The following is a 55,067-nucleotide window of genomic DNA, read 5'->3' on the forward strand; positions in this document are numbered from 1 at the left end:
AGACACGTTTGATCTCCGGGCGCAGCTCCGTATCCCGCTGATGCCGGGCTGAAGCTTTGGCCGGATCGGCTTGGTGCCAAGCGGTGGTAATATGTTGACGGTGCAATCGGCAGCACCCTGCAGATCGACTCGACACCGTAAACAGCCCTTTGATCGTCGATGAAGCCGATCATCGCTTGAGTGGGCGGTCGAGTTCCGCCTGCGCAAAATAAGCTGATGCCTTGCGCAGTTCACGGTTCTCTCGTTCCAGCGTCTTGATGCGATCACGTTCCTCGGTCGTCACGCCATCCCGCATGCCGCTGTCCTTCTCGGCCTGCTTGACCCATCCGCTCAGTGTCTGGGGAATACAGCCGATCTTGGGTGCAATGGCCGCTATCGCGCCCGCTTGCGTTTCATATGAACCTTGATGTTCAAACACCATCCGGACCGCCCGTGCGCGAACTTCTGGCGAGTAGCGATTTGCCATTTTGCTTTTTGTCATAACCATCATCCTTACTTAAGTTGATGGTCTCCGACAAACTCGGGGCGATTCAGTGTGAACTGCGCCGAATTGACCGCAGCGCACCGGACCAGATTTGGCTCTGTATCGTGCTTGCGATAATCACCCTTTTCAACCGCGCCATATTTCACTGCGCGATCAGTTCTGATGCCCGTAGAACGGCGGTGAAAGTGTGATGTCCTGCGCTGGAATATGTCCAAATCCGGAATCCAAAGGTGGATCAGAAACGCCTGCCACGCACCGAATGCCGATATAGCCGCCAATCGGGCTGTACGGATCATCTTGTCGCTTATGCCGTGCAAGTGCTTCGCCGCGAAGGCTGCTTTCATATGCGGGAAACTGCGCATCGGACAGTGGGGAATGGACACCCCGACGTGGAATGGTTTCATAAAAACGCGAACTGAAGTTGCTGCCGCCTTTGCTGATTGCGGCACCGGGGGGATCAAACCCGGGTTGACCCGTAACCCATTCATAAAGCCCATCTTGCAGATTATAGAGCCCAAGCGGATTGGGGGGAAAGACCCCGATCGGCGGATTGATCTCCTTGTAGCTGCTATCACGGTCGCCTGACACGACCACATTTTCACCGGGGCGATAATTGCCATCATTCGTGGCCCAAGACACAAACTGTCCGCGGCTGCGGGCGGCAAATTCCCACTCTGCTTCGGTTGGCAGCCGCATCGGTAATTCGGTAATCTCACCCGCCCAGGCACAAAAACGCTTGGCCTCATCAAAGGAGACCGAGGCGGCACGATCCAATTGTTGATAACCTATGGTGTTATCCGTGTGCAAAGGCGGATACCCCTGTGCCTGCAGATGGGTATTGTAGCTTTCATAGCTGACCTCATAGGCGGCGATATAATAGCTTTTCAACGTCACTTGGCGCTGTTCCGATGGTTGAAAATCTGCCGCCCAGATTGTTGTCACCGTACCATCAGGGCGGCGATAATTGATCTGGTAGTTCCCCATCTGGAACGCGCCGCCTTCAACATACACCATCTGTTCGCGCAGCGTCTGCGCCTGTGTGACCACGTCACGGTTATGCAGCACGCGCGTTATGGTCAGCCATGACACCCCGCCAAGGATGCCATAGGCCAAGACACCAAGATACAACTTACGAAAACGCATCAGGCAAGGTTCCTTACGATGACAGGGGTGCCCGCCAGCATTGTGTTGGGGGGTAGGCGGCCGATGGCACGGTACAGGGTTTCAAATTTCGCACGGCTTCCACCGTCCAGAACGGCGCGCAGACGGGCCATGCCCGAGGCAGCATCGGATTTGATGCCCGCGCGCGCGACCCGCTCTATCACTTGTTGCCACTCGCGCTGGGTTTGCACCGTTCCCACCACGGTCAGGATTGCGGCTTCCTGACGTTCTTCAAAAGAGAATACGAAACGCTCGGACAGCTTGTGTAAGATTGCGGCTTTGGCCTCTGGTGGGGCGAAGATCAACGCCGCAGGACGGGATTGAATTTTACGCGCATAGTCTTCAGCGGCACTTGCATTGGTGATCGGAGAGATCATTTGTTCCAGCTTGCTTGCGATCACATCAGAGGCATACTCCAGCACCGCGCTGCCTTCATCAATCAACAGAAGAACAAGTTGGACAAGCGCCTGATAGGCCTCTCGTTGTATGAAATACAGGAATGCGAAATCATTGTCTTTCAGCTGGTTATAGACATACATGATGAATTCTTTGATGTAGCGGAAGTCAATCGTGCCCGCGATGACCCCTTTGGCACCGACGCCCAAAACGGCGCGTGCCTCGCAGCGATACATAAATTTCCCATTTTCATATGTGATTTTCAGTGCAGCTTCGGCGCCCACCCCAGCCGAGATATAGGCAGACCCACCGACTGACACCATCGTCTTCCAGCCCGCATTTTGGACTGCAACACTGCCTTCTTCCCTCCAGCCCGGATTGCGCCATTCAAACATGCCGGTAGCTGCACCGCCTGCTTCAACCCCGGCGAAGGCACCTGCCGCCAGCTCGCCTTTACTGCCGGCGGCTGTTGGCTTGACACGCACTCGTCCGGTGGGTTCGGTGGCGAATTCAATACCCGCAGTGCCATACAGGCTGGCACCAAGCATGGCCGAAGCTTCTATCTTTGCTTGAAAGCGGAAATAGCCGAAATCGGCCTGTTGCTGACGCCCTTCTTCAGATGCGGGCTCATTGACAAAATTGATCAGCGCATGCCAGCCGTCACGATCAACGAAATACCCGCTGAGCGTCACTTTGGCCTCGCCCAGGATCGCCTTTGCCTCGGCATTGCCCTTCAGCGCGTAATTGCCCTTTTGGGGCTCATATCCCAGCTGCACCCCGAAACCCGCATAGCCCCGTAACAGCTGCGCCCCGGCTGAAAGATCGAACATCGCCCCTGTGTCGGAATAGGTCAGGCTTTCGTTGACCGCATCAACCCATTTCAACCAATTCGCATCCCATAGATCTGTGATCGAACCGCTAACGGCGCCTTTGGCAATTTGCCCGTTATATGTGATCCCACTCTTTAGATCCGTCGCAATTTTCTTTGAGCTTTCGCTGAAAGCTGCGCGTAAATTGGCGCGATTAAGCGCAGAGCGACCGTCTTCGCCGCTTGTTGCCTGTAACAATGATTTGTCGATCTTGTAGCTGCGCCAATGGTTGCGCATCTTGTCGCTGCGAATGCGGGTCCATTTTTTGCCGGTGATCGAATAGGCTTGGACCAGATGTTTGTCAGGCAATCCCTGTGTGGGTTTGATATAGGCCTTAAGCATCTTGGAAAGCGCATCTTGGGCATCCACGACGGTCTGCGGATCCCCCTCTATTTTGGCTTGGTCCAAGGCTGCGAACGCCGCGTCGACCTCTCGCATTTCAGCCTGCAGCAGGCCCAGCTCATCGCCGGCATATAAAAGAATATTGCTTTCACCTACCGCAGCATCGCCGCAGGCCGGAACATACAGAAGCTCGAATTCCCCACAAGAGACGCAGATGCTCATTCCAGCACTCCTTCGATCTGATAGTGGTCGCGATAGACAAGCATAATCCGTCGTAACGAGTGATTGCCGCTTTCCACTTCGGTCCAGAACGGCGCGTGCCCTTCTGGCGGCATCTTGCGCAGTAAATCGAACGCTTCTTGAAGGCGGGGTTCATGGTCAAACCCTGCTCGCAGCAATCGCATGAAAATCGGGTAGGCATCTGCGCGATCACGTGGGTCGGATTGACAGTCCACAGCCATGCGGCGTGCCGTGCGGTCGGTTACGAAATCCTCAAAGACACGGCGCGTTTTGGCGTCGATGGCCGGAACCGCCACCCGTGCCGCCCCATCTACCTGGGCCGTTACCGATTGGATCGAAAATCGCCCAGCTTCCAGTGCAGGCCAAGGATAGAAGATATGTGATACAGATGAAAAAAATGCGCTGACTTCGGCGTCATTGCTTGCATAAAGCAGCGCGTCCAGCATTCCTGGCTCCGCCAGCCGAAAGAATTCTGTCGCGCCGCGTTCGTCTGTTACCTGTGTGTAACGGCGCAAATGGGCGCGTAGATCGTTCAGGTCGTGCCTGCTGGTCAGCCAGATACCCGCGCCAAACATTGCACGCGGTTGAAGGCCTTGGGCATCATGCATGAATGTGGCGCGTGCAAACTTGCTGTTGGGATCCAGTTCCACCAACCACGGCGCGGTAGCCCCTTCATCAGACAGATGGCGATGTTCATACAAGCAGACATGTTCAAGGCCGGAAACCTCCAACCGCTCGGGCAAAAAAAGTGATCGCGCCCCATCGATCAGGGCATAGATCCGCCCAGGTGCCATATGCTCCGTTGCGCTGGTATCATTACGCATCTGTGACATGATATCTTCGGCATGTGCGCCGTCAGGGGCCAGATCATCTTCTAAGAGGCTTCGCTGTGCAAGCAAGCAGGCCGGAGCCGAACGCAAATTGTCCCAAACTAACATCGTGATACATCGCTGAATTTAAATTCTAAAATTGAAGCGCAAAGTTACAAAAATTGCGCGGCTTGGCCAGTTCTTTCGCAACGGACCTGTCACGGAATTTTCCCTCCACGCTCGATCGACAGGCCGCTCCAACTTGCGCTGCCTATCAACTCTGGCCGAGGGTGGAGTTTTAGGGCTTTGATCACGATGACGGGCTGATGGCGTCAACGGGAAGTGCAATGTGCTCGTTATGTTGTATCCGACGGCGCTGTGTGGCCTGGGGTCGTAGTGTCTACGCCAATCCTCCGACTTTTCGACGGTATCTGCGAAAGCCAGGAACGAATATGTGCTTGGGCATTCGGAGCTGAGTTTGCTGTTGGGCCGCAGGATCGTTTCCTGCCCTTATGGTCAGCTTGTGACGATTGCCTTTGATGGATTTGCCGCCGGATCTGTTGTCGGCTGCCTGCCCCTCTTGGTGTCCCGTAATGTGCCCGCTGACGTTGATCTTAACACCGACCGGGCCGTGATCTGCCTTCCACTTTACGCCATGCTGCCCGATGTGGCGCTAAAATTGCGCCCTCTTTTGCCGGTGCGCTGACCCCATCCGTCACGGCCTATTAGATAACCTGAACTGCCCCGGTGCTTCGGCATCGGGGCTGTCTTCGTCAAAAAATCTGGCTAACCGCTGTGACGCCAGCGCCCACCAATGCGCCAATAATTGCGCTGATGATTGCGATCTTGAAATTGTCGCGTCTTGTGATCTTGAATTTGAGCAGATCAATCTCGCGTTGGTGTTGTTCGGCAGCGTCCGGTGATCCAAAGCCGCCACCGCTGCCAACAAACCCGACCAAATCTTCGAGTTCCTTTTCGAGCTTGCCCATACAGCGCCTATTCCTCAAACCCTGACATGTCTTGCCCGCACAATACTGCGGGGCGAAGCCGAAGGGCAACTGTCGAATTCACGAATGCGTTGGCTTATCCGCTGTCATGGGGATTCAACTTGACCTGAACTAGCCTTTCCCGAACATACAATTCGACATGCGAAATTTGCTAACCTGGAGTGAATTTTCAAATAAATTTAATCACTTGAATGGATGTGTGGCGGAGAGACAGGGACAATCCACCAAAACCATAAGTCATTGACTTAACTGGACATACAAGAGCGAAGGTTGCTTGTGTGTCTCACTTTGTGTGCCAGTTTATAGCCCGGATGTTTCGGAAAAGTCAAAGGTATCTGTTTGGGTAACCGGATAAAGGTCTATCCATGGTATCAGCTTAAGTATCAGAAAGATATAAATATTCTTGGATTTGGGTGGATTTCATATTGGTTTTGGATTGCTCGTTTAGAAGCTGGATACATCGAAGATTGAGATGAGGCAGGAAGGCAATCGGTTTTGAATGTGTATTATAAACCATTGATTATAAATGATTTAATATAGAAGAAGATTAAATATTTGGCCAGACAGATACTCGGTCGCATCTTGTCCTATAGGTGGCGTGGTGGATTTATCCAATAGAAACAGATGGATAACGTGGTGCGTCAGGGGTTATTCAACCGCCTTCTGTCCATTAGTGGGTGCGAATGGTTCCCATGGGTTGGGCTGCTCTGTCTATATGTGAGGAATAGACCCCGCCAGTCGCACCGCTTAGTGCGCGCGGCAAGGCAACTCTCATGGAAAACAGATAGATACGGCACAGCAGAAGCCGAAAAAGCTGAACGAAGACGTGGGTGGTAGGCCCTCACATAAAAGGGGCCATGGGGGAAGTTGTGACTTCGCCTGTGTAGAGATGGCCGCTCGGAAAAATGTGCCGTGAAATCCTACTGAGAGCATCGAAGCCTTTCATACTCAGCCCGAACGCGCCACTCTACGGACGCAGCGGAAACTTGTTGTGCAGGCAGGCTGGCAACAATCTCTTCAGCTTGTTGTCTGAGTTCCGCTTGAGCGGCCACTTGCAGCATCATCTCATAAACAAAACCGGCTGGTGCGCCACTACGCTCCAACTCTCGATAAGTTTCAAGTCCGAGGCGTGTAGGTGGTCGGTGTCCCATGCCTGTGGATCGGCCAGCATAGCCGTGCAAGTCTATGTTAACATAACCAAAGCACGATTTTATGTGCCAGCCATATGAGTGATCTTCATTGGGGCATTCTCGGACAAGTGGTCCGTCGCTTGAATGCAGAGACAGCGGTTCGCTTGGTTCAACTTCGGTCCATTGGTGCCATCCCGATCCTGTCTGGACCAAATGAGGCACACGCCAAGGATTGGCCAGATACGCTTCGCGCTCAGCTACAGTAAGCGTACCATCTGCCTCCTTTTGGGCCAGTGCCGCAAACTCGGTGTTCGCGGTTTCGATCTGTGTGGCGATGGATGGCGCAAGGCTGCGGATCAATGCAAGCTGGGCATCAGGATCCAAGCAAGCGGTCTGACTTGCATACCAATCGGGAAACATGTCGAAGAAGCGTTGCCCTGTGTCTTGGGTGGCCAAACGCTGCAACTGACGGATTCTGGCGCGTTGGGCGGCAGCAAGATTACTGTTTCGCATTATTTCTTCGTGACGCCCGTAGGGAATACCTTGGGCCAAAGCATCATAATATGCAGTCCGGTCGTAATCAGCCTCGCCAGCACGAAGGCCCACGACAACAGCCAAGCTGGCGGGAACATGTGCCGCGTAGCGAGCAAAGCGGTTTCCATTTGCCCAAGCCCATTCATCGAGAAGGGCAGGCACTTCGTCCCTAGTGACGGCCTGAATGCCCCCATCTTCAATCAGTCTGCTAGTGGCGACACCAACAAGCACAAGCGCGGTGGCGGCAACGGCGGCTTTGTAAACTGTTTTCATAGCAAATCCCGGCGTTTCAAGGTGCAGAGATACACGCCCCACTTCTGCACACAGTTATCCTAAAATGGTATTATCCTGACTTGGGATTACCCGACTGCCTGCATTCGATCAACAGGCAGTCACTTGACCAAGACACTTCGCACACCTGAACACGTTTACCTGTGCCAGCGGCTCAGGCAGGTGCGCCTTGATGCAGGTCTGACCCAAGCTGACTTGGCAGAGCGTCTGGGCAAGCCACAGTCTTTTGTCGCCAAGGTCGAGACGCGCGAGCGCAGGCTGGACGTGATCGAGTTCGCCAAGTGGATGGTCGCTTGTGACGCTCTTGAATTGGTTGCAGCAACTGTTGCAGCGATTGCAGAGAATTTGGATCAGCCCGAGTAAAAGTAGTCAGGCTCCAGACACTATTGTTTTTATTAAGTGGTTCATGGGTGACGAATTGGCGAAATACTCAAGCTTATGATTTCGTGATACTGGTAATAATCCTCTGTGACCGACTGCACTCGCCCATGCGAGCCAATCGGAACGGCCAGCAACAAGGTGTTCATCACGCATTTCCACAAGACCAAAGCGGTTGTCGGGAATTTCCAAAATTTTGGCCTTCGAGATAATTGAAGCATTCGGATGATTGTAGAGCTTCGAGATAATTTCCGGGGCGTACTCTGTGCCCATCGCATAATCTTGCAAAACCCAAGCAAACCAGAACAGTTGGTATTCTTGCAAGCCGCCGTAAGATGCCGCTGCCGCAATCATTTCTCCGATGAAGTCTTTATCTTCAATGTGCTTGCAGAATGACCAAATGTTCTTGGCCAAATGGGGGAAGCTTGTGGCAAAGTGTGCAAGGTGGGGCTGCACTTCTTCGGGATGGTCGCGAAACAGGCTCAGGACAAGCTCAGCGTCTTCTTCCTCAAGGTGCGGCGATTTTAGGAGGTCTCGCAGGTACGCAAGTTCTTCCTCTGTCATCTGAATTTCTTCAAGCGCAGCTTCGAAGTCATCCAGATAAGCGAGAAGTGCAGCCTTTCTGCGCTTGGCAAGCAAGTTGGCCTTCACCTCGTCAATGTCATCTTCGACTTGCGCGGCGACAACGCCGCCAGCAACAGTCTTGCCGGGATTGACCGTCAACCCCTTTTGACCCAGTAGCTTCTGTATGAGATAGAAATCTTCGGTCAGCTTGTCTTGATCGGCTGAGTATAGAACGAAGTCATCCATGAAACGGACAACGGCGCTAGATTTAATTCCGTGGTGCTGTTCGATAAATCTCAGAAAGTCACTGCCGACCATTTTGGCGGGGTACATTCCCTGTGGCCAACAGTCTATGCTCCGCCCTGAGTTGCTTTGCCTCAAATAAGTGCCAAGGGCGTTCACGTCGTCCATATCGACACCCAGATTGGCAAACCATGCGACAATGTCGTGGTGGTAAATGCCGTTGAAATATGAAGCGACGTCAAAGCTCAACGAATGGTCGAACTGTGCGGCGTATGCGACGACAGCTTTCTTGTAGCCCGTATAGGAAGCTGTTGCAGGAATAGGCTTTCCATCTTCGAAGCGATATCCAAAGTGCTTTTTGTCATTGTGGAAAGGTTTGCGGAACTTCGAGCGATTTCGGAAAACTATGTCATACAGAAAAAACTCAGACACAGGGTCAAGCTTGACAGTACGACGAAGATGGTTCCGAGGCTTTGACGCGTATACACGCGTTTGCGCGAGAAACTGGTAAGCTTTGTCTTCGTCTGCTTTGCTCAAACACCTTTGAATATGAGCTTCAATTTCCACAGCGCCATTGCCAATGAGAAATCGGCACGTTTCCATCGGAAAAAGTGTGCTGGTGAAATCGTAGTCGAAAAACTCTCTGGACGTCTGCATGTCAAAACTCGTGGCGTTAATCCATTCGATTGCTACCCTAAATGGCTAAGGGTCTCAATTGCACGTTGCTTTTGAGCGAGGGTGTAGCCTTCCCCAAAATAGCCGTCTGTCACCGTATCGCGTTCATGCCCGACGATCTCTTGCACAAGTGACAGCTCCACGCTGGCTTGTCGCATTCGGGTAATCGCGGTGTGGCGCAGGCTGTGGAAGACAAGGCCGTCTTCCTTCATGCCGATCTTGGTCAGGAACGTGCCGAACCAGCGGCCCAGATTGCGGCCATAGCCTTCTTTGGTGTTGTGCGTGAACGACATGAACAGGCGCGGTTGCTTCGCGCAGGCTTCGACCCATTCAAGGAAGGCAAGGCGGACCAACTCCGAATGGACGGGCACCCGGCGCTTAGCGGCAGGCGACTTGAGGCTTTTCTTCTCACCATCCGCGTTGATGTCGATGTACCAGACGCCGCCTTCACTCCGAATGTCAGACGGCACCAGTTGCGCGACTTCCCGCAACCGTGCCCCGGTGAACATAGCCAGAAGTGTTCCCCACTTGTGATCGTCCTTCTTGACCAGCCTGGAGGGGTTTTCCGTCAACTCGGCGTAGAGGCGTGAAAGCTGTTCCTTGCTATACGCCTTGCGCTTCTCTGCGACTTGCTTGGCCTTCGCAACCTTCATGCCTTCGAACAGCTTGTGGGGCGCGCGCCCGTGGCGTTCTGCCCAGTCCCAGAAGCGGCGGAACATGTCGATGTAACTGTTGACGGTCTTCACGCCCATCTTGGGCAAACCGGGAACGGCGATGGCGTCCTGCAAACTCAGGTCGCGTGTTTCGGGCTTGGTCTTGCGGTTGGCAGGCAGGGCCTGCACCAGCTTCTTCATGTCAGCGGCGTCTTGGCGGCTGATCTGGTCCATCGGGCGCTCCGGTCCGAAATGTTCCACTAGCAGAGCAAGGTAAGCATCGGCCTTGTTCCGCATCTCCTGAGACCATTGTGGCCCATGCTCGGCTTTGAAATCTGCGATGGCCGCGCCCAGGGCCACGGAGCGGGCCTGTGGTGACCTTGGCGCTGTCTGGGCGGGTTCGGTGAAGGAATAGCTTTCGAGGCTCTCAGCGGCGCTTAGAATGGCTTTGATCTGGTCCCGGCGGGCCTTGCGCATCTCTTGGCGTAGGGATGGCTCGTTATCGACCCACTGAGCGTCTGTGAGGCCCGCTGAGGCCCGGAAGGCGTCCAAGGTGCCCGCATCAAGGTAGAGGTCCGACAGGTCGTCAAAGCCGCCTATGGCGTCCTCGTGGACGTCCAGCTCTTGGCGCAGGGCCTCAAGGGACCTATCCGGCAGGCCGGTATCGTTCAACCGCTCCACATACCGATCCAGCGAAGCCGCAAAATAGCTTCGCACCATCTCCCGCATCTCGTCTTGTCTGAGCCTTGTCAAAGCCTTGTTATCCCGAACCAATCTCCCGCATGATGCAAGATGACGGGCAAGATCGCCAGCCCGATCTGGGCACTTGGTGCGTAAGGATATCCTGACTGTGCGACGCTTTTGATCCTCAGCCCGAGGGAGAGGCCAACGGAAGTAGTAAACCCCATGCCTTGAAGGGGATAGGTAGGCAGACAGTTTCATGGGCTGTGCGTTCCACTTTGTGTCGCACTTGCCTGCCCAACTCTTAAGTCACTGATCTATATGGAAATGGCGGAGAGACAGGGATTCGAACCCTGGGAACGCTTGCACGCTCAACGGTTTTCGAGACCGCCCCGTTCGACCACTCCGGCACCTCTCCGCGTCGGATGAACTTGTCATCGGGTAGCGGGGATTTAGCCAATGGCGCGCGCGCTTGCAACCGCTTTTTGCAAGAAACTTGGCCGTTGGGTCACAAAAAATCCCAACCTGATCTTTTTGTCCCCCGGACGGTGATGGCGGGCGGTTTTCAGCGCGTTCACGAGCTGCTCCTTTTCTTGTGACTGCCAATCTCTGGCGGTGGCCCTAGGTTTGGTGTCATGACAGGCGGACAAATTCCGCATGACGCGAAATAGGGACTTTGGAGGTCAACAATGAAACAGTTGTTTCTAGCATCGAGCGCAGCTCTTATGACCGCAGGCACAGCCTATGCGGGTGGATATACAACACCGACCGTTGAAGCGCCGGCGATGGCGCCCGTTGCGGTCGCACCAGCCAATTTGGACTGGACCGGCTTTTATGCAGGTGCGCAGTTGGGTTACGGCAATACCGAGGGTGATTTCTCGGATGACCGGGGTGGCTATGGTGGTGTTCATGCAGGTTACCTGCATGACATGGGCACATATGTTCTTGGCGGCGAGGTCGATTATTCGGCCGTTGATAGCGATCAGGTGAAATCCATGGCGCATATCAAAGGGATCGCAGGTATCGACCGTGGTCAGTGGCTGTATTACGGCACGCTGGGCGCGGGCTATATTGATTCCGACATCAATGACGCCAGCGACACCGTTCTGACTGTTGGTGCCGGTGTGGATTACATGCTGGACGACAAATGGATGGTCGGCGGCGAAGTGCTGTATCACGACACCGATGATTTTGATAACACAGGCCGTGATTTCGATATGACGACTGTTGGTGTGAAAGCATCGATGCGGTTCTGATTTTAGATCAATGAATGCTACAGTGGGAACGCGCCTTTCGGGGCGCGTTTCTGCGTTTTTGCCATAGCAGATCAAACCCTGACATCAGACGGCGCAAAATAACGGGTGTTACGGCGCTACATGATCGGGTGGTAAAATCCCTAAGCCCCGTAGATAGATGCCGATCCCGGTTTCCAGCAAATCATCAGGCGCATAGGGCGCACGGCCCCCAGTGTTGCGGGCATACAGTTCGACCACGCCATGCGCCATGGACCACACATGTGCGGCCACCATCGGGGATGGTGGCCGTTGATGTTTGGGCAGATGCGCCATCAACGCATCCGTGGCACGCTGCATGACATGTTCAGCGCGTTGTGCACCGGCGGCCAGTGCAGGTGACTGATTGGGTGACAGCCCGCTTTCAAACATCGCCATGTAATGGCCCGGAAATTTACGCGCAAAGGCAAGATAAGCGCGGCCCACGGCGGAAAATGCAGCCAAGGCCGAAGGTGTGCCACCATTCCATGCGTGATCCATGACATCGCCAAAAATCGCATAGCCCTGCCGGGCACATTCCGCGATCAGATCCTCACGCCCGGCGAAATGGCGATAGACCGCAGCAGGGGTGACGCCTGCGGCTTTGGCCGCTTCGGACAAGGTGAACCCGGTCGGACCTTTCTGCGTGATGAGCGCAAGGGCGGAATCCACCAGCGCCTGACGCAGGTTGCCGTGATGATAGCCTTGTTTAGGCATGTAAAATCTCGGTTCCGCCGCAGATCGACACATCCACCACACCAATCGCGTCCAGATCTTTGCCGGGGTAATCCACCGCATGCAGCACGGTTTGAATGGCGGCAATCCGTGCGCGCTTCTTATCGTCGGACCGGATCACGGTCCAAGGTGCCACTTCGCTGTTGCTTCGGTCCAAAGTGTCGCGGATCGCGTCTGTATAGGGGTGCCATTTCTTCAACCCTTCGACGTCAATCCAGCTAAGCTTCCATTGCTTTAGAAGGTCATTTTCGCGTTTCAAAAAGCGGCGCAATTGTTCAGCGCGGTCGACATTCAGCCACAGTTTGACCAGCGTGATTCCATCATCAACCAGCATTTTTTCAAAGGAGGGGAGCTGTTCAAAGAAATGTTCGCGTTGTGCATGGGTGCAAAATCCAAAGACCTGCTCTACCACGCCACGATTGTACCAAGACCTGTCGAACATGGCGATTTCACCGGCACCGGGAAGCCAATCGACATAGCGTTGAAAATACCATTGTGTGGCTTCGCGATCCGAGGGTTTGGGCAGCGCCACAACATAGGCCGAACGCGGGTTCAGATTTTGCCGCATGCGCGCGATTGTGCCGCCTTTGCCGGCTGCGTCGCGCCCTTCAAACACCACAGCCAGACGCCCGCCATTGGCCTTTAGCCCCGACAACATCTTTACCAGCTCCACCTGCAGGCGTTCCATATGCGCCTCATAGGGTTTGCGTTTAAGCTGTGCATCATAGGGGTAAGCCGGGCTGAGGATATCATCCTTATCCGCATCTTCGATCCGCTTGCGCAGCTCTTTGGGGGCCTCATCTTGCAAGAACGCAGAGATCTGCCCGACATAGGGGTTTAACGCGATATCATCTGTGTCAGTCTTGCTCATAGTGGTCTCCTTGATACGAGAATAATATGGGGCAGCACGCGCGGGGGGGCAAGAACGGGCGTGGCCACGCGGCTCCCGTTAGGCCATCCAGGTCGCGGGTGCGCCATGTGTCAGGTCAAGAGATTGATCGGATGTCCGGCGTGAAAATTGTTCAACACATCAATCAACTGCGACGCCAGGGTTGATTGCGCTTCATCCGAGGCCCAGGCAATATGTGGAGTCAATAAAACGCGCGGGTCCTGGGCCAGATCCATCAGCAAATCATCCGCGGCAGGGGGTTCGGTTGCGGCTACATCCAGACCAACGCCGCTGATCTGGCGTGTGGCAAGGGCGGTTTGTAAAGCGGGAAGATCGATCAATGCACCGCGGGCGGTGTTAATCACCACCGGCGCGCGGGTCATTTTGGTAAAGGCCGCAGCCCCAAGCAGACCACGCGTGCTATCGGTCAGCGGGCAATGCAACGAGATGACATCGGCGCGCGCCAGAAAGCTGTCGAATTCGACATGCGTCTCGCTGGAGGGCGCGCCGGGGCGGGCGGCAAAGATAACCTCCATCCCGAAGGCCTGCGCCAGGGCCGCGACTTTCTGGCCAATCGCTCCGCGTCCGATGATGCCCATTACCGCCCCTGACAAATCCCGGATTGGGGTGTCGAAATAGCAAAACTGACCGGCGCGTTGCCACGCCCCATCACGGGTGCCTTGCACATAGGGAACAAGCCCGCGACGCAGTGCCAGTATCAGCGCAAAGACATGCTCGGGCACGGTATTGACCGAATATCCGCGGATGTTGCACACAGCAATGCCGCGCTCGGCACAGGCTTGTACATCGACGCAATCGTAGCCCGTCGCGGCCACCGCGATAAGTTTCAGTTGGGGGGCGGATGACAGAACATCGGCCGTTATGCGCACTTTATTGGTGATGGCGATCGTGGCCCCGGCCAAACGGTCGGTCACATCATCGGCGGCGGTCTTGCCATAGTTGATCCACTCATGGACAAAATCGGGCTTTGGCAAGGTGATATGGGGGGCAATCGTGTCACGGTCCAAAAAGACGATTTGCGGCTGTGTCATGGCGGTCTCCTGCAGGCGGCGTTACGATGGGATAAGCCTATGGGGATTGCTAGCCAAGGGCCATAGACCCTGCGCTAAGGCTGCGGCGGGCAGGGGGTCACATCGATCACCTCTGCGGGAGCGGCACCCAGGTCGATGCAGCTTGCACCACATAATTGCCATGCCGACGGGGTCAGCCCAGAGGCTGCCAGATGCAGCGCAGACACTGGCGGCAAATCGGGTGCCCAGACCCACCACCCATCTAGGAACCTGCCGCCTTCGCCCGGTTCCATCCCCGCACCAGACCCTTTCACGGCTGCCCGGATCAGCTGCAACTGACCATCGCGCAGCGCCCATGTTTCAGACCATGCCTGCCGTTCCACCGAATGCGTCCAGCTTAGGCTGAATTGATCACCGGGGGCGAGGGCAAGCATGATCGCCCCCGCCATTAAGCAGCTGCTCATGGGGCAGGGGTGCGCGTGCGGCGAAACCACATAGATGCCGCAAAAGCCGCTGTCAGGGCAAAGCCCAGCTCATCGGTAATGGGCAGGGCAGCGACCAAGGTGAAGGCCGCGGCCATCGCCACAATACGTTCCCACACCGCCAATGGCCGCCATAACCAGCCGATCACGGCCGCGCCCCACAGCCCGATCGCCAGCAGCGCCTTGATCAGCACATAGGCCACTGCAGGCCAATAGCCTATGGCCGATGCCATGGCCCCGCCGTCTTGTAACATCAGCGCAGGGGTATAGACCGCCATGAAGGGCACAACAAAACCCGCTGCTGCGACCTTTACGGCCTCAAAGCTGATTTTCAGCCCACTTTCCTTGGCAATCGGGCCTGCGGCAAAACATGCCAACGCCACAGGCGGCGTCAAATCCGCCAAAATCCCAAAATAGAATACGAACATATGGCTGACGATCAAAGGCACACCCAGCGCCAAAAGCGCCGGCCCCGCGATCGACGATGTGATGATGTAATTCGGGATTGTTGGGATGCCCATGCCCAAAATGATACAGGTGATCATTGTCAGAACCAGCGATAAGAACAGGCTCTTATCCCCGACAGATACGATGAACTGCCCGAATGTGTTGGCCGCACCGGTCAGGGTCATCACCCCGATAATGACACCGACCAACGCACAGGCAATTCCGACAGGCAGCGCGGTTTTCGCCCCATCCGCCAGACTGTCACGGCAAATTGCCAAAGTGGCGCGCCCGCCCTTGATCACCGCGCAAACCCCCACCAGTGCCAGAACAACGATCACCAGAGCATGGATGCCAAATTTAAAAAACGCACTGGCACATAGGCCAAGCATGACCCAGAAGATCACCCGAATGGTGTTAGAGGGCAAACCCATTGCAATCGCTGTGCCCAGGATCAACATCCCCGTCAGCGCCAACCCAATCGTGCCTGCAAACAGCGGTGTGTAGCCTGAAAACAACAGCCAAACCAGGGCCACAAGGGGCAATATCAGATACCAGCCTTCGCGCAGGGCGGAGCGTGCGGAGGGCAGCTCGGCTTTGGTCAGGCCCCGAAGATCGCGCTTGCCGGCCTCTAGGTGGACCATCCAGAATACGCCCGTGAAATACAAAATCGCCGGTATCAACGCCGCTTTCACAACTTCGATATATTGCACGCCCAATGTCTCGGCCATGATGAAGGCCACGGCGCCCATCACCGGAGGCATCAGCTGTCCCCCCATTGAGGCGGTGGCCTCGACCCCGCCTGCAAATGCGGGGCGGTAGCCAAAGCGCTTCATCAATGGGATGGTGAATTGTCCGGTGGTTACAACATTGGCCACGCCCGAACCCGAAATCGTGCCCATCAACCCCGAGGACAGTACCGATACTTTGGCTGCACCGCCCATTTTATGCCCGACAAGCCCCAAGGACACATCGGTGAACAGCTTGATCATCCCGGCCTTTTCCAGAAACGATCCGAACAGGATGAACAAAAAGATATAAGTGGCTGATACATAGGTAGGAATTCCGTAAATGCCTTCTGTGCCATAGGCCAGCTGCTCGACCACCTGTTCAAAGGCATAACCGCGATGATCAAACGGTGCGGGCAAATGTTGACCAAATAGCGCGTAGGCCAGAAATGCTGCGCAAATGATCGGCAAGGCCGGTCCCATCAACATCCATGCGGCGATAAATACGGCCACCACTGCGGCGACGCCAAAGACCAGATCAATCACCAGCGGATCGCCTGCGCGCATCAACAGCTCGGTATATTCAATCCATTGATAGGCTGCCACAGCAACAGCCGATGCCGCCAGCGCCCAACACAGCCCGCGCGCCACCCCGCCATAGCCCTTTGCCGCCGCCAGCAGCGGAAACCCCAACGCCATCAAAAAGCCAACATGCACTGCGCGCATTACCTGACTGGGTAAGTCGATGACATGGGCGGCAATCGCAATCTGATAGGTTGAAAACGCCACAGCCAACCAAAACAATATCTTGCCAACTGATGTTGGGGGAAAGCTTTGCGCCAGTGGGTCGTGGGCTGCGAGGGCGTCTTCATGGGACAAGGTGGGATCAGGTGTGTGGCTCATGGCGGCTCCAATGCACAAAGGGGCGGCCCAACATGCGTGGGCCGCCCGTAAATCGTCAGATCACGGATGGATCAAAGCAGACCTTGTTCGCGGTAATACCGCTCTGCGCCCGCGTGCAATGGGATAGGCGAGTTTTTAACGGCGGTTTCAATGTCGATCGCACCGGCTGCGGAATGCGCGGCCTTCAACGTATCAAGATTCTCGAACAGCAATTTGGTCATCTGATAGGCCATCTCTTCGGATACATCTTCATGTGTGACCAAGATATTTGTGATCGCCAATGTCGGGATATCGGCATCTTGTCCAGGGTAGGTTCCCGCCGGAATAACGCCGGCCGCATAGGGGGCACCCAATGTCTGTGCCACCTCGGCAGGGACCGAGACATAGGTCACGTCTTGTGACGAAGACAAATCTTTCAACGCCGCAGAACCAAGGCCCGAAGATTGCAATGTTGCATCCAATTGCCGGTTTTTTAGCAATTCAACCGATTCTGCGAAGGGCAAATATTCTACCTTCGACAGGTCGTCATAACTCATGTCCAGCGCCGCAAGGATTTTGCGCGCATTGACTTCAGTCCCGGATTTCGCCGCGCCGACCGAAACGGATTTCCCCTTTAGATCGGTCACTGTCACGGCACCAGAAGATGATGCCGCCGCGATCTGAATGAAATTCGGATAGATCGCCGCAATCGCACGCAATTTGGTCAGCGGTTTGGTGAAGCCGACATCTGCGTTGCCCTCATATGCGTCTTTGACGGAATCGCCCAATGCAAAGCCCAGCTCCCCGCGGCCTTGCTGCAGCAGGTTCAAATTCTCAACCGAGGCTTTGGTGGATTGCACCTGCGTGCGTGCGCCCTCAATGCCCTCAGCGTAGATATTGGACAGCGCCACACCCAATGGGTAATACACGCCAGATGTGCCACCCGTCAGAACGTTGATGAAATCTGCCGCCATCGCCGCTGGGGCGGAAATGGCAAGACTGCTTGCCAAGGCCGCGCCCAAATAGAACCGTTTCAACATAAAATACCCTCCCAGATAATGCGTGTGCACGCGCCTAAGCCCATACTCAACAGGGCAGGGCGCGTTAGGCAACACTCAAAATTGACCGGGTGACAATAATCGTGAGGCTAAGGCGGCACGGTCGGGGCAATGCAGCTTTTATAACCGTGGCATGCCTTTCGCCCTCATCAGCCGCTTTTGGGCTGCAATGCGGAATGGCGCATTGGCCGCGCCATAGCCGCGATATTGCTGGCGCTGCACAATTTCAAAAAAGAACCCATTGTCCAGCGGCTGCGAATAGATTTGATAATATGGTCCGGTTTCATCTTCGTCGTATAAAACATTGGCCGCCTGTATCCGTTCCAGATCGGGGGCAGAAATCTGAAACCGTGCCGCCAGATCACGGTAGTAGTTCTGGGGCATGACCAGCGGGGCAAACCCATTTTTGTGCAGCGCTTGGGCGGTGACGAAAATATCGTCGCAGGCAAAGGCCAGATGCTGCACCGGTGCGCCAAAGCTATCGGCCAGAAAACTGCCAGCCAGGGTGCGATGCGTCTCGGCACCATTCAAGGTGATACGAAACGCTCCATCGGTGGTTTCAACCGCTTGCGACCGGGTCAGCCCATCGGGATCCACCACATCGACCATCGGGGCGCGCGACATGCCAAACAGTGACGAATAAAATAGCGACCAGCTAAGCATTTCCCCATATGTCATTGTCTGTGCGATATGATCCACATGGGTCAGGCCCGCCCCGGCGGGGCCGTTGCGCTGTGTGTTGAATTCGCGCTCCCAAACCGCGCTATGGCGGTCATCGATCAGATGCAAAATGCTGCCGCCAAGGCCGCGGATGGCAGGTATGTCCAATTGCCCCTGTGTCAGCGGCTGCGAGAATGGAACCGCACCCAAGGTAGTTGCCCGTGTCACCGCATCGGGCGCATCAGCGACACGCAGGCCAATATCGCAGATCGAAGTGCCGTGCATATTATATGCTGAAGAGGCGTAGTCGCCTTGCTCTTGGTTCACGACGATACGCAGATCGCCTTGTTGCCACAGCTCTAACGCCTTGGCGACATGTTTGGCCGTGCGCGAAAATCCCAGTGCTGTCAGGCTTTGACGCAGGCTGTCTCCTTCGGGCCCACGGGTGGTAAATTCGATGAATTCCGTGCCGGCGATCCGCACCGGGGCAGGCATTTGCGCAGCCCCTGCAGCCTGTGGTTCGGCGCGGCGGACCTGATCCATCAGATGCATCAAAGACCGATGGCCGTCAGCGGCGATTATCCGGGGCAGGCCGCCACGAAATTGATCGTTGAAAATTTCAAGGCTGAGCGGTCCAGAATATCCCGTCGCCATCACAGCCTGCAAGAACCGGGTAACATCCAGATCGCCCTCACCGGGCATGTTGCGGAAGTGGCGTGACCAATACAGCAGATCCATCTCGATCTTTGGCGCATCGGCCAGTTGCACGAAAAAGATCTTATCGCCGGGAATGGCGCGGATGCTTTCGGGGTCAATTCCGCGTCCCAGCGTGTGAAAACTGTCCAAAATCAGGCCGATATTGGCGTGATCCGCGCGGCGCACGATTTCCCAAGCATCGCGGTGATCGTTGATATGGCGTCCCCAGGCCAGCGCCTCGTAGCCAACCTTCAGCCCGCGTGCAGCGGCGCGTTCGCCCAGCTCATGAAAATCGGCGGCGGCGCGGTCAATGCCACCCATCGCCTGCGGATGGCACGAGGAACAAAACAACGCCAGACCACAGCCCAGCTCTTGCATAAGGTCGAATTTACGTTCTGCCCGGTCAAAGGCTTTGGTCCGCAGCGGTGCAGGCAGGCATTCAAAATCGCGAATTGGCTGAAACAGTGCAATGTCCAGCCCCAGATCGCGCACCCGGTTGCCCACATCGCGCGGGCTACCGGTATCTGCGATAAAATCTTGCTCAAAAATCTCAATGCCATCGAACCCGGCCTTGGCAATGGCTTGCAGTTTTTCGTCTAAACTGCCGGGGACGGATACGGTGGCGATCGAGGTTTTCATGCAGTCAGCTCCGGGTTCAATAGATCAGCCCGCAGCCGGGCCTCATCCAGCGGCAAACCGGTGAAATGCCCCCAAGCCTGCACGCCTTGGTAGAAGAATAACGCCCAGCCAGAGATAATCACCAGCCCCTGTTCCTGTGCGGATTGCAAAAATTCCGTATCGGGGGGGGTATAGACGGCATCAAAGGCCCAGGACGCGCCTGCCATTGCTGCCTTTGGTAAAGGGGTGCCGGGATGGCCTACCATGCCCACGGGGGTGCAATTGATTACACCATCCGCGCCTGCCGCCGCCTCTTGTGCGTTGCTATGCACGGTAACGGTGACATTGGGCGCGGCCGCGCGCAGGGCGGCCGCCAGCGATTGCGCCTTGGCCGGATCGCGATCCAGCAGGCGAATGGCTTTTGCGCCCAGTGCCAGCAGGCCAAAGGCCACCGCACGGCCTACGCCGCCCGTGCCAATCATCAATGCAGTGCCGGGTGCCGCATCGGCGCGCGATTGGCGATAGGCGGCCATAAATCCGGTGTAATCTGTATTATAGCCCACCGGCCCCTGCGCATCGAAGATCACGGTATTGACCGCACCCAGCTGACGCAGCAGCGGATCATCGATCCGCACCATCGGCACCACCTGTTCCTTGTAAGGGTAGGTGATGTTAAGGCCGCGAAACCCTGCATCGCGGGCATAGGCAAAGACGGCCTTAAATGGCTTGTCCATCTGCGCGGGCACCAACCGATCATAGCGGACCTGTTGGTTGTTTTGCGCCCCCGCCAGCCGATGCAACAGCGGCGAGCGGGAGGCGGCGATATTATCGCCAATCAATCCAAGCTGCAGATCGGACATTATGATTGCCCCTGCTTGCGGCCAAACAGTTTTGCTTTGCCCCAGCTCCAGATCGGGGTTTGCGACACGAAGATCAGCAACACGGCGATGAACAATGTCAAAGACAGCGGGCTTGTGACAATACCATAGAAGAAACGGCCCAAGTCTTCGCGCTCTGAAATGATCGCCCGACGCCAGTTGTCATCCAACAGCCGCGACAGGATTACACCCAGGATCACTGGTCCCAGCGGATAGCCATAATGGCGCATGAAATAGCCAAAGAACCCAAAGCCAAGCATCCAATAGACATCGGTGATTGAGTTGTTGACCGCATAGGCACCGACAATTGACAGCAACATGATCAACGGAATCAGGACCGAGCGCGGCATCTCAACGATTTTGGTGAACAGACGAATTCCGGTCAGGCCAAACAGCAGCATGAAGAAATTGGCGGTGATCAGCGCACCCACGATGAACCAGAACATATCGGGCTGATCGACCATCAACATCGGGCCGGGGTTCAATCCGTGAATATACAGCGCACCAATCATGATCGCGGTGACCGCATCGCCGGGGATGCCAAGCGTCATCATCGGGATAAAGGCACCACCCACGGCCGCGTTATTGGCGGTTTCTGGGGCGACAAGCCCTTCGATGGCCCCGTCGCCAAAGGGGCGCTCTGGGTTTTTGGTGACACGTTTCGCGTGGTCATAGGCCATCAGGGCCGCGATATCCCCACCCGTTCCCGGCAAGGCGCCGATGATCACACCAATCGTAGAAGTCTGCATCGACAGTGGCAAATGTTTGCGCACAGTTTTCAGCGATGGAACGATGCGGCTGATTTTTTGCCGGATTGAAGCCTTATTGACATGTTGCAATTGTAGCAGCGCTTCAGACACGCCGAACATGCCGATCATCACCGCGATAAACGAGATCCCGCTTTCCATGATCGACAGATCAAAGGTGAACCGCGAGGTGAAAGTTAGCGGGTCACGGCCCACCGCACCGATGGCAATGCCCAAAGCACCGGCGAAGATCCCTTTCAGCAGGCTGCCCGATGACAGTGATCCGACCAGCAACACACCTAAAATGGCCAGCAACATATAATCGCGTGGCTGGAAGGTCAGGGCGAAATCGGACACGAACGGGGCGGCCAGTGCCAAAACGCCGATACCGATGAACCCGCCGATAAAAGACATCACGGTGGTGACGCCGATCGCCGTTCCTGCCTCGCCGCGTTTGGCCATGGGAAATCCGTCAAGTGCGGTGGCAATGGCCGAGGGCGCACCGGGAATATTCAGCAAAATCGCCGTGCGCGAACCGCCGTAAACCCCACCCATATAGATGCCGATCATCAGCGAAATCGCTGGTAAGACATCCCATGAAAAGGTGAAGGAGATCAGGATCGACACCGCCATTGTCACCGACAGGCCAGGGATCGCACCGACATAGACGCCAGCAAATGTGCCCACACCGACCAGCAGCAATAGCTCTGGATGGGAGAACACCGTTAGGAAGGCCATAAAAGCATCCATTATTTTGCCCCCTGGAACATGTTGCGGAAGAACTGGATGAATTCAGCCTCTGGCATGATCCCCGCAGGCATCAAGACGGTGAAGACAATACGGAAAATCAGCCAGATCACGACCAGGCTGCCAATCGATACGGTGGCTGTATACAACCAGCTACGCTTCGACAGGTATTTGATGGCCACTATCAAAAACAGCGCCGATGTCGGCAAAAATCCAAACGGTTGCAGCAACAAACCATAGCCCAGCAACAGCACTGCAAATACGATTGCAGCCGTTGGGAAAATGTCACGCGACAGGGTTTCGCCAGTGATCTTGGGCAGGCGTGCGGTTTTCACCACAATCGCAACCGCTGCAATCAGCATGGCCAGCGTGGTCGCCATCGGGATCGCCCCAGGGGAGGACAGGGCCTCAAACCCGGCAATGCCATAGGCGTTATATAACAGGGCAGCAGAGGCGAGCGCCAGAACGATGGCAAAGCCAAGCTCGCCTGGGCGGCGCGCCGCCTCTACGCCACCGGGTGTGGCGTCGGACGTGCCGTCGTGATGTTCGGTATCGGGGTGTGTCATAGGGGGCTCTCCCGTGGCGGGATGGGGTGGTCGGCCAATCAAAAGGCACGAAATAAAAATGGCGCCGCCTTTGCGGGAAGGGCGGCGCCGGTTGTCCAGCCGACCCGATAACCGGGCCTGCTATGACCAGATTACTTCTCGGCAGGGCGCATGATGCCGAAATCTTCCGGGGATTTCTTGGTCAGGCCAGCGTCATCAAGCAACCATGCAGTGTTTTGCTGCCATTTGTTCAAGAACGCTTCGGCCTCATCGCCCGAAATCGCCAGCATCGAGAAGCCGCGATTGTCCATCAGCTCTACGAAATCGGGGGATTTCGCGGCTTCGGCATAGGCCGCCGACAGTTTGGTGACAACATCATCAGGTGTGCCTTTTTTGACGAACACGCCAAAGAACGGACCCCAAGGGAGGTAGTCGCTGTAATCGGCATTGAACGAGGTCACGATCGGCGCGTCTGGCAATTTGTCATTGGCATCCAGATCGAACACGGCCAGCGGCTTCATCTTACCTGCGCGGATCCCTTCAATCGCAGCACCCAGCACGGCTGGCATAACGTCAATCGCATTGCCTTGCAGCGCCGTAAGCGCCGGGCCGTCACCGTCATAAGGCACGGAAATCACGTCCAGATCGCCTTCAACGGTGTTCATCATGGCAGTCACAACCGATGGCAGGCCACCAGGACCGGTGGCCCCCATGCGCAGCTCACCAGGATGTTCGTTGATATAGTCCATCATGCCGGCGTAGTCATCAAAGGGCGCGTCCGGGCTTGCCACCAGGATCGGCGTGCCAAGGGCCAGAATGCTGATCGGGGTGAAGTCGGTGTAATCCTTGTCGCCAAGGCCCATCACCTTATACAGCAGCGGGTTTTCTGCACCCATCAACAGGCTGTAGCCATCGGCCTTTTGGCCTGCCACATGGTTCAGCGCGATGGCGCCAACGCCACCGGTCATGTTTTGCATGACAATGGTGCCGCCCAGCACATCTTCTGCATGCGGGGTTACCGAACGCATCACGGTATCGGTCGAACCGCCGGCACCCCATTGGATGATGCCTTGGATTTCCTTTGTTGGATAATCCTGCGCCATGGCGCCAGACATGCCCAGAACGAGTGCCGAAACGGCCCCAAATACGGTCTTTTTCATCGATTTCCTCCCAGAGTATCGGACGGGCGCAAGAATCCATCACATCCCGTTGCCTAAACTTTGCGTTTCATGCGCGTAACGTCAAATGCTATTTTTTCGACATTAGTAACATTAAGTTAATTTGTAGTCTTATCCGCAGGCCACTGACGTGGCGCTGCAGCCAGTTCTGACCTGAACTGCTTAATCGCGTATTCTGCAAAATTTGATAACTGACGGCCCTTTTTTCGGGCCGCATAGATCGAAATTTCGCGTGCTTCGACAAGGTTGCGCCGCACCAGACCGGGCATATACACCTCTGCCACGGACATGCCATCCATCAACGCCACGCCCAGCCCATGACGCACAAGTGATACAACGGTTTGTGCAAAACGCCCGCGGATAGAATGGTTTACTGTCAGGCCCGCATCAATGAATGGCCGGGCCATCAATGCGCCATAGGGGTCGGATGGCTCTACCCCGATCAGCGGATAGCGGATCATATCATGGACCGACACCTCTGACTGCGCGGCCAGCGGGTGGCCCTCTGGCAAAATCGCAACCAGCTGTGTGCGGCCGATTTCTTCGTTTTCAATACCGGGGTTTTGCACTTGGGAGCTCATGATCACAAATTCGCCACGCTCCAGCAAAAGATAATCGATTGTCTCTTCGATTTTTAAAATATTCAGGTCGATGAACAGATCAGGATATTGGCTGCGTACGGTGCGGATGGCACGCGCGGCAATAAATTGCGCCACAGATGGTGCCGAAGCAAAAGCCAGCCGCACATCTTCGCCCTTTTGCAAAGAGGTCAGCGCCATCTGAAGGTTTTCAACGCCTTTATATACCTCTCGCACTTGGTCGAAAACTTTACTCGCCTCGACCGATGGGACGAAATTTCCATTGCGTCGTTCAAACAATCGAATGCCCAAGGATTCCTCGGTATGCTTGATCAAACGGCTGATCCCAGGGGAGGATACGCCCAGATGCTCGGCTGCACCATTAATTGTGCCGCGTAGCAACACGGCCCGGATGACCTCGATCTGTCGTAAGGTGATTTCGCGCATCATCATTCCTTTTTCCCAGGTTCCTAACATTAACATCGGGTTACGAATGTATGCAAATATGTAATTGACGTTAATCCATGGCGGGCGGACGGTGCCACAATGGATGCTGGCCGGAGGAGCGGCCAATGCGGCGTGCAAGGTCGGGGGAGCAGATGCATACACAGACAGATCTTATCGTTTTGGGCGCGGGGGCTGGCGGTCTGGCCGCAGCTGTTACCGCAGCAGCGCAAGGGCTGCGTGTGATTGTTTTGGAAAAGGCAGATGTTGTTGGCGGCACCACCGCATGGTCGGGTGGCTGGATTTGGGCGCCGGGTAATGCGCTTGGTGCCGCGTTGGACCCGCAGGCAGAACAGGCGCGCACCTATCTGCAAGCAGTTTGTGGCGCTCATTTATGTGCAGACCGGGTGGATGCGTTTTTGGCGGCTGCGCCGCAGATGGTAGATTTCTTTCACACTCAGACAGCGTTGCAATTCGATGGCGGCTTCGCGATCCCTGACACCTATGGTCATCAGCCGGGCGCAGGAATGGGCGGTCGGTCAGTGATCGCACGGCCCTTTGATGCACGTGCGCTTGGGGCTTCGATTGGGCTTTTGCGCCCGCCAGTTCGTGAAACCACATTTTTCGGCATGACCATTCAGGCGGGGCCGGATTTGCGTGCCTTCATGACGATGACACGTTCGCCGCGCGCCTTGGCCTATGCAAGTGGCCGGGTGGTGCGCCATATCCGAGATTTGGCGCTGTATCGTCGGGGGATGGATCTACGCAATGGCGCGGCCTTGGCGGGGCGGTTGCTGCGGTCTGCTTTGGATCTGGGCGTGCAGGTGCAGACCGGCGTTCAGGTGCAACATCTGACACAGGTGCAGACACGGGGGCAGGTGGATGGTGTGCGGCTGACAGATGGCACGCAGATATTTGCGCGCGCTGTCGTGCTGGCCTGTGGCGGTTACGGTCATGCGCCCGATGTTGATGTGACAGAGGCCACTGGTGCTGCGCCGGCACAGTCCCTGTCTGTGCCAACGGCCAGGGGCGATGGTCTGGCCCTTGCGCAGGCGGTGGGTGCGGCGCTGGACATGAAAGTCGCGCAAAACCGTGCGTTATGCCCGGTTTCATCTGTCTGTTGGCCCGATGGGCGCGATGCGCTGTTTCCCCATATCATCGATCGGGGCAAACCCGGTGTGATCGGCGTGCTTCAATCGGGGCAGCGGTTTTGCAACGAGGGTCTCGGCTATCATGATTATGTCGAGGCTATGCTGCGCGCAGTGCCGCGGGGCCAGCCCGCGCAGTCATGGTTGATCTGCGATTATCGGTTTTTGCGCCGCTATGGTTTGGGCGTAGTGCGACCGCAGCCGGTGCCGTGGCGGCAGTGGGTTAAGCGGGGCTATCTGCACCGTGGGCGCAACCTGCACGCGCTTGCACAAAGCTGCGGCATTGATCCTGATGGGTTGGCGCAGACCATTGCAAGGTTCAATGCCGATGCGGCGCGTGGTGAGGATTCTGAATTTGGACGCGGCACAACGGCCTATATGCGGTTGCAAGGCGATCCGCAGCACGCACCCAATCCCAATCTTGCGCCCATTGCAAAGCCACCATTTTTTGCGGTGAAGGTCGTGCCGGGCAGTTTTAGCACATTTGCAGGTATCGCGACCGACCCGCAGGCCCGTGTGCTGCGTGAAGATGGGAGCGTGATTGACGGGCTGTGGTCGGCGGGCAGCGATGCAGCGTCAGTCTTTGGTGGGTTTTACCCGGCGGGGGGGATCAATCTTGGTCCCGCGTTGACATTTGGATTTGTCGCAGGGCGTGACGTGGCAGAGCAGATCCGCACACACAGATCGGAGGGGCCGGGATGACACGGCGTTATACGTTGGCACATCTGAGCGCGATTGAAATGGACCCACCCAGATTGATCCATGCAGCAGGTGCGGCGGGGTTCGATGCGGTGGGGCTGCGTCTGTTGCGGGTCACAGCTGACAGTCCCGGATATCCGTTGATGGAGGATCATGCCATGATGCGCGCCACCCTTGGGGCGATGGCGGCTACCGGCGTGGGGGTCAGCGATATCGAATTCGTTAAGCTGGACCCACAGACCGAGGTCACTGCGCTGCAACCGATGTTGGAATGCGGCGCGGCACTGGGTGCCAAGACTTTGATCACGGCGCCCTATGATCCAGACCTGTCCCGTTTGGGTGACCGTCTGTCGCAGCTTTCGGACCTGTCACAGGCACATGGTATTCAGACGGTGCTGGAATTTTTTCCCTGGACCAGCGTGCCCGATCTGGCGACATGCTGGCAGGTGGTGCAGGCGGCGGGACCACAGGTGGGGATGTTGGTCGATAGTTTGCATTTTGATCGCTCTGGCTCTGGGTTGGATATGTTGGCGCAAATCCCTCCACAACGATTGCCTTTCGCGCATCTATGCGATGCACCTGTGCATGACAGCTATAGCACCCAACAGCTGATCCATACCGCGCGCGAAGATCGCTTGCCCCCCGGGCAGGGGCAGATTGATCTGCGCGCCTTCATTGCGGCTTTGCCCGCAGATTTGCCTTTGGGGTTAGAGGTGCCCATGACGTCGACTGGCGCATCTGATGTCGCGCGTTTGACCGCAATATTGGCAGCGGCGCGCGGGGTAGTGACGGGGTAGGGCGTGCGTCGCGAGTCTGATCAACCCCAGTCTACATAATTTCCGTATCTTTTCGCCCTTTTCACGCTAGGGTCGTGGAAACAGACGTCGATCATGTGATCGATTTTTGATGTCGCGCTGAATTGTTCATTGACATAACAGTTCTTTCTGATCCATTGTTTGTTCAATGGGGAGGAGCGTTCGATGCAAATCGACACAACAGTCGCGGTGATTACCGGCGGCGCCAGCGGGCTTGGGCTTGCGACGGCGCAACGTCTGGCGGAGCAAGGCGCGCGTATTGCCATCTTGGATGTGTCGCATGCGGCCGCGACCGCCGCCGCACAGGCGCTGGGCGGGATCGGGTTTGGCGTAGATGTCAGTGATGCCGATGCGGTTGAGGGGGCCTTTGGCCAGATCTGTGATCAATGGGATGTGCCGCGTATTGTCGTGTCCTGTGCCGGGATTGGCACCGCGCAGCGCATATTGCCCCGCGACGGAATGCTGACAATCGACAGCTTTGCGAAGACGCTGAATGTCAACCTGCTTGGCAGTTATACAGTTATGAATATCGCTGCCCGCGCGATGGCCAGCGCCCAGCCATTGGATGAAGATGGCAGCCGAGGCGTGATCATCAACACCGCCTCTGTCGCCTTTGAAGATGGGCAGGTTGGGCAGGCGGCCTATGCGGCGTCCAAGGGGGGGGTCGTATCCATGACCCTTCCCGCCGCGCGTGAGCTGTCGCGCTTGGGCATACGGGTGATGGCCATTGCGCCGGGCCTGTTTGAAACCGCCATGAGTGCGGGACTGCCCGATGACATCCGGGCCGATATCTTGAAAAACGTCCCATTCCCGAACCGCATGGGCGATCCCGCTGATTACGCACGCCTTGTTCAGCAGATTGTCGAAAACCCGATGTTGAACGGCACTGTCATCCGTTTGGATGGTGCGACGCGGATGCCGTTCAAATGACCTATTCTCCAATGTCCCAATCAGAAGGCTCTGCCATGACCCAAACCGGCCCTGCCGATATCTTGCGCATCGACATTGACGGTCCTGTGGCCACGCTGACGATGAACCGTCCCGATAAGCGCAACGCGATGTGTGATGCATTGCTGGAGGCGATTGAGACCTTTTTCGCCCATCCGCCCGAAGGGGTGCGCGTCGTGATCATGACAGGCACGGCGGGACATTATTGTTCCGGTCTGGATCTGTCGGAACATGTGGCGCGCGACGCCGAAGGCACGATGCGGCATTCGCGCAATTGGCATCGGGTGATGGATCTGATCCAGTTTTCTGGCCTGCCGGTGGTATCAGCCATGTTTGGCGCGGTGATCGGGGGCGGGTTAGAGATGGCTGCCTCCACCCATGTGCGGATCGCAGAACCTTCAACCATCTTTCAGTTGCCCGAGGGGATGCGGGGCATTTTTGTCGGCGGCGGCGCCTCCGTTCGGATTGGCCGTATCCTTGGGGCTGACCGCATGTGCGAGATGATGCTGACGGGGCGCAAATATAGTAGTGCCGAAGGGCTGGACCTTGGCTTGACGCATTATGCCGTGGGTGAGGGGGAGGCCCTGGACCTTGCGCGCAAATTGGCGGGGAAAATCGCCAAAAATGCCAGCTTGTCTAATTATATGATGATCCAGGCAATCAGCCGGGTGCAAGACATGTCCAAATCCGATGGGCTGTTTGCCGAAAGCCTGTGCGCGGCCGTGTCGCAAACCAGTCAGGACGCACAAGAGGGGCTTCAGGCGTTTTTGGAAAAACGTCAGCCGGTGTTCCGCTAATCTATTGCCCTGCGCTGCCGATGAGGAGAGGCTGCGCAGGCTGACCACTGTTCAATGTCACGAGGGGCATTACGCTGCTCGGTATCTTATTTTGGGAGGAATAAAGATGACACATATGACGCGCCGTATGGCGATGACCACTTTGGGGGCCGCATTGGCCACACCGGCGTTGATGAAACGCGCCAATGCAGCGGAGGTGACGCTGCGCTTGCATCATTTCCTGCCATCCGTCGCCCCGATGCAGACCCAGTTCTTTGAGGTCTGGGCGCAAGAGCTGTCGCAGGCCAGTGATGGCGCAATCGAGGTGCAGATGTTCCCGGCCATGCAATTGGGGGGTAAACCGCCGCAATTGGCCGATCAGGTCCGCCAAGGTATTGCCGATATCGCCTGGACATTGCCTGTCTATACCCCAGACCGGTTCAAGGTCGCAGAAACAATGTCTTTGCCTTTCTTGGTGACCAATGCCGAGAAATCCTCGGTTGCGATGGACATGTTGATGCGCGAATTTGGCCAAGATGAATATCGCGGGATGAAACCGCTGGCCTTCCACACCCATGATGGTGGCAAGCTGCACACCCGCAATGCGCCGGTCACTTCACAGGCCGATCTACAGGGCTTAAAGATCCGCGCGCCTAACCAGGCCACGGGTGAGATGCTGACCGCGCTGGGCGCTGAGGTGGTGTTCTTCCCGGTTACAGATATGGTCGTGGGCCTGTCGAACGGGGTCATTGACGGTTGCTGTCTGCCCTATGAGGTTGTGCCGCCATTCAAGTTGCAAGAGCTGACTTCCTATTCGGCCGAACCTGAACCGGGCGCGCGGGGGCTGTATTCCAACACATTCGCCTTTGTGATGAACGAACGTGTTTATGACGGGCTGTCCGACGATCTGCGCGCGGTGATTGATGCCAATTCCGGGCCAGAGCTGTCGCGCCGCATTGGGGCGCAATTCGATAAATTCGAGGCGTTCGGCCGCGGCATGGTCGAAAAACAAGGCAATGAGATCGTCGAAATCCCGCGCGAGGAAATCGCGAAATGGCAAGAAGTTGCGATGCCGCTGCGCGAGGCTTGGATTGCCAAGTTGAATGACAGCGGGTTGGATGGTGCTGCGATTGTGGCGCGTGCGAATGAACTTCTGGACGCGGGATAAGCGATCATGGCCGAAGGGCTTCCACATGACATGACGGAACAGGCGGGCCACGGCCCCCTGTTTCGCGCCCTGCGTATGACGGCATTGCTATGCGCGGGTTTGGGCGGCGGGGTGATCTTTGTCTCGGCATTGACGGTCACAATCTCGGTGGTGATGCGCAATCTTGGGTTGGGCGGTATTCGCGGCGATTTTGAATTGGTGGAGCTGGCCTGTGCGGCCTGTGCATCGTTGTTCTTGCCGCTGTGTCAGTTGAACAAAGGCCATGTAATGGTTGATCTGTTTACGTTGTGGCTGCCGCAAACCGCGCAGCGCAAAATGGATGGTGTGTGGACATTGCTCTTCGCGCTGGGCTGGGGGTTTTTATGCTGGCGGCTTAGCCTGGGTCTTGAGGATATGCATTATTACGGTGATCGCACGATGTTGTTGGGCGTGCCTGTCTGGTGGGCCTATTTGCCAGCAATCCTGGGCACAGGCCTGTCGGCGCTGATTGCTGCGTTGCAATCTTTGCCAATGCTAAGCCGCGCCTTCCGGGCGCTGGGGGTGAATTGATGGAACCGCTAAGTATTGCGATTGGCATGGTGATTGTCCTGCTGGGGCTGATATTCGCGCGTATGCCGATTGCGCTCGCCATGGCGATGGTGGGGGCGGGTGGCTATATGCTGCTGGGATCCCCCTATGCGCTGGTCGCGTATCTGAGCACGGCATGGGTCGATAAATTCATGTCCTATGAATTCGCGATTGTGCCGTTGTTCATTCTGATGGGGCATCTGGCCACGCGCTCGGGCATCTCAGGGGCGATTTTCGCGGCTTCCAACGCGTGGATTGGGCATTTGCGCGGTGGGCTGGCGATGGCATCGGTGGCAGGCTGCGCGATGTTTGGGTCTATCTCCGGCTCATCTTTGGCCACGGCGTCGACGATGGCGCGGGTGGCCTTGCCCGAGATGCGCAAACACGGCTATTCTGGCGCGCTGGCCTCTGGTTCATTGGCGGCGGGGGGCACCTTGGGGATTTTGATCCCGCCTTCTGTGGTTTTGATCATCTATGCCCTGTTGACCGAGCAGAACATCGTCAAACTGTTCCTATCGGCCACGGTGCCAGGCATTCTGGCGGTGATCGGGTTCTTTATTGCGATTTCGATCTATGTGCGTTTGTTCCCATCCGAGGGGCCAACACATGAACGTGCCAGCATGGCGGTGCGGCTGAAATCGCTGGCAGGGATCTGGCATGTGGTGGCGATTTTTGTCATCGTTTTGGGCGGGATCTATGGCGGATTTTTCACCCCGGCCGAGGGCGCATCGGTGGGCGTAGTGTTGATGCTGATTGCGGGTGTGGCGACGCGGGGCTTGAATGCGCGTTCCATTCTGGATTGTCTGATCGACACGGCAGGATCCACGGCAATGATCTTCGCCATCGTCTTTGGTGCCGATATCTTCAATGTCGCGCTGGCGTTGTCACGCATGCCCACCGATGTCGCGGCCTTCTTTGCGACCGCCGATGTCGCCCCGATGGTGGTGATGGCGGGGATCATTGTCTTCTATCTGGTGATGGGGTGTTTGATGGACAGCCTGTCAATGATTTTGCTGACGGTTCCTGTCTTCTTTCCCACAATTATGGCGCTGGACTTTGGCCTGACACCGGAACATCAGGCAATGTGGTTTGGCATTATCTCTTTGGTGGTGGTCGAGATGGGGCTGATCACGCCGCCGGTTGGTATGAATTTATTTGTCATCCAATCCATGGCCAAGGACATCCCAACAAAGGAAATCTTTCGCGGCACAATCCCCTTTGTTCTGGCAGAGCTGTGCCGGATTGCCCTATTGGTGGCCTTCCCCGTCCTCAGCTTCTGGCTGGTTGACGTGATGGCCGGATAACGGGAGCACAGCATACCATGACATCGCTTTCCACCCAGACAGACGATAAATTGCGCCAGTTCATCGGCTATAACATGAAGCGGACATTCTTGCTGGTGCAAGAGGATATGAACCGGTCGTTAGAGCCGCTGGGCCTAAGGATGGCCAGTTTCTCGGCGTTGGCTATCATCGCGGAAAATTCCGATATCTCGCAAACTCGCCTGGCTGAAATGCTGTGCATCGAACGCTCTGGCGTCGTGGTGTTGGTCGATCAGCTGGAAAATGCGGACCTTATTGCGCGCCATCGGGTGGAGGGGGATCGCAGATCCTATGCGCTGCGATTGACTGATGAAGGACAGCGCGTCTGGACGCAGGCGGAAGCCGCCGTTCAGGCGCATGAGGACGCGTTTTTCGCGGATCTGACAGGGCCTCAGCGCGATGCGCTGGCTGCAGCCCTGCGCCGTCTTGGAGGCGGTTGACCAACATAATGCACCGGGGGTGAGGGGCCCCCAGGGAGGGTATCATGAAAGATGTAGTGACGGGGCTTACCTTGGTTCCGCATTCTGCGGAGCTATGCGAATTTACCGGGCTGGACGGGCGTCAGGGTCTGTTAATGACGACGCAGACGCCGCTGGATCGGGTGGTCGATCATACCGGGGTCTGGCTGGAACATTGGGCTGCGACCGCGCCTGACAGGATCTTTTTGGCAGAGCGTTCGGGCGACGAATGGCGCGAGCTAAGCTATGCGACCGTTCTGGCACAGGTCAAAGCGGTTGCCGCGGCCTTGGTTGCGCGTCGAATGGGGGCGCAGACGCCCATTCTGATTTTATCGGGCAATTCGGTCAATCACGCGATCCTTTCCTATGCTGCGCAATGGGTCGGCGTGCCGACCGTGCCGCTTGCGGAACAATATGCGCTGATCAATGAGGCCCATTTCCGCATCACCTATGCCGCCGAGGTGGTCAGGCCCGGCCTGATTTTTGTTGAGGATGCGGCGCGGTTTGCCGATGCGCTTGCGTTGCCCGCGCTGCAGGGCATTGAGGTGGTGGCAAGCGATCCATCGAGCGCAACCACAGCCTTTGCCGATCTGCTGGCAGTTGTGCCAGACGCGCAAACAGCCGCAGCCCATGCGCAGGTTGGTCCAGACACGCTGGCCAAGATATTGTTCACCTCTGGCTCCACATCCAATCCCAAAGGGGTGATGACCACACAGCGGATGATGTGCGCCAATCAAAGTCAGATGGCCTCTGTTCTGCCGTTCTTGAAACAGCGGCCACCCAAGATTGTGGATTGGCTACCGTGGAACCATGTGTTCGGCGGCTCGCATAATCTGAATATGATGCTGGCGCATGGCGGCAGTTTTTATATCGACAATGGCAAACCGACCAAGGCGCTGTTTGGTGACACAATCGCCAATGTCACCCATCATGCGGGAAATCTGTCGTTCAATGTCCCGGTCGGATTTTCGATGCTGGTGCAAGAGATGGAAACCAACGCCGCGCTGCGACAGGCCTATTTCCATGATTTGGACATGATTTTCTATGCGGGTGCGTCTTTGCCACAAGAGGTCTGGACCCGGCTGGAAGAAATGGCACTGCAAGAACAGGGGCGGCTACCGTTGATGATTTCTAGCTGGGGTATGACAGAGACGGCGCCGGCTACGGTGATGGTACACGAACCTATTGGCCGTTCCGGCGTGATTGGGGTGCCGTTGCCGGGAACGCAAATCCGGCTGATCCCCGATGCCGACATGCGCTGTGAACTGCGGGTCAAGGGGCCAAATATCATGCCCGGCTATGTGCATGATCCAGAAAAAACCGCACAGGCCTTTGACGAGGACGGTTTTCTGATCACCGGCGACGCGGTGCGGTTTGTCAACCCTGATGACCCGGCGCGTGGGTTGGTGTTTGATGGCCGGGTGTCAGAGGATTTCAAACTGTTGACAGGCACTTGGGTGCAGGCTGGCAAGCTGCGCGTAGATGCGCTTGAGGCGCTGCGAGGTCTGGTGCAAGACGTGGTGATCTGCGGCCATGATCGTGGTGAAATCGGACTTTTTGTGTTTCCAAAACCGTCGGCGTTGGAACATGGCGACGTCTCAGATGGTGCGCTTATCGACCCGGATCTGATGGCGCGCATCCACCATGTGCTGCGCGATATGGCGCGCGCCAGCTCTGGTTCGGCGCGCCGGATTGCGCGGGCCATCGTGCTGGCAGAACCGCCCAGTGTCAAAGATGCTGAAGTGACCGATAAAGGCTCGTTGAATACACGCAAGATCATCACGCGTCGCACGGCTTTGCTTGAGCGGCTTTACGACAATGACGACCCCGCATTGATCCGGGTTTAACAGGAGGCTGATATGGTAGATTTCAACGCCGTTCGGGCAATCGATTTCCACACCCATGCCGAAGAGGCCTGCGGCTGCCATGATGATGATGGCTATGATGATCTGCAAGCTAGCATGGCGCAATATTTCAACGCGCCATGGGATCATCCGCCCACCATCGATCAGACGGCGGCGCATTACCGGGCGATGAATATCGCGGCAGTGATCTTCCCCGTGGATGCCGAGCGCGAAACGGGCTACCGCCGCTATAGCAACTATGAGGTGGCGCAGGCTGCGGCGAAACATTCGGATATTTTGATCCCTTTTGCTTCTATCGACCCTGCCAAGGGTAAGCTGGGCGCAAGAGAGGCGCGTGATCTGGTTGAAAATCACGGTGTCCAAGGGTTCAAATTTCATCCCACCATGCAGGGGTTCTATCCCAATGATCGCATGGCCTACACGCTGTATGAGGCGATCGCGGAAACCGGCAAGCCGGCATTATTTCATACAGGGCAAACCGGGGTAGGATCTGGCATGCGGGGCGGCAATGGGATGCGGCTGAAATATTCCAACCCGATGTATATTGACGATGTCGCGGTGGATTTTCCCGATATGCCGATCATCCTCGCGCATCCGTCCTTCCCCTGGCAAGAAGAGGCGCTCTCGGTCGCAACCCATAAGCCCAATGTCTATATCGACCTGTCGGGCTGGTCGCCGAAATATTTTCCGCCAATTCTGGTGCGCTATGCCAATAGCTTGCTGAAACATAAGATGTTGTTTGGCTCTGACTGGCCGATGATCGCACCCGAAAAATGGCTAGCTGCATTTGATAAGGCCGAATTCAAGGACGAGGTCCGGCCGCTGATCTTAAAGGAAAACGCCATGCGGCTGCTGGGGGCAATCTGATGCGTAGGATGTTGATGACATCGGCTGTAATGGCGATATGCGGAGCCGGGGTTGGTTGGGCTGCGGGCTGCCAGGATATGGCAGCACAAGCCCCGGCGGGCGTGCTTTTGACTGCGCAAGACACACAGGTAGACGGTGTGGATGTGTGCCAATTGCATGGCACAATGGCGCAGCGCACAGGTCAGGATGGCCGCGCCTATGCCCTGCGGTTCGAACTGAACCTGCCCAGAGATTGGAACGGGAATTATGTGCATCAGTTCAATGGTGGAAATGATGGCGAGGTCAAACCCGCTACGGGCGCGTTAAAGGCTGGTACGGGCGGGCAATCGCCATTGGCGCGCGGCTATGCGGTCGTGTCTTCTGATGCGGGTCATGCGGGCGATATGGCGCCGGATATGGGCCTTGCCGGCGGGGCGGTGTTCGGCTTCGATTTTGAAGCCCGGCAGATGTATGGCTATAAGGCCGTGGCCGTGCTGGACCCGGTGGCGCGCGATCTTGTGCAAGGATATTATGGTGCGGATATCGCGCGCTCTTACGGGATTGGATGTTCCAATGGCGGGCGGCACGCGATGGTCGCGGCGTCACGCATGCCTGCGGCCTTTGATGGGCTTTTGGCAGGGGCGCCGGGGTATCGCCTGCCAAAAGCGGCGTTGCAACATGCGTTGGATGTGCAGCAATTCCACGCCATCACTGGCGACTTGGCCACGGCCTATACACCGCAGGATCTAACCGCGGTGGGTGATGCGATCTTGGCAGCTTGTGATGGGTTGGACGGGCTGGAAGATGGGTTGATACAAGATAGCGCAGCGTGTCAGGCACAGTTCGACCCCGCCACTTTGGCAGATGTTTTGCAGCCCCATCAGGCCCAAGCCCTGCGCAATGTGATGCGTGGGACACAAAGCGATGGCGCCCCCTATTACAGCGATTGGGCATGGGATAACGGTATTGCAGGCAGCAATTGGCGGATGTGGAAGCTGCAAAGCCCAATCCCGCCATGGGATCATAAGCCGATCATTGCGGTGATGGGGGCCGCGTCACTTGCGCAGGTCTTTACCGTGCCACCCACCAAAGTTGTCGGTGAGCCGGCCGCATTGGAAGACTATCTGCTGCGCTTCGATCTGGCGACACAGGCAGGGCAGGTAGAGGCCAGTTCTGACATTTATCCCGAAAGCCCGATGCAGGTGATGTCTCCTCCCGGTTCAGAGGATCCGCACTTGCAGGCATTCCGTGACGCAGGTGGGAAGATGATCCTATTCCACGGGGTGGCGGATCCCGTGTTTTCGGCGCTTGATACCCAAGCCTATGCGCAAAAATTGCTGGCGAATACGGATGGGGACAGCGCGCAAATGCTACGCTATTACCCGGTTCCGGGGATGACGCACTGCTCCGGCGGGCCGGGGTTGGATAAGTTCGATCTGTTCACCGCGTTGGAGCATTGGGTGGAAGACGGCACGGCCCCCCAAGCCGTCATCGCCACTGCCCGGCCCGATAATGACGAAACGCCCGCCAGCCTTGCCAATGCCGCCCGCCCGCTGTGTCCGCAGCCGCTTGTGGCGCGTTACATCGGGGGAAACCCTGATGATGGCGCAAGCTTCAGCTGTGTGGAATAGCCGATGTCAGAATTCAAAGCGCCGCTTGATGATATACTGGTTTGCCTGCGTGATGTGGCACGGGCGGATCGCCTGCCAGACTGGGATGAGGATATGGCGCAAGAGATCTTGCACCATTTCGCACAATTCGCCGAAGGGGTGATTGCGCCGCTGAATGGGGTGGGTGACGCGCAAGGATGCCGATTGCATCAGGGCCGTGTGCAAATGCCGGACGGGTTCGCCCAGGCCTTTGCGCAATTGGCAGATGGTGGGTGGCAAGGGCTGACGGTGCCACAGAGCTATGGCGGAATGGCGCAAAATGCGGTTCTGGCGGGGGCGGTTTCGGAGATTTTTTCCGGGGCGAACCACGCGTTGCAAATGCTGTGCAATCTGGTGCCAGGCGCGGTGTCAACACTAATGAAATTTGGCACATCGGCGCAGCAAAAGACATGGATTCCGAAACTGTGTTCGGGACAGTGGCTGTCGACCATGTGTTTGACAGAACCGGAGGCGGGATCTGATCTGTCCGGCATTCGCACGCGAGCACGGCAGACTGATATGGGCTGGCAGATCACCGGTGAGAAGATTTTTATTTCGGGCGGTGATCAAGACATGTCGCAGGGGATTTTGCATCTGGTTCTGGCCCGCACCGGTTTGGTCGAAGACGGCATTCGCGGGTTGTCATTGTTCTTATGCCCATCGCATACGGAGGCAGGGCGCAATGGCATTACTGTCACCCGGATTGAAGAAAAATTGGGTCTGCATGGCTCTCCGACCTGTCACCTGGCTTTTGATGGCGCAGATGCGCAGTTGATCGGGTCGCAGGGCGCGGGGCTAATGGCGATGTTCACCATGATGAATCATGCGCGGCTGGATGTGGCACTGCAAGGTGTCGCCCATGCGGCGCGCGCCCATCACATTGCCGTAGATTATGCGACCCAGCGCCAGCAGGGGCGTAAACCCGATGGCCTCCCAGCCATGTTGATTGACCATGCGGATGTGCGTGCCATGCTGGACCGTCAGCGGGCGCTATCGCTGGGTGCGCGGGCGATGGCCTATCTGACATTGACCGAACTGTCGCTGGGCGATGCGCCTGCAGTGGTCGATTTCCTCACGCCGATCTGCAAAGTGTTTTGTACCCAAGCCGGGATCGAGGCCGCCGATCTTGGGATGCAGATCATGGGTGGATATGGCTATCTGACAGAATATCGGATCAGCCAGACATGGCGCGATGCGCGTATCACCGCAATCTATGAGGGGGCGAATGGTGTGCATGCCCTGTCGCTTGCGACCCGTGGAGTGCGATCAGGCGAGGGGGCGGATGGTTTCTCCGCGCTGATTGCCGATTTGGCGCAGGGCGATCACGATTGCATCAGGCTGTTGTCCATTTGGTCCAAATTGCGTCGCAAGATTACCGATACGCCAGATTTGGCACCAGGCTATGCGCATGATTTCATGACGTTAAGCGGTGATGTCTTCTTTCGCGCGCTATGGGTGCGTCTGTCGCATACAGGTGGGGAGGAAATGGCGCGATTGGCTGCACAGGTGGCGTGCCGCCCCGATGTGATACGGCCAGACCGCGCGGCCTGAGGTCCGCGACGGATTGGCACAATTGCCTTTGCTGGGCGTATCGTGATGATAGGGGGCGGCGGGCAGCGGGCCTGACATCACGATAGGAGGGGCAGATGGCCTTGCATCGCGGGATTAAGCTGCGCCATGTGCGCGCCTTTCTGGATGTGGTCGACGAAGGGTCGATTTCAGCAGCCGCACGCGCGCAGGGGATTTCGCAGCCTGCTTTGTCCAAAACCTTGGGCGAGCTGGAAGCGATGATGGAGGTGACACTGCTGACCCGTCAGGGGCGGCGTGTAACGTTGACGGTCGCGGGCAAAAGCTTTCGCCGCCATGCCCTGCAGGCGTTACAACAACTGGACAGTGCCGTGGCCGCCGCCCAAGGCGAGGCACGGGTGGATATGATCAATGTCGGTCTGCTGCCCACGGTTGCCGGTGGCGTGTTCCCGCGCGCGGCGTTGGCCTTTTCCGGGCGCCACCCGGGGGTGAAAATCTCAATGTTGACGGGGCCGCATACCTATCTTCTGGGGAAATTGCGTGACGGGCAGATTGATCTGATGATCGGACGCATGCCCGCAGCGGATGAGATGCCAGGCCTTCGGTTCGATTTTTTGTATCATGAAGAAATCGTGCTGGTGGGGCGTTCTGGTCATCCAATGGAGGGGCGGCCCGGTGCCTATGTGCTGCCCCGTGCCGAGCTGATCTTGCCGACACAGGGATCGATCATTCGTTCGACGGTGGATCAGTTCTTATTGTCATCGGGGATCACCGATCCAAAGATGCGCTATGAAACCGTGTCATTGCCGCCGGCTTTGGGGCTGTTGGAAGCCTCTGATTTACTGTGGCTGATTTCTCGTGGCGTGGTGCGGCGCGAATTGGACAGCGGTGTGTTGCAGACATTTGATCTGGGCGCACCGTTCTTGTCTGGCGCGGTGGGGCTGACGATGAAACATAGCGCCACCGACCGCGCCGAGCTGATCGATTTGATCGAAGCGATGCGGATCGAGATTGACCATAGCGCCATGCCCAAAGCCGCTGTTGAGTGATGAGTAAGCCATAACCAAAACATGCAGTAATTCGCTTCACTTTGTATTGGAACGCGATTTGCGGTTATGACATCCTGAGGTCGGAGGATAGTCATGCAAACATTTGAACGATTGGGGCGCACGCTCCATTTCCGCATCGACGGGCCGCGCGAGGGTGCGGTTGTGGTGCTGGCCAATTCGCTGGGCACCGATATGCGCGTCTGGGATGCGATGCTGTCCCATATGCCGACGGGATTGCGCTATCTACGGTTGGATAAACCCGGACATGGGCTAAGCGATGCGCCATCGGGCCATTTGAAGATGGATGAGCTGGTCGACGATGTCGCAGCGCTTTGTGATGCCCAAGGCATCACCCGTGCGATGTTTGTCGGCCTGTCGATCGGTGGTATGATCGGTCAGGGGGTGGCCTCAAAACGCCCGGATTTGCTGCGCGGGTTGGTTTTGATGGATACGGCGGCGAAAATCGGCACGCCCGATATGTGGCAGACCCGGATCGACGCGATTACCAAAGATGGGATAGGCGCGATGGCCGCCCCGATTTTGGAGCGCTGGTTCACTGAGGAATTCCGTAACGGCCCTGAATTCCCGCTGTGGCGCAATATGTTGCTGCGCACGGATGTGATCGGTTACACGGCATGTTGTGCAGCAATTGCCGGTGCGGATCTGACCGAAAGCACCGCTGCGCTGACCTTGCCCGTGATGGCGATGGCGGGCGATCAAGATGGCTCTACCCCGCCTGATTTGGTGCGCGCGACCGCCGATTTATGTGGCGCACAGTTCCACCTTATCGCCAATGCAGGCCATCTGCCCTGCGTTGAACAGCCCGCACAAACTGCGGCCTTGATTTCTGATTTCATCGACAGGACACCATTATGACCGATACGAACCCCCGCTTTGACAAAGGTATGGAGGTCCGCCGCGCGGTCCTTGGCGATGCGCATGTTGACCGTGCTGAATCTGCCAAAACCGAATTTGATGTGCCGTTTCAAACGCTGATTACCGAAACCGCATGGGGCAATGTCTGGGCGGGCGATAAGATTTCTCGCCGGGAACGGTCGATGTTGACGCTTGCGCTGTTGGCCGCAACTGGGAATTTTGAAGAAATCCCGATGCATGTGCGTGCCACGGCCCGTACCGGCGCCAGCCCAGATGATATTATGGAAGCCTTCTTGCATGTCGCCGTATACGCCGGTGTGCCCAAGGCCAACCACGCGATTAAACTTGCCAAACAAACCCTTGACGAGATGAAAGAGGGCTCCAATGACTGATTTATACGCAGGCATGCGGGCAGATAAAGGTCCGCTTATCCCACGCAATCGTGAAATCCATCCCGACCCTTATGATCCGGGTTATAAGACATCGGTGGCGCGCTCGCCCAATCTGCCGCTTTTGGCAATGGAATCTGGTCAATCCGAAGAAACCGGCCCGACCTTTGGTCATTCCAAATTTGGTCAATATGATAACAACCTGATCTTGAACTGGAACCGTGGCGCCGCCCCGGCGGTGGGTGAGCGGATCATGATGCATGGCCGCGTGGTGGATGAAAACAACCGTGCGGTTCCCAACACGTTGGTTGAGATCTGGCAGGCCAACGCAGGTGGTCGCTATCGTCATAAGAAAGACGGCTATCTTGCGCCGCTAGACCCTAATTTCGGCGGCTGTGGCCGGACATTGACCGATGAAAACGGCTATTATCAATTTCTGACGATCCGGCCTGGTGCTTATCCCTGGCCAAACCGTGGCAATGACTGGCGGCCGATGCATATTCACGTTTCGGTCTTTGGTCACAGCTTTGGCCAACGTCTGATTACGCAGATGTATTTTGAAGGCGATCCGTTGATCAACCTATGTCCGATTGCCGCAACGGTCAAAGATCGTGCGTCCTTGGATCGGCTGGTTGCACCGTTGGATATGGCGCATTCCCGCCCGTTGGATTTCCTGGCCTATAAATTTGATATCGTGCTGCGTGGTCGCCGCCAGACGATGTTCGAAAACCGTATCGAGGGGATGTAAGCATGGTTCAGAAACTTGAAACCCTGATCGAAAGCGCATCACAAACCGCTGGGCCATATGTGCATATCGGTCTGATGCCAAGCTACACCGGAAATGGTCAGATCTATGATCATGAGCTGGGCCACAGCCCGATTGAAGATGGTGCCAAGGGTGAGATCATTGAAATCACCGGTGAGGTCTTTGACGGCACAGGTTGGGCGTTGCGCGATGCGCTGATCGAAAGCTGGCAACCCGATGCGGCGGGTAATTTCCCGGGCAATGAGGGTGCAGACCCTGCCGTCAGCGGATGGTGCCGTTTCGCAGCGGATGCCGATAGCGGCGAATTCACATTGCGCACGGTAAAACCTGGTAAGGTCGCACTGCGCGGTGGCGGGTTCTCGGCGCCGCATATTTCGCTGTGGATCGTGGCGCGCGGGATCAACATTGGCCTGCAAACCCGCATCTATTTTGAAGATGAGGATAACTCCGGTGATCCGTTGTTGTCGCGTATCGAGCAGGCACCACGGGTGCAGACCCTGATCGCGAAAAAAGTCGCGGATGGCAAATACCGCTATAACATTCGCCTTCAGGGCGAAGGGGAGACGGTGTTCCTTGACATCTGATCTTAGTCCTTCGGGGGTGTTTGATCATCCGTGGCTTGGTGGCGGTTTCCATGATGCACAGATCGCGGCGCTCTGGTCTCCAGAGCGCCAACTGGCGCAGATGTTGGCGTTTGAAGCCGCATTCAGCCGCGCGATGGGACGTGCTGGGTTATTTGATGCTGATTTGGCTGCGCAAGCGGCGGATATGATCCCGACCGTGACATTCGATATGGCGCAATTGCGTGCAGGCCAGGAAAGCGACGGCGTTGTTATTCCGGCGCTTGTGCGTGGACTGAAGGCTGCGCTGGGTCCGGCAGGGGCGGCGGTTCATAAGGGCGCGACATCGCAAGACGTGATCGACACTGCGATGATCATGAGCCTACGCGACACGTTGGTAATGTGTCGGCAGCGTCTGGTGACGTTGCACGCGTCATTGCTGGAGTTGGATACGCGTTTTGGGCCGGTTGCATTGATGGGGCGCACCCGGATGCAGGCGGCGACCCAGATCACCGTGGGGGACCGTATCGCGCCGTGGTATATGCCACTGACCGATCACATCGCGCGCATTGATGCGGTGATGGGGCGGGTGGCCAAGATTCAGCTTGGTGGTGCCTCTGGCGATCGCAAGGCGCTTGGCGACAAGGCTGATCAGATCGTGGCTGATATGGCGCGTGCGCTGGATCTGGATCCCGCACCTCGGGCGTGGCATGCGATGCGTGACGGCGTGGCCGAAGCGGCGTCTGTGTTGTCGCTGATCACCGGCACGCTGGGCAAAATGGGGCAAGACATCTGCCTTATGGCGCAGCAGGGCATTGGTGAGATTACCATGTCCGGCGGCGGTGGCTCCTCTGCGATGCCGCATAAGCAAAACCCGGTTTTGCCAGAACTTTTGGTGACATTGGCCCGGTTTAATGCGGTGCAACTGTCGGGCATGCATCAGGCCCTGATCCATGAACAGGAACGTTCTGGCACTGCCTGGACGTTGGAATGGATGTGCCTGCCCGGTATGGCGCAGGCCACAGGGCGCGCAGTGACAGCCGCACAAACAATCGCCCAACGTATTGAGCGGATTGGATGAAAAAAGTCGGACCGGGTGTCAGGCCCGGTCCGAGCATGGCGTTTGCGGAATCGGTGTTCCGGGTTTGAGCACGGACAGCATGATCGTACGCGTGACTTCTGCGCGCAGCGCGTCTTGCCCCGTATCGGTGTAAAATTCAGTCCCGAAATTATAGGAAAATGTGATCCGGTTGGCGACGTTGAACACGCTTGCCGCCGAAATTTGCCAGTGAATGCGCAAGGGATGCACGTCTTCGCGAAACAGGCCTGCGGCCACACCTGCCTTGCAGATCCGGTCTAAAAGCAGAACCGCTGGTTTGTTCATATGCGGCATTTCGGCCATGTCTTGCATATGGCGCCCGCCATGGATGTTTTCGATCATGACCAGGCGGATGAAATCGGGATTGGCCCGATGATGATCAAAGGTGAATTGGATCAAACGTTGAAGCGCGACATCGGGGGCAAGGTCATCGACTTTTAGCTCCAGCTCGCCTTGGCGGACCTCGGCATAGGCGTCTTCCAGAACAGCTTGATACAGCGCTTCTTTGTCCTTGAAGTAATAAAACACCATGCGTTTGGATGTTTTCGTCCGCGCAGCGATGTCTTGTACACGCGCCCGAGACAGGCCGTGTTCCGCAAATTCCTGACGTGCAGCGGCTAGAATATCGGCCTTAACGGCCTCTGGGTTTTGTTTCCAGCTGCGTGGTTTTACCGGCTCGTTCATAACTTTCTCCCCCCTTACTATAACCAACAATACAGCAAATGGTCCTGCGGGTTCAATCCTCTTGACGATGTATTGGGGAGTCGTCTATGTTTATTTAACTCGTCGGTTCATTTGGAGGGAATCGATGTGGGAGGAGATCGAAATGACACGACCAACACCAGATGATGCGACACTTTTGGCCGGCTTGATCGGTAAGGGCATCAGCCAATCGCGCACGCCTGCTATGCACATGGCAGAGGCAAAAGCGCAGGGCATGACAGGTTTGTATGTCAAGCTGGATATGGACGATCCCAAACGTGCGGATCTGACGCTAGAGCAGATGGTGCTCGCGGCAGAGGCTGCTGGTTTTGACGGTTTGAATATCACTTATCCCTATAAGATTGACATAATCCCGCTTTTGGATGAGCTGGCTGAAACAGCCAAATTTGTCGGCGCGGTGAATACTGTTGTCTTCAAGGACGGCAAGCGCGTGGGTCACAATACCGACCTTACCGGCTTTGCCGAAAATTACCGCCGTGGCCTGTCCGATGCCCCCAAAGAGCATGTATTGCTTGTTGGTGCTGGCGGGGCAGGGGTGGCGGTTGCGCATGCGCTGGGTCAGTGTAATGTGACGCGATTAACAATTATGGATGTTGATCCAGCGCGTGCGCAAGCTTTGGCAGATCAGGTTGCGGGCAATTGCCCTGACATGGTCGTGGGGGCTGTATCCAGTGTCGATCAGCTTGACGGAGAAAACCGCCCCGATGGTTTGGTGAATGCCACCCCGATGGGCATGGCAAAATTGCCGGGCATGTGTGTGCCTGCCGCCTTTCTTGGCCCCGATATGTGGGTGGCCGATATCGTATATTTCCCGCTTGAAACTGAGCTGTTGCGCACCGCGCGCGCGCTTGGCTGCCGGGTCTTGCCAGGTTCAGGCATGACCGTATTTCAGGCTGTGCGGGCCTTTGAATTGTTCACGGGGCGCAGTGCCGACCCTGAACGGATGAAAGCGCGTTTTGACGCTTTTGATACCTGATTTCTGCTGAAACCAGCAGATGACGAACGCAATCTAGGGAGGATTTCATGCGTTTTACCCTTACCACCACCGCGGCTGTTGCAGCCCTGACGATTGGCCTTGCAGCATCGGCACAGGCGCAGACCATCCGTGTTGCCCATGTTGACCCTGACGAATGGACCGGTTCGAAGAAAGGTGCAGCGGCACATATCTTCAAGAACATCGTCGAAGGTGAAACCGATCTGACGGTTGAACTGTTCCCGGCGGGCGCGCTTGGCAATGAAGATGAGCTGATCGGCCAGGCACAAGAAGGCCTGACCCAAGTCGCAATCGTTTCCGGCGCGATGTCCAAAGTGTGCCCCGCTGCGTCGGTTCTGGATATTCCTTACACCTTCTCTTCGGCGCCTGTCGCATGGGAAGTCCTGGACGGTGAATTCGGTCAGGCCCTGGCAGAGCACTGCCGTGAGCAGACCGGCTTGCGCACGCTGGCCTATGGTGAAACCGGCTTCCGCAACTTCACCAACTCCAAACAAGAGATCAAATCGCCTGCCGATATGGAAGGTCTGAAATTCCGCGTTCAGCCGATCCCATTGTATATCGAAATGGTTAAGGGCCTGGGCGGCGAACCGACTCCGATCGCTTGGACCGAACTGCCAAACGCACTGTCGACCGGTGTTGTCGACGGTCAGGAAAACCCTGTTGGCACGATCTACAACAACGGCCTGCACAAGCTGCAAAAATACATGACGCTGGACGGCCACGTCTATGGTGCCGATTTCATCGTCATCTCGGATGAGTTCTATGAGAGCCTGTCGCCTGCGGATCAGGAAGTTGTCAGCAAAGCGGGTAAAGTTGCCGGCCTGATGGGCCGTGCGATTCAGCAATGGAACACCGCCGATGGCGTCAACAAAGTTCAGGCTGAAGGTATGGAAGTTTATTCGCCCACCGCAGATGAAATCAAAGCTTTTGCGGACAAAGCACAGCCGGCAGTTGTCGAATACCTGCGTGACGAATTGGGTGATGACGCTGAATGGATCGACCGTCTGCAGACGGCTGTGTCCAACACCAACGGCTAATCGCCCCTGTTTCCAACATTGGGCCGGCCTGTAACGGTCGGCCCGATTGCGTATAAAAGGACCCGTTCAATGCAAGCGCTGATCAACGGGGTCCGGCGCATTCTCGGCTTTGCAGCCGGTCTGTCGATGGCCCTTGTCTTTTCTATCATCTTTATCAACTCATTGCGCCGTTATATGGTCGGGCAATCGGTTCCATGGGGTGAAGAACTTCCGATTTATCTAACGATTTACGGCGTGATGTTTGGTCTCGCGCTTGGGTATCTGGGCGATAATCATATCCGCTTCACGATCTTGATCGACATGATCTCCAAAAAGACCCGTGAATGGCTGTTTCTGGCAGTTGATGTCATCACCTTCGCGTCGGGTTTGGGCTTGGCTTATGCAGGGCATGCCTTTGCGATGCGGCGTGGTTCGGTGGATGCGTCGGGGCTGAAATCAACCGGACGTTGGTTGGCCGAAACCACAGGTATCGATGCGCTGGTGTGGATTGGTAAGGTCGGCACCTGGCAATATGCCATTGCCATTGGCGGTGTGCTGTTGGCCATTGCGGCTGTTTTGAAATTCATTGAGCGTCTTGGCACGCTGCGGAGGCTGTAAGATGGTGTTCGTTCTTCTTATTGCGGGGCTTTTGATCGGGGTTCCTATCGCGGTTGCCATCATTGCCGCCCTGTTGGTGTTCATGGCGACGGGCGAAGCGCCCTATGCAATGCGCATCGTTGCGACGGAAATGTTCAAAGGCCTGAACTCATTCCCGCTGCTGGCGATCCCGCTGTTCGTTCTTGCCGGTGAGGTGATGAATGAATCCGGTATCACAGGCCGTATCATCGGCTTTGCGAATGTGATCGTGGGCCGGATGCGTGCAGGCTTGGCGTTGGTCAATATCTGGGCATCGGTGATTTTCGCGGGCCTGTCGGGGTCTGCGGTTGCAGATACATCGGCCATTGGCCGCGTGTTCATCCCTGAAATGGAAAAGAATGGATATGATCGTGCATTTTCCGCAGCGTTGACGGCGGCATCCTCGGTCATCGGGCCTATCATCCCCCCGTCCATCCCGGTCATCATCTATGCGCTGATCGTATCGGGCGTTTCGGTGCCGGCGCTGTTCATGGCTGGTGTTGTTCCGGGGATCTTGTTGGCGATTTTCCTGTCCATATATGTGATGCTGACAGTGAAGGTCGATGCCAAGATGCAACAGACCGCGCTGAACCAAACCCCTGCGGGTAAGGCGCTTTTGGCGGGGATTTTGCCGCTTTTGATGCCGGTCTTCGTGGTCGGGTCGATCCTGTTGGGCATCGTGACCCCGACCGAAGCTGCCAGCTTTGCCGTGGCGTACGCGCTGTTCCTGGGCGTCTTTGTGTATCGCAACATTCAGATCAACCGCTTGCCGGCCCTGTTCCGCGATGCGATGCGCGACAGCTCAATCATATTGATCATCATTGCCACTGTTTCGGCGGGCAACTGGTTGCTGACCTATAACCGCGTGCCAAATATGTTGACCGACTGGGTCTTGACCAATGTCGACAGCCAGACTGCGTTCTTGTTGGCCGTGATTGTCTTGTTCCTACTGGTTGGCCTGTTCTTGGAAGGTATTGCCGCGATGCTGGTCCTGGTGCCGATCTTGCACCCGATTGCAGTCAGCCTGGGGATTGATCCAATTCACTTCGGTATCTTGGTGATCTTCAATCTGATGATCGGCTTGATCACACCGCCGCTGGGTCTGTGTCTATTCGTGGCCGAAGGCGTGGCGCAGGTGGGCATGGCCCGCTTGATCAAAGCGATCATGCCGTTCTTCTTCGTCGAGGTGCTGGTCCTGTTGATCCTGACCTTCGTGCCGCAGACGGTTACCTTCTTGCCAACTATTCTCGGCTATTGATCTGAAACCTGCTCGAACCATCTTAAGGGAAATTCTATGAAAACCTCTATCGCGACCGTTTCGATTTCCGGTTCCTTGCCTGAAAAACTCGATGCTATTGCGAAAGCAGGCTTCTCTGGAATTGAGATATTCGAGCAGGATTTCATTGCACATGATGGCGGCCCGCGTGATGTGGGCCGCATGATCCGGGATCATGGTCTGGACATCACCTTGTTCCAACCATTTCGTGATTTTGAATGCCTGCCGGAGCCAGAGCGCACGAAAGCCTTTGACCGGGCACGGCGCAAGTTTGAACTGATGAATGAGCTGGGGACCGATCTGATCTTGATCTGCTCCTCGTGCCATCCACGGTCTTTAGGCGGGATTGACCGGGCCGCCGATGATCTGGCGCAACTGGGCGATCTGGCGAAATCCATGGGCGTGCGTGTCGGGTTTGAGGCGCTGGCCTGGGGCCGCCATGTCAACGATCATCGCGATGCGTGGGAAATCGTGCGCCGCGCCGATCACGATCAGGTCGGCATTATTTTGGACAGTTTCCACACGCTGGGACGCGGGATTGATCCTGAAAGCATCCGCTCCATCCCCGGTGACAAAATCTTCTTTGTGCAGCTGGCCGATGCGCCTAAGATCGATATGGATCTGCTGTATTGGTCGCGCCATTTCCGCAATATGCCCGGTGAGGGCGATCTGGACGTGCAGCGCTTCATGCAAGCGGTCTGCGCTACGGGCTATACCGGGCCGATCAGCCTTGAGATTTTCAATGATCAGTTCCGCGGTGGCAATCCGCGCACCATTGCGCAAGATGGCTATCGTTCGCTTGTCGCGCTGATGGATGATGTCAGCCGCGTGGAGCCGGTCAAAGGGTTTGACCTGCCAACCATCCCGGAACGTGTGGCGACCGATGGCGTGTCCTTTGTGGAATTTGCGGTGCAGGGTGCCGAAGTTGCAAACCTGTCGGAATTCCTGACCACGTTGGGCTTCACCAAAGCTGCGCGTCACCGCAATAAGGCGCTGGAGCTGTGGCAGCAAGGCGATGCGCGGATCGTGCTCAATTGTGAAACCGAAGGTCATGCGGCGCACGCGTGGAATGCGCGTGGTACATCGGTATGTGATATCGGCCTAAAGGTCGCTTCGGCAGAGGATACGGTCGCGCGGGCGACAGTCTTGGGCGCGGATATGTTTGAACAGCCATTAGCACCGGGTGAAATGAAATTGCCCGCCATTCGGGGGCTGGGTGGCTCTGTCTTGCATTTCATCGGTGACGCAGAGGGCGGCGCGCGCGTTTGGGATGTGGAATTCGAGCCCGTTGAAAATGCCAGCCTTGCCGACACCGGCGTTCAGGCAATTGACCATTTGGCCCAAACCATGAGCTATGATGAGATGCTTAGCTGGGCGTTGTTCTACGGCACGCTGTTTGACATGAAAAAATCCCCGATGGTCGATGTGATTGACCCCGATGGGTTGGTGCGCAGTCAGGTTGTGGAAAATGACGATGGCTCGTTCCGGCTGACGTTGAACGGGGCGGAGACACATCGCACCCTTGCGGGCGAATTTCTGGCGCGCAGTTTTGGCGCCTCGGTTCAGCATATTGCGCTGCGCAGCGATGATATTTTCCGCACGGTTGAGGCACTGGAGGCCCGCGGGTTTGAGGCGCTGCAAATGTCTGAGAATTATTACAGCGATCTGGCCGCAAGGTTTGATTTTCCACCCGGTCTGATGGAGCGGATGCAGGCGCATAACATCTTGTTCGACCGTGACGATCGTGGTGAATTCTTTCAGGTCTTTTCGCAGCGTGTGGCGGGTGGCGTGTTCTTTGAATTCGTCCAGCGTGCGAATGGCTATCGCGGTTTTGGCGGTCCGAATGCGCCGTTCCGTATTGCCGCGCAAAAGCGCCTTGGCCGGACCAAAGGCATGCCAGAGCATTAAGCCCTGGCACTGCCATTTTTGATTTAACCGTTCGCAGCGGCCCCGGATGTTTCCGGGGCTTTTGTCTGCGCGATGGCCGCGCTCACCACAACCGACATGCCTGGTGCAAGCTGTGCGGCAAGGGCCTGGTTGGGATCAATCGTGATCCGCACTGCCAATCTATGGGCCACTTTCACAAAGTTTCCGGTCGCATTGGAGGACGCAAGGATGCTGAACTCTGACCCTGTGGCGGGGGCAAATCGTTCAATTTTTCCGGTCAGCACCGCATTATTTAGCGCATCTACCGTGAATGTAACAGGTTGACCGATTTCAATCCCGGCAAGCTGCGTTTCCTTGAAATTCGCCACGATCCAGATCGTGTTGGGAACGATGGACATCAAACGGGTTCCCGCCGAGACATATTGCCCGGTATGGGCCGAGACCGCGCCCAACGTCCCATCGACAGGTGCGACGATTTTCGTATGCGATAGGTTGATCTGGGCCAGAGCCACCGCAGCTTCTTGTTGTTTCACCGCGGCCGCCAGCGCGGCATGTTGCGAGATAATAGAATTGACGGTTTGCTGTGCCACTTCGACTTCGGCTTTGGCCTGTGACAACGTCGCTTTGGCCTGTTCATAAGTCAGTTTTTCGGCATCGGCATCTTGTTGTGTGATCACGCCGCGTTTGATCAACGCATCGGAGCGGTCAAGATTGGCTTTTTCGGTGTTTAGCGCCGCCTGCGCCGAGGCAACGCCGGCCTGTGCGGATGCCAGCTGCGCCTGGTCGGTGCGCCGGGTCTGTTCCAGAGCAGACACATTGGCCTGTGCCGCTTCCAGCTGTGCCTGTGCCTGTGCCAGGCTTTGACGGTAGCTGGTGTCATCGATTTGAAGCAGAAGATCGCCTTTCTTGACCTGTTGATAATCTTGCACCGGAACATCCGCGACATTTCCCGCCACCTGAGACGAAATATAGGTGACCTGACCGCGCACATAAGCGTCATCGGTCAGGCGCGTGGTCTGTTGAAACGGCGGCAGGTTCCATGCGTATAAAATTCCCAAAACACCGCATAGTCCGATAAGGACGGCGACGATTGTGGCAATGTGGCGGCTGATGGTATTCATGATGTTTGCTCCCCTGCGCTGGGTTGGTTGGCGGTCGAACGGCGCGCACGGTCGGCGTCGATTGCGATATGGATAAGAAGGGCCAGCAAAGTCACGCTGGCGGCGAGTGCCGTTGTGGCAAACGCGTCGTTATAGGCAAGAACAGTTGCCTGAGTGCTGGCAGCACTGGCAAGCTGTGCGCTGGCTTGCGCGCTGCTAAGGCTGGCGTCACCGATCACTGGGCTTAGCTGTTGGGCGACGGCGCTGATACGGTCTGTCACCTGCGGATCGGTGGCAGGTAGCCCGGCATACAGATCGGCCAGATGCTGCGCGCTGCGGATTTTGATCCCGGTTGCAAACAGCGCGCTGCCCATCAATGCGCCCAGCTTCTGTGTCACCAGAAAGATGATGATAAAGTTCAAGATATAGTCACGCCCCTTGGCAAATGCCGCCATAAATCCGCGCATCATCGCGGGGGGTAGGAACAGGCCAGAGGCCAGGCCGATCATCCCTTGTGACAGGTAGAATTGTTCGGGCATCGCGGCAGATGTTGACTGGCTATCCAGGATCGATCCCGCGATCAACAGCAACAATGCGACAACGTGGAACCACGGCTCTCGTCCCGGTTTCATCGTGACGGCACAGATCAGCCCACCCAGCGCGGTGCCCGCTGCGATCACAATCCACAGCCCAGCCATCTGACTGTTTTGATAGCCAAGCGCGGTGAGGTATTTCGCGGCGCCGCCACCTTGTTCGCTTAGCAAAAAGCGAAACAGCAAGATCGCACCTGCAAAATGCAGATTGGCCGGGCTGGTGATCCAGCGAATGTCCAATAGCGGCGCTTTGCGGTTCAGCTCAATCACCACCGAAATCGCGATGGCGGCAATGGCGGCGGCCAGCAACCAGCCGATCCACATCTGCGTCAACCACCAATAGGTTGCGCCCAGTGTAAAGACCACGGCCATTGATCCCATCCCAAAGGCCAATAATGTGAAGGAGATCAAATCAGCTGACTCCAGCACTTTACTACGCGGGGGGGACGCCAGCGGGAGCAGATAGATCAGGCCAAACCCGATTGCTGCCAGTGACAGTTCCACATTGGTTAACCCATGCCACAAACCCATGTCCAACAGATAGGGCGATACCAACCGCGTCAGCGGACTGCCCAGAAATATCAGCGTCAATGCACATGACAGGCCCAGCGTGATCTTGCGTGCCGGGGGCAGGGGCTCAAGCATATATAAAAATGCCAGTGAGGTCATCGGCGCGGCGGCAACGCCGGATAAGAAGCGCACCGCGACATTGGGTATCAAGCCTTGGGCCGCATAGTTTAACAAAGCGGCCAGCAAAAAACCAAGGATCGACAGCTCGGCAAAATTGCGCAACCCATACTGCGCCCTGATTTTCACCAAGGCCACAGATAACGACACATTCGGTGCCATATAGGCGGCAACCAACCATGAGGTCTCGGCCAAAGTCGCGCCAAACGTTCCTTGCAATTGCTGCACATTGGCGGACACGATATTTTGCCCAAACCCCTGTGCCAGCGCCAACACGACAGCGGTCAACATATAGCCTGCTGCGCGCAGCGAGCTGATGGCAGGGGGGGGCGGTGGCGGTGCAGCGGTGGTATCATCTGCCATCACGCCACCTTTGATGCATTGACAAGAACTTTGGCCAGCACGTCGCGCGCCGTTTCCAAATCTTGCGGGGGTATCCCTTCTGTCAGTTCCATGCGCAGTTTACGCGTCATCGCCAGAACCACGGCCGCCTGATCTTGTGCGGCGGGGGTCAGATGCACATTCCGTTGCCGGCGATCTTTTGGGGCAATTGTGCGCGTTACAAGCCCGCAGTCCTCCATCGCCTCTAGCAGGCGCGCCATTGTGGGCGGTTCGACCTCCATCGCCTCGGCCAGTTCGGATTGCCCGATTGTGTCTTTGGTGGTCAGTTGCAGCAGGATGCGGGCGCGCGCATATGTCAGCCCGTGCTCGGCTGCACGCCCATCAAACACTGTGCGCATCTTGCGGGCGATGGTGACCAGATCCCGGAAGAACCCGGCGCGAAGAGTGGACTGTCGCATCACAACACCTTTAGCCTGCTAACGATTGTCATGCTATCTAATTCGGCAAGGCGCGGCTGGCAAGCGTTCGTGGCATCACAGTGATGAGAGACCGCGAACAACCCCGCGAAATGGCAGGGCAGGGCGAGATGAAGGGGGCAGATGCGCAAGTGATGCCTAGCGCAGGCAGCGCCTACGCGTCTTATGGCACTTCAGCGAGGGGCTGACACATGGGCAGCCACCGCTTTTACAGGATCATTCAGCTGCAGGTGATCTCTGGATCAGCCTCAAGTTCGACGCCATCCACATAAATGACCTCAGGCATGTCGAAATGCAGTGAAAACATGTTGGTGTGCGCAGAGACTTCCGCGACATAGCGGCCGTCTTTCAACATTGCGACTTCGATCAAAACCTGATCCCGACCAAACAATGCTTTAGCACGCCAATCCCGCAGCAAAACCCGGGTCTCCGACCCCAGCAACAGATCCTGTCCGGGCCGGCCATGGCCAAGTGACCCGGCTTGAACGCGAATCATCGGCGCCTCAACCTGGGTAACAGTCACTGCGCGTAACACACGCGCCCCGGACCGGGTGATGACCCGATCACCAGGCGTAAGATATTCAACCGGAAGATCACCTTCCAGCGTCGATACCGTCGCCCCCTGCGCAATCCCGGTCAAAACGACCATATCCTGCGCAAGCTGCATATCTTCCAAGCCGGTGGACACAGTCCGACCGTTGTCTTGTGTAAACCTATGTACCATTCGCCCGACCTGCTCTGCCTGAACTTTGATTTTTATGATTATTTATTTTAATTACGTCGATAACGGGGCAAGCTCGAGTTTTTTTGACTTTCCCTCTTCCTTCTACCGTAAAGCGTTGCTAAAAGGCCGCTCAGTGCGGGTGTGGCGGAATTGGTAGACGCACCAGATTTAGGTTCTGGCGCCTTTGGCGTGGGGGTTCGAGTCCCTTCACCCGCACCATATTGAAATCGTTGATCATTTTCTGAGTTCTCCGTTTGTGGACGCTCCGAAACTGGAACAGTTTCGCAATTTTTTTCGCACTTTCCCGGTTTGTCTTTGTTTCGTTCCCGCTTCTGCTGAGCCCGTTTCGACGCCTTTTTCTGATCCGCGCCTGAGGCATATTTCTGCGCCATATCAAGGGTTTTGTGCCCCGTGACTGACTGAATATCGCGGATATCGACTCCCGCTCCGCCAATTCTTTGGCCGCCGTGTAGCGCCATCCGTGCGGCACCAACCGGTCATCCCCATCCTTGACGCCATTCGATTCGCGCACGTCCTCTACGACCTTCTGCACTTGCCGCTTGCCAAGTGGTTCAGTCGCATTCTTGGCAAGAATGTGGTCCCCGCGTCGGGGAAGCCCCGCGAGATATGCCTGCAACCGTGCCGGGCAATAGACCTCTATTTTCACGTTGGTTTTCTGCTGGATGACCAACATGTACTCGCCGTCGAAGTCATCCCACTTCATCGCAACGCAATCGCCAAGCCGCTGCCCCGTACCAATTGCAAGCTCATAGATGGTGTGAGCGACCGACAGGCCGTGCTCTTCGCAGTGCCGTTCATAGGCTTCCAGTTTGGCCATAGGCCACGCCTGGTAGGAGCCCCCCTGAATCGCCGCGGGTTTACCGGAGACCTATAGCTTCATTTCACGCGACCATATCGAGCACGTCGCGCTGTGCATAGAAGTTCTGTTCAGCCTCTGCTGGCGGTATGTTTCCGATAGGGCCGAGCAAGCGCCGGTGATTAAACCAATCGACCCAGCC

Annotated in this window: 50 protein-coding genes, 2 tRNA genes, 2 pseudogenes and 1 other annotated feature; of the genes and pseudogenes, 27 read left to right on the forward strand and 27 right to left on the reverse strand. The window is 56.6% G+C overall.

The genetic code is table 11. From position 1 onward, the window contains the following. From BFP70_RS20160 to BFP70_RS00110, 4 genes and pseudogenes are all read right to left on the reverse strand, one after another. Positions 1-481: pseudogene (locus BFP70_RS20160) on the reverse strand (transposase); the annotation flags it as partial. Then, positions 99-215, reverse strand: a sequence feature (AL1L pseudoknot). Its footprint overlaps the pseudogene before it by 117 nt. 156 nt (positions 482-637) lie before the next feature. Continuing rightward, the gene (locus BFP70_RS00100) at positions 638-1,627 is read right to left on the reverse strand and encodes an SUMF1/EgtB/PvdO family nonheme iron enzyme (RefSeq protein WP_066008977.1); all 990 of its coding nucleotides are present in this window, start codon (positions 1,625-1,627) and stop codon (positions 638-640) included. Beyond that, the gene (locus BFP70_RS00105; protein WP_066008978.1) at positions 1,627-3,474 is read right to left on the reverse strand and encodes a hypothetical protein; all 1,848 of its coding nucleotides are present in this window, start codon (positions 3,472-3,474) and stop codon (positions 1,627-1,629) included. Before BFP70_RS00105 ends, BFP70_RS00100 begins: the two co-directional genes overlap by 1 nt. Beyond that, positions 3,471-4,430, reverse strand: a complete 960-nt coding sequence (locus BFP70_RS00110) for a DUF4123 domain-containing protein (protein WP_066008980.1) — start codon at positions 4,428-4,430, stop codon at positions 3,471-3,473. The genes BFP70_RS00105 and BFP70_RS00110 overlap by 4 nt, the downstream gene beginning before the upstream one ends. Positions 4,431-4,755: 325 nt before the next feature. On the opposite strand from BFP70_RS00110, the gene BFP70_RS00115 reads away from it, so the two are divergent. Continuing rightward, on the forward strand, positions 4,756-5,007 hold the full coding sequence (locus tag BFP70_RS00115) for a hypothetical protein (RefSeq protein ID WP_066008982.1): 252 nt from the start codon (positions 4,756-4,758) through the stop codon (positions 5,005-5,007). A 67-nt stretch (positions 5,008-5,074) separates the two neighbouring features. Here BFP70_RS00115 and BFP70_RS00120 read toward each other — a convergent pair whose 3' ends face one another. Beyond that, positions 5,075-5,290, reverse strand: a complete 216-nt coding sequence (locus BFP70_RS00120) for a hypothetical protein (RefSeq protein WP_066008984.1) — start codon at positions 5,288-5,290, stop codon at positions 5,075-5,077. 938 nt (positions 5,291-6,228) lie between these two features. Then, positions 6,229-7,245: a hypothetical protein gene (locus BFP70_RS00125; protein WP_066008986.1), complete on the reverse strand. Its 1,017-nt coding sequence runs from the start codon at positions 7,243-7,245 to the stop codon at positions 6,229-6,231. Between the two features lie 123 nt (positions 7,246-7,368). Between BFP70_RS00125 and BFP70_RS00130 the strand changes: the two genes are divergently transcribed. Then, complete coding sequence (locus BFP70_RS00130; protein ID WP_066008987.1) at positions 7,369-7,626, forward strand: helix-turn-helix domain-containing protein; 258 nt, start codon at positions 7,369-7,371, stop codon at positions 7,624-7,626. Positions 7,627-7,632: 6 nt separating this feature from the next. On the opposite strand, the gene drt5 is transcribed toward BFP70_RS00130, so the two are convergent. From drt5 to BFP70_RS00145, 3 genes are all read right to left on the reverse strand, one after another. After that, on the reverse strand, positions 7,633-9,105 hold the full coding sequence (gene drt5 / locus BFP70_RS00135) for an antiviral reverse transcriptase Drt5 (protein WP_066008988.1): 1,473 nt from the start codon (positions 9,103-9,105) through the stop codon (positions 7,633-7,635). 32 nt (positions 9,106-9,137) lie between these two features. Continuing rightward, on the reverse strand, positions 9,138-10,505 hold the full coding sequence (locus BFP70_RS00140; protein ID WP_255356538.1) for a site-specific integrase: 1,368 nt from the start codon (positions 10,503-10,505) through the stop codon (positions 9,138-9,140). A gap of 280 nt (positions 10,506-10,785) precedes the next feature. Then, positions 10,786-10,875, reverse strand: a tRNA-Ser gene (locus BFP70_RS00145). 307 nt (positions 10,876-11,182) lie between these two features. Between BFP70_RS00145 and BFP70_RS00150 the strand changes: the two genes are divergently transcribed. Continuing rightward, positions 11,183-11,713 carry an outer membrane protein gene (locus tag BFP70_RS00150; RefSeq protein ID WP_176715453.1) on the forward strand — a complete coding sequence of 177 codons (531 nt, stop codon included), beginning with the start codon at positions 11,183-11,185 and terminating at the stop codon, positions 11,711-11,713. Between the two features lie 108 nt (positions 11,714-11,821). On the opposite strand, the gene BFP70_RS00155 is transcribed toward BFP70_RS00150, so the two are convergent. The 12 genes from BFP70_RS00155 to BFP70_RS00210 form a co-directional block, all read right to left on the reverse strand. After that, complete coding sequence (locus BFP70_RS00155; protein WP_066008994.1) at positions 11,822-12,445, reverse strand: TetR/AcrR family transcriptional regulator; 624 nt, start codon at positions 12,443-12,445, stop codon at positions 11,822-11,824. Continuing rightward, entirely contained in the window at positions 12,438-13,334 is an 897-nt protein-coding gene (ppk2, locus tag BFP70_RS00160; protein ID WP_176715454.1) for a polyphosphate kinase 2, read from the reverse strand. Before ppk2 ends, BFP70_RS00155 begins: the two co-directional genes overlap by 8 nt. A 110-nt stretch (positions 13,335-13,444) precedes the next feature. Beyond that, the gene (locus BFP70_RS00165) at positions 13,445-14,404 is read right to left on the reverse strand and encodes a D-2-hydroxyacid dehydrogenase (protein WP_066008996.1); all 960 of its coding nucleotides are present in this window, start codon (positions 14,402-14,404) and stop codon (positions 13,445-13,447) included. A gap of 74 nt (positions 14,405-14,478) precedes the next feature. Next, on the reverse strand, positions 14,479-14,847 hold the full coding sequence (locus tag BFP70_RS00170) for a DUF1850 domain-containing protein (RefSeq protein WP_066008998.1): 369 nt from the start codon (positions 14,845-14,847) through the stop codon (positions 14,479-14,481). Continuing rightward, positions 14,844-16,940, reverse strand: a complete 2,097-nt coding sequence (locus BFP70_RS00175) for a TRAP transporter permease (protein ID WP_066009000.1) — start codon at positions 16,938-16,940, stop codon at positions 14,844-14,846. Before BFP70_RS00175 ends, BFP70_RS00170 begins: the two co-directional genes overlap by 4 nt. A 71-nt stretch (positions 16,941-17,011) precedes the next feature. Then, complete coding sequence (locus BFP70_RS00180; protein ID WP_066009002.1) at positions 17,012-17,959, reverse strand: TAXI family TRAP transporter solute-binding subunit; 948 nt, start codon at positions 17,957-17,959, stop codon at positions 17,012-17,014. A 138-nt stretch (positions 17,960-18,097) separates the two neighbouring features. After that, entirely contained in the window at positions 18,098-19,972 is a 1,875-nt protein-coding gene (locus tag BFP70_RS00185) for a bifunctional sugar phosphate isomerase/epimerase/4-hydroxyphenylpyruvate dioxygenase family protein (RefSeq protein WP_066009004.1), read from the reverse strand. Continuing rightward, positions 19,969-20,811, reverse strand: a complete 843-nt coding sequence (locus BFP70_RS00190; RefSeq protein WP_066009006.1) for a shikimate dehydrogenase — start codon at positions 20,809-20,811, stop codon at positions 19,969-19,971. The genes BFP70_RS00185 and BFP70_RS00190 overlap by 4 nt, the downstream gene beginning before the upstream one ends. Then, the gene (locus BFP70_RS00195) at positions 20,811-22,325 is read right to left on the reverse strand and encodes a tripartite tricarboxylate transporter permease (protein ID WP_066009009.1); all 1,515 of its coding nucleotides are present in this window, start codon (positions 22,323-22,325) and stop codon (positions 20,811-20,813) included. Before BFP70_RS00195 ends, BFP70_RS00190 begins: the two co-directional genes overlap by 1 nt. Continuing rightward, entirely contained in the window at positions 22,325-22,888 is a 564-nt protein-coding gene (locus tag BFP70_RS00200) for a tripartite tricarboxylate transporter TctB family protein (RefSeq protein ID WP_066009011.1), read from the reverse strand. Before BFP70_RS00200 ends, BFP70_RS00195 begins: the two co-directional genes overlap by 1 nt. A 131-nt stretch (positions 22,889-23,019) precedes the next feature. Beyond that, positions 23,020-24,027, reverse strand: coding sequence for a tripartite tricarboxylate transporter substrate binding protein (locus BFP70_RS00205; protein WP_066009014.1), 1,008 nt, complete (start codon positions 24,025-24,027; stop codon positions 23,020-23,022). A gap of 116 nt (positions 24,028-24,143) precedes the next feature. Continuing rightward, the gene (locus BFP70_RS00210; protein WP_066009016.1) at positions 24,144-25,070 is read right to left on the reverse strand and encodes a LysR family transcriptional regulator; all 927 of its coding nucleotides are present in this window, start codon (positions 25,068-25,070) and stop codon (positions 24,144-24,146) included. 152 nt (positions 25,071-25,222) lie between these two features. On the opposite strand from BFP70_RS00210, the gene BFP70_RS00215 reads away from it, so the two are divergent. The 18 genes from BFP70_RS00215 (at position 25,223) to BFP70_RS00300 (ending at position 43,576) form a co-directional block, all read left to right on the forward strand. Beyond that, positions 25,223-26,917, forward strand: coding sequence for an FAD-dependent oxidoreductase (locus BFP70_RS00215; protein ID WP_066009058.1), 1,695 nt, complete (start codon positions 25,223-25,225; stop codon positions 26,915-26,917). Beyond that, on the forward strand, positions 26,914-27,711 hold the full coding sequence (locus BFP70_RS00220; protein WP_066009018.1) for a sugar phosphate isomerase/epimerase: 798 nt from the start codon (positions 26,914-26,916) through the stop codon (positions 27,709-27,711). Before BFP70_RS00215 ends, BFP70_RS00220 begins: the two co-directional genes overlap by 4 nt. 183 nt (positions 27,712-27,894) lie before the next feature. Continuing rightward, complete coding sequence (locus tag BFP70_RS00225; RefSeq protein ID WP_066009020.1) at positions 27,895-28,659, forward strand: SDR family NAD(P)-dependent oxidoreductase; 765 nt, start codon at positions 27,895-27,897, stop codon at positions 28,657-28,659. A gap of 35 nt (positions 28,660-28,694) precedes the next feature. Further along, on the forward strand, positions 28,695-29,474 hold the full coding sequence (locus BFP70_RS00230) for a crotonase/enoyl-CoA hydratase family protein (protein WP_066009059.1): 780 nt from the start codon (positions 28,695-28,697) through the stop codon (positions 29,472-29,474). 106 nt (positions 29,475-29,580) lie between these two features. Then, positions 29,581-30,621 (forward strand): TRAP transporter substrate-binding protein, encoded by a 1,041-nt coding sequence (locus BFP70_RS00235; RefSeq protein WP_255356539.1) that lies wholly within the window; start codon positions 29,581-29,583, stop codon positions 30,619-30,621. Positions 30,622-30,627: 6 nt separating this feature from the next. Then, on the forward strand, positions 30,628-31,170 hold the full coding sequence (locus BFP70_RS00240; protein WP_066009022.1) for a TRAP transporter small permease: 543 nt from the start codon (positions 30,628-30,630) through the stop codon (positions 31,168-31,170). Further along, complete coding sequence (locus BFP70_RS00245) at positions 31,170-32,492, forward strand: TRAP transporter large permease (protein WP_066009024.1); 1,323 nt, start codon at positions 31,170-31,172, stop codon at positions 32,490-32,492. The genes BFP70_RS00240 and BFP70_RS00245 overlap by 1 nt, the downstream gene beginning before the upstream one ends. A gap of 17 nt (positions 32,493-32,509) precedes the next feature. After that, positions 32,510-32,950: a MarR family winged helix-turn-helix transcriptional regulator gene (locus BFP70_RS00250; protein WP_066009025.1), complete on the forward strand. Its 441-nt coding sequence runs from the start codon at positions 32,510-32,512 to the stop codon at positions 32,948-32,950. A 44-nt stretch (positions 32,951-32,994) separates the two neighbouring features. Continuing rightward, a complete protein-coding gene (locus tag BFP70_RS00255) occupies positions 32,995-34,815 on the forward strand; it encodes a feruloyl-CoA synthase (RefSeq protein ID WP_066009026.1) in 1,821 nt (606 codons plus the stop codon). A gap of 12 nt (positions 34,816-34,827) precedes the next feature. Continuing rightward, positions 34,828-35,700, forward strand: a complete 873-nt coding sequence (locus tag BFP70_RS00260; RefSeq protein ID WP_066009028.1) for an amidohydrolase family protein — start codon at positions 34,828-34,830, stop codon at positions 35,698-35,700. After that, positions 35,700-37,310 carry a tannase/feruloyl esterase family alpha/beta hydrolase gene (locus BFP70_RS00265; protein WP_066009029.1) on the forward strand — a complete coding sequence of 537 codons (1,611 nt, stop codon included), beginning with the start codon at positions 35,700-35,702 and terminating at the stop codon, positions 37,308-37,310. The genes BFP70_RS00260 and BFP70_RS00265 overlap by 1 nt, the downstream gene beginning before the upstream one ends. A 3-nt stretch (positions 37,311-37,313) precedes the next feature. Next, on the forward strand, positions 37,314-38,879 hold the full coding sequence (locus tag BFP70_RS00270; protein WP_066009030.1) for an acyl-CoA dehydrogenase family protein: 1,566 nt from the start codon (positions 37,314-37,316) through the stop codon (positions 38,877-38,879). 95 nt (positions 38,880-38,974) lie between these two features. Continuing rightward, a complete protein-coding gene (locus BFP70_RS00275) occupies positions 38,975-39,904 on the forward strand; it encodes a LysR substrate-binding domain-containing protein (RefSeq protein ID WP_066009032.1) in 930 nt (309 codons plus the stop codon). A gap of 93 nt (positions 39,905-39,997) precedes the next feature. After that, entirely contained in the window at positions 39,998-40,780 is a 783-nt protein-coding gene (pcaD, locus tag BFP70_RS00280; protein WP_066009037.1) for a 3-oxoadipate enol-lactonase, read from the forward strand. Continuing rightward, positions 40,777-41,172 (forward strand): 4-carboxymuconolactone decarboxylase, encoded by a 396-nt coding sequence (gene pcaC, locus BFP70_RS00285; RefSeq protein ID WP_066009041.1) that lies wholly within the window; start codon positions 40,777-40,779, stop codon positions 41,170-41,172. Before pcaD ends, pcaC begins: the two co-directional genes overlap by 4 nt. Beyond that, positions 41,165-41,917, forward strand: coding sequence for a protocatechuate 3,4-dioxygenase subunit beta (gene pcaH, locus BFP70_RS00290; RefSeq protein ID WP_176715455.1), 753 nt, complete (start codon positions 41,165-41,167; stop codon positions 41,915-41,917). The genes pcaC and pcaH overlap by 8 nt, the downstream gene beginning before the upstream one ends. Before the next feature lie 2 nt (positions 41,918-41,919). Further along, entirely contained in the window at positions 41,920-42,519 is a 600-nt protein-coding gene (gene pcaG, locus BFP70_RS00295) for a protocatechuate 3,4-dioxygenase subunit alpha (protein ID WP_066009043.1), read from the forward strand. After that, positions 42,509-43,576: a 3-carboxy-cis,cis-muconate cycloisomerase gene (locus tag BFP70_RS00300; RefSeq protein WP_066009044.1), complete on the forward strand. Its 1,068-nt coding sequence runs from the start codon at positions 42,509-42,511 to the stop codon at positions 43,574-43,576. The genes pcaG and BFP70_RS00300 overlap by 11 nt, the downstream gene beginning before the upstream one ends. 18 nt (positions 43,577-43,594) lie before the next feature. Here BFP70_RS00300 and BFP70_RS00305 read toward each other — a convergent pair whose 3' ends face one another. Further along, the gene (locus BFP70_RS00305) at positions 43,595-44,278 is read right to left on the reverse strand and encodes a TetR/AcrR family transcriptional regulator (protein ID WP_066009045.1); all 684 of its coding nucleotides are present in this window, start codon (positions 44,276-44,278) and stop codon (positions 43,595-43,597) included. 142 nt (positions 44,279-44,420) lie between these two features. Between BFP70_RS00305 and BFP70_RS00310 the strand changes: the two genes are divergently transcribed. The 5 genes from BFP70_RS00310 (at position 44,421) to BFP70_RS00330 (ending at position 50,147) form a co-directional block, all read left to right on the forward strand. Beyond that, positions 44,421-45,293 carry a shikimate dehydrogenase gene (locus BFP70_RS00310; RefSeq protein WP_066009062.1) on the forward strand — a complete coding sequence of 291 codons (873 nt, stop codon included), beginning with the start codon at positions 44,421-44,423 and terminating at the stop codon, positions 45,291-45,293. A 47-nt stretch (positions 45,294-45,340) separates the two neighbouring features. Then, positions 45,341-46,348 (forward strand): DctP family TRAP transporter solute-binding subunit, encoded by a 1,008-nt coding sequence (locus BFP70_RS00315; protein ID WP_066009046.1) that lies wholly within the window; start codon positions 45,341-45,343, stop codon positions 46,346-46,348. Positions 46,349-46,417: 69 nt separating this feature from the next. Next, entirely contained in the window at positions 46,418-46,945 is a 528-nt protein-coding gene (locus BFP70_RS00320) for a TRAP transporter small permease (protein ID WP_066009048.1), read from the forward strand. A 1-nt stretch (position 46,946) separates the two neighbouring features. Further along, on the forward strand, positions 46,947-48,221 hold the full coding sequence (locus tag BFP70_RS00325; protein ID WP_066009049.1) for a TRAP transporter large permease: 1,275 nt from the start codon (positions 46,947-46,949) through the stop codon (positions 48,219-48,221). A 36-nt stretch (positions 48,222-48,257) separates the two neighbouring features. Next, a complete protein-coding gene (locus tag BFP70_RS00330; protein WP_066009050.1) occupies positions 48,258-50,147 on the forward strand; it encodes a bifunctional sugar phosphate isomerase/epimerase/4-hydroxyphenylpyruvate dioxygenase family protein in 1,890 nt (629 codons plus the stop codon). 23 nt (positions 50,148-50,170) lie between these two features. Here the strand turns inward: BFP70_RS00330 and BFP70_RS00335 are convergent, their stop codons facing one another. The 4 genes from BFP70_RS00335 to BFP70_RS00350 form a co-directional block, all read right to left on the reverse strand. Continuing rightward, the gene (locus tag BFP70_RS00335; RefSeq protein ID WP_141693045.1) at positions 50,171-51,247 is read right to left on the reverse strand and encodes an HlyD family secretion protein; all 1,077 of its coding nucleotides are present in this window, start codon (positions 51,245-51,247) and stop codon (positions 50,171-50,173) included. Beyond that, complete coding sequence (locus tag BFP70_RS00340; RefSeq protein ID WP_066009052.1) at positions 51,244-52,869, reverse strand: hypothetical protein; 1,626 nt, start codon at positions 52,867-52,869, stop codon at positions 51,244-51,246. Before BFP70_RS00340 ends, BFP70_RS00335 begins: the two co-directional genes overlap by 4 nt. Beyond that, positions 52,869-53,306: a MarR family winged helix-turn-helix transcriptional regulator gene (locus tag BFP70_RS00345; protein WP_066009054.1), complete on the reverse strand. Its 438-nt coding sequence runs from the start codon at positions 53,304-53,306 to the stop codon at positions 52,869-52,871. Before BFP70_RS00345 ends, BFP70_RS00340 begins: the two co-directional genes overlap by 1 nt. Before the next feature lie 238 nt (positions 53,307-53,544). Beyond that, complete coding sequence (locus BFP70_RS00350; protein ID WP_083217261.1) at positions 53,545-54,048, reverse strand: Hint domain-containing protein; 504 nt, start codon at positions 54,046-54,048, stop codon at positions 53,545-53,547. Positions 54,049-54,183: 135 nt separating this feature from the next. Here BFP70_RS00350 and BFP70_RS00355 point away from each other — a divergent pair. Next, positions 54,184-54,267: transfer RNA gene (locus BFP70_RS00355), tRNA-Leu, on the forward strand. Positions 54,268-54,547: 280 nt separating this feature from the next. On the opposite strand, the pseudogene BFP70_RS21535 reads toward BFP70_RS00355, so the two are convergent. Beyond that, positions 54,548-54,886: pseudogene (locus BFP70_RS21535) on the reverse strand (tyrosine-type recombinase/integrase); the annotation flags it as partial. Positions 54,887-55,067: the final 181 nt, after the last annotated feature.

The sequence above is a fragment of the Thioclava sp. SK-1 genome (genome assembly GCF_001705665.1).
Classification (GTDB): Bacteria; Pseudomonadota; Alphaproteobacteria; order Rhodobacterales; family Rhodobacteraceae; genus Thioclava.

What these genes read in the sequence shown, in the direction of transcription:
- BFP70_RS00330 (WP_066009050.1), top strand. Translation starts at nt 48,258, where the DNA reads ATGAAAACCTCTATCGCGACCGTTTCGATTTCCGGTTCCTTGCCTGAA.
- BFP70_RS00140 (WP_255356538.1), bottom strand. Translation starts at nt 10,505, where the DNA reads ATGCGGGAGATGGTGCGAAGCTATTTTGCGGCTTCGCTGGATCGGTAT.
- BFP70_RS00325 (WP_066009049.1), top strand. Translation starts at nt 46,947, where the DNA reads ATGGTGTTCGTTCTTCTTATTGCGGGGCTTTTGATCGGGGTTCCTATC.
- BFP70_RS00185 (WP_066009004.1), bottom strand. Translation starts at nt 19,972, where the DNA reads ATGAAAACCTCGATCGCCACCGTATCCGTCCCCGGCAGTTTAGACGAA.
- BFP70_RS00240 (WP_066009022.1), top strand. Translation starts at nt 30,628, where the DNA reads ATGGCCGAAGGGCTTCCACATGACATGACGGAACAGGCGGGCCACGGC.
- BFP70_RS00345 (WP_066009054.1), bottom strand. Translation starts at nt 53,306, where the DNA reads ATGCGACAGTCCACTCTTCGCGCCGGGTTCTTCCGGGATCTGGTCACC.
- BFP70_RS00225 (WP_066009020.1), top strand. Translation starts at nt 27,895, where the DNA reads ATGCAAATCGACACAACAGTCGCGGTGATTACCGGCGGCGCCAGCGGG.
- drt5 (WP_066008988.1), bottom strand. Translation starts at nt 9,105, where the DNA reads ATGCAGACGTCCAGAGAGTTTTTCGACTACGATTTCACCAGCACACTT.
- BFP70_RS00305 (WP_066009045.1), bottom strand. Translation starts at nt 44,278, where the DNA reads ATGAACGAGCCGGTAAAACCACGCAGCTGGAAACAAAACCCAGAGGCC.
- BFP70_RS00120 (WP_066008984.1), bottom strand. Translation starts at nt 5,290, where the DNA reads ATGGGCAAGCTCGAAAAGGAACTCGAAGATTTGGTCGGGTTTGTTGGC.
- BFP70_RS00260 (WP_066009028.1), top strand. Translation starts at nt 34,828, where the DNA reads ATGGTAGATTTCAACGCCGTTCGGGCAATCGATTTCCACACCCATGCC.
- BFP70_RS00200 (WP_066009011.1), bottom strand. Translation starts at nt 22,888, where the DNA reads ATGACACACCCCGATACCGAACATCACGACGGCACGTCCGACGCCACA.
- BFP70_RS00270 (WP_066009030.1), top strand. Translation starts at nt 37,314, where the DNA reads ATGTCAGAATTCAAAGCGCCGCTTGATGATATACTGGTTTGCCTGCGT.
- BFP70_RS00250 (WP_066009025.1), top strand. Translation starts at nt 32,510, where the DNA reads ATGACATCGCTTTCCACCCAGACAGACGATAAATTGCGCCAGTTCATC.
- BFP70_RS00110 (WP_066008980.1), bottom strand. Translation starts at nt 4,430, where the DNA reads ATGTTAGTTTGGGACAATTTGCGTTCGGCTCCGGCCTGCTTGCTTGCA.
- BFP70_RS00310 (WP_066009062.1), top strand. Translation starts at nt 44,421, where the DNA reads ATGACACGACCAACACCAGATGATGCGACACTTTTGGCCGGCTTGATC.
- BFP70_RS00195 (WP_066009009.1), bottom strand. Translation starts at nt 22,325, where the DNA reads ATGGATGCTTTTATGGCCTTCCTAACGGTGTTCTCCCATCCAGAGCTA.
- BFP70_RS00315 (WP_066009046.1), top strand. Translation starts at nt 45,341, where the DNA reads ATGCGTTTTACCCTTACCACCACCGCGGCTGTTGCAGCCCTGACGATT.
- BFP70_RS00350 (WP_083217261.1), bottom strand. Translation starts at nt 54,048, where the DNA reads ATGGTACATAGGTTTACACAAGACAACGGTCGGACTGTGTCCACCGGC.
- pcaD (WP_066009037.1), top strand. Translation starts at nt 39,998, where the DNA reads ATGCAAACATTTGAACGATTGGGGCGCACGCTCCATTTCCGCATCGAC.
- BFP70_RS00165 (WP_066008996.1), bottom strand. Translation starts at nt 14,404, where the DNA reads ATGACACAGCCGCAAATCGTCTTTTTGGACCGTGACACGATTGCCCCC.
- BFP70_RS00265 (WP_066009029.1), top strand. Translation starts at nt 35,700, where the DNA reads ATGCGTAGGATGTTGATGACATCGGCTGTAATGGCGATATGCGGAGCC.
- BFP70_RS00230 (WP_066009059.1), top strand. Translation starts at nt 28,695, where the DNA reads ATGACCCAAACCGGCCCTGCCGATATCTTGCGCATCGACATTGACGGT.
- BFP70_RS00335 (WP_141693045.1), bottom strand. Translation starts at nt 51,247, where the DNA reads ATGAATACCATCAGCCGCCACATTGCCACAATCGTCGCCGTCCTTATC.
- BFP70_RS00155 (WP_066008994.1), bottom strand. Translation starts at nt 12,445, where the DNA reads ATGCCTAAACAAGGCTATCATCACGGCAACCTGCGTCAGGCGCTGGTG.
- BFP70_RS00220 (WP_066009018.1), top strand. Translation starts at nt 26,914, where the DNA reads ATGACACGGCGTTATACGTTGGCACATCTGAGCGCGATTGAAATGGAC.
- BFP70_RS00275 (WP_066009032.1), top strand. Translation starts at nt 38,975, where the DNA reads ATGGCCTTGCATCGCGGGATTAAGCTGCGCCATGTGCGCGCCTTTCTG.
- BFP70_RS00320 (WP_066009048.1), top strand. Translation starts at nt 46,418, where the DNA reads ATGCAAGCGCTGATCAACGGGGTCCGGCGCATTCTCGGCTTTGCAGCC.
- pcaC (WP_066009041.1), top strand. Translation starts at nt 40,777, where the DNA reads ATGACCGATACGAACCCCCGCTTTGACAAAGGTATGGAGGTCCGCCGC.
- BFP70_RS00215 (WP_066009058.1), top strand. Translation starts at nt 25,223, where the DNA reads ATGCATACACAGACAGATCTTATCGTTTTGGGCGCGGGGGCTGGCGGT.
- ppk2 (WP_176715454.1), bottom strand. Translation starts at nt 13,334, where the DNA reads ATGAGCAAGACTGACACAGATGATATCGCGTTAAACCCCTATGTCGGG.
- BFP70_RS00235 (WP_255356539.1), top strand. Translation starts at nt 29,581, where the DNA reads ATGACACATATGACGCGCCGTATGGCGATGACCACTTTGGGGGCCGCA.
- BFP70_RS00175 (WP_066009000.1), bottom strand. Translation starts at nt 16,940, where the DNA reads ATGAGCCACACACCTGATCCCACCTTGTCCCATGAAGACGCCCTCGCA.
- BFP70_RS00255 (WP_066009026.1), top strand. Translation starts at nt 32,995, where the DNA reads ATGAAAGATGTAGTGACGGGGCTTACCTTGGTTCCGCATTCTGCGGAG.
- pcaH (WP_176715455.1), top strand. Translation starts at nt 41,165, where the DNA reads ATGACTGATTTATACGCAGGCATGCGGGCAGATAAAGGTCCGCTTATC.
- BFP70_RS00105 (WP_066008978.1), bottom strand. Translation starts at nt 3,474, where the DNA reads ATGAGCATCTGCGTCTCTTGTGGGGAATTCGAGCTTCTGTATGTTCCG.
- BFP70_RS00100 (WP_066008977.1), bottom strand. Translation starts at nt 1,627, where the DNA reads ATGCGTTTTCGTAAGTTGTATCTTGGTGTCTTGGCCTATGGCATCCTT.
- BFP70_RS00210 (WP_066009016.1), bottom strand. Translation starts at nt 25,070, where the DNA reads ATGCGCGAAATCACCTTACGACAGATCGAGGTCATCCGGGCCGTGTTG.
- BFP70_RS00180 (WP_066009002.1), bottom strand. Translation starts at nt 17,959, where the DNA reads ATGTTGAAACGGTTCTATTTGGGCGCGGCCTTGGCAAGCAGTCTTGCC.
- BFP70_RS00340 (WP_066009052.1), bottom strand. Translation starts at nt 52,869, where the DNA reads ATGGCAGATGATACCACCGCTGCACCGCCACCGCCCCCCCCTGCCATC.
- pcaG (WP_066009043.1), top strand. Translation starts at nt 41,920, where the DNA reads ATGGTTCAGAAACTTGAAACCCTGATCGAAAGCGCATCACAAACCGCT.
- BFP70_RS00170 (WP_066008998.1), bottom strand. Translation starts at nt 14,847, where the DNA reads ATGAGCAGCTGCTTAATGGCGGGGGCGATCATGCTTGCCCTCGCCCCC.
- BFP70_RS00125 (WP_066008986.1), bottom strand. Translation starts at nt 7,245, where the DNA reads ATGAAAACAGTTTACAAAGCCGCCGTTGCCGCCACCGCGCTTGTGCTT.
- BFP70_RS00190 (WP_066009006.1), bottom strand. Translation starts at nt 20,811, where the DNA reads ATGTCCGATCTGCAGCTTGGATTGATTGGCGATAATATCGCCGCCTCC.
- BFP70_RS00205 (WP_066009014.1), bottom strand. Translation starts at nt 24,027, where the DNA reads ATGAAAAAGACCGTATTTGGGGCCGTTTCGGCACTCGTTCTGGGCATG.
- BFP70_RS00150 (WP_176715453.1), top strand. Translation starts at nt 11,183, where the DNA reads ATGACCGCAGGCACAGCCTATGCGGGTGGATATACAACACCGACCGTT.
- BFP70_RS00245 (WP_066009024.1), top strand. Translation starts at nt 31,170, where the DNA reads ATGGAACCGCTAAGTATTGCGATTGGCATGGTGATTGTCCTGCTGGGG.